The organism is Methylocapsa aurea, from assembly GCF_000746085.1.
GTDB classification, from domain to species: Bacteria; Pseudomonadota; Alphaproteobacteria; order Rhizobiales; family Beijerinckiaceae; genus Methylocapsa; species Methylocapsa aurea.
The window spans coordinates 227,130-282,976 of record NZ_JQKO01000001.1; the positions used below are offsets into that span (position 1 = coordinate 227,130).

At 60.7% G+C, this 55,847-nt stretch carries 52 protein-coding genes and 2 tRNA genes (1 of these 54 only partly in view); 28 read left to right on the forward strand and 26 right to left on the reverse strand.

The features are described 5' to 3' along the window. Positions 1-290 carry the final stretch of a thiamine-phosphate kinase gene (gene thiL / locus DL86_RS01055; RefSeq protein WP_202899141.1) on the forward strand. 706 nt of this gene lie to the left of the window's left edge, so the window shows 290 of its 996 coding nt (coding positions 707-996); the start codon falls outside the window, past its left edge; the stop codon is at positions 288-290. 187 nt (positions 291-477) lie between these two features. Beyond that, a complete protein-coding gene (locus DL86_RS01060; protein ID WP_036257977.1) occupies positions 478-2,616 on the forward strand; it encodes a sodium-translocating pyrophosphatase in 2,139 nt (712 codons plus the stop codon). Between the two features lie 152 nt (positions 2,617-2,768). On the opposite strand, the gene DL86_RS01065 is transcribed toward DL86_RS01060, so the two are convergent. Next, entirely contained in the window at positions 2,769-3,260 is a 492-nt protein-coding gene (locus DL86_RS01065) for an outer membrane protein assembly factor BamE (protein WP_084572613.1), read from the reverse strand. A 254-nt stretch (positions 3,261-3,514) separates the two neighbouring features. Here DL86_RS01065 and DL86_RS01070 point away from each other — a divergent pair, with 254 nt between their 5' ends. The 9 genes from DL86_RS01070 (at position 3,515) to DL86_RS01115 (ending at position 10,942) form a co-directional block, all read left to right on the forward strand. Beyond that, positions 3,515-4,042: a ubiquinol-cytochrome C chaperone family protein gene (locus tag DL86_RS01070; protein WP_036257982.1), complete on the forward strand. Its 528-nt coding sequence runs from the start codon at positions 3,515-3,517 to the stop codon at positions 4,040-4,042. Between the two features lie 267 nt (positions 4,043-4,309). Continuing rightward, entirely contained in the window at positions 4,310-4,939 is a 630-nt protein-coding gene (locus DL86_RS01075; RefSeq protein WP_156964413.1) for a YceD family protein, read from the forward strand. 852 nt (positions 4,940-5,791) lie between these two features. Further along, positions 5,792-6,880, forward strand: coding sequence for a phosphate acyltransferase PlsX (gene plsX, locus DL86_RS01085; protein ID WP_051952464.1), 1,089 nt, complete (start codon positions 5,792-5,794; stop codon positions 6,878-6,880). 28 nt (positions 6,881-6,908) lie between these two features. Beyond that, positions 6,909-7,901 (forward strand): beta-ketoacyl-ACP synthase III, encoded by a 993-nt coding sequence (locus DL86_RS01090; RefSeq protein WP_036257338.1) that lies wholly within the window; start codon positions 6,909-6,911, stop codon positions 7,899-7,901. Between the two features lie 373 nt (positions 7,902-8,274). After that, positions 8,275-8,589 carry an integration host factor subunit alpha gene (locus DL86_RS01095; RefSeq protein WP_036257990.1) on the forward strand — a complete coding sequence of 105 codons (315 nt, stop codon included), beginning with the start codon at positions 8,275-8,277 and terminating at the stop codon, positions 8,587-8,589. A 518-nt stretch (positions 8,590-9,107) separates the two neighbouring features. Further along, positions 9,108-9,692 carry a MerR family transcriptional regulator gene (locus DL86_RS01100; protein WP_036257339.1) on the forward strand — a complete coding sequence of 195 codons (585 nt, stop codon included), beginning with the start codon at positions 9,108-9,110 and terminating at the stop codon, positions 9,690-9,692. Positions 9,693-9,822: 130 nt separating this feature from the next. Continuing rightward, positions 9,823-9,900: transfer RNA gene (locus DL86_RS01105), tRNA-Pro, on the forward strand. 203 nt (positions 9,901-10,103) lie between these two features. After that, entirely contained in the window at positions 10,104-10,400 is a 297-nt protein-coding gene (locus DL86_RS01110; protein WP_036257342.1) for a DUF6525 family protein, read from the forward strand. Between the two features lie 305 nt (positions 10,401-10,705). Beyond that, positions 10,706-10,942 (forward strand): hypothetical protein, encoded by a 237-nt coding sequence (locus DL86_RS01115; RefSeq protein ID WP_036257343.1) that lies wholly within the window; start codon positions 10,706-10,708, stop codon positions 10,940-10,942. A 204-nt stretch (positions 10,943-11,146) separates the two neighbouring features. Here the strand turns inward: DL86_RS01115 and DL86_RS01120 are convergent, their stop codons facing one another. The 3 genes from DL86_RS01120 to DL86_RS01130 form a co-directional block, all read right to left on the reverse strand. Further along, positions 11,147-11,377, reverse strand: coding sequence for a hypothetical protein (locus tag DL86_RS01120; RefSeq protein ID WP_036257345.1), 231 nt, complete (start codon positions 11,375-11,377; stop codon positions 11,147-11,149). A gap of 197 nt (positions 11,378-11,574) precedes the next feature. Beyond that, on the reverse strand, positions 11,575-13,530 hold the full coding sequence (locus DL86_RS01125) for a hypothetical protein (protein ID WP_036257347.1): 1,956 nt from the start codon (positions 13,528-13,530) through the stop codon (positions 11,575-11,577). A 368-nt stretch (positions 13,531-13,898) separates the two neighbouring features. Beyond that, complete coding sequence (locus DL86_RS01130; RefSeq protein ID WP_036257349.1) at positions 13,899-14,243, reverse strand: HesB/IscA family protein; 345 nt, start codon at positions 14,241-14,243, stop codon at positions 13,899-13,901. Between the two features lie 141 nt (positions 14,244-14,384). On the opposite strand from DL86_RS01130, the gene DL86_RS01135 reads away from it, so the two are divergent. The 5 genes from DL86_RS01135 (at position 14,385) to scpB (ending at position 21,325) form a co-directional block, all read left to right on the forward strand. Continuing rightward, on the forward strand, positions 14,385-15,602 hold the full coding sequence (locus DL86_RS01135; protein WP_036257351.1) for a deoxyguanosinetriphosphate triphosphohydrolase: 1,218 nt from the start codon (positions 14,385-14,387) through the stop codon (positions 15,600-15,602). Positions 15,603-15,911: 309 nt separating this feature from the next. Further along, complete coding sequence (gene argS / locus DL86_RS01140) at positions 15,912-17,690, forward strand: arginine--tRNA ligase (protein WP_036257353.1); 1,779 nt, start codon at positions 15,912-15,914, stop codon at positions 17,688-17,690. Positions 17,691-18,047: 357 nt separating this feature from the next. After that, a complete protein-coding gene (locus DL86_RS01150) occupies positions 18,048-19,430 on the forward strand; it encodes an SPOR domain-containing protein (protein ID WP_036257357.1) in 1,383 nt (460 codons plus the stop codon). Between the two features lie 300 nt (positions 19,431-19,730). Further along, entirely contained in the window at positions 19,731-20,564 is an 834-nt protein-coding gene (locus tag DL86_RS01155) for a segregation and condensation protein A (protein WP_084572653.1), read from the forward strand. Next, the gene (scpB, locus tag DL86_RS01160; protein WP_051952465.1) at positions 20,558-21,325 is read left to right on the forward strand and encodes an SMC-Scp complex subunit ScpB; all 768 of its coding nucleotides are present in this window, start codon (positions 20,558-20,560) and stop codon (positions 21,323-21,325) included. Before DL86_RS01155 ends, scpB begins: the two co-directional genes overlap by 7 nt. A gap of 39 nt (positions 21,326-21,364) precedes the next feature. Here the strand turns inward: scpB and DL86_RS01165 are convergent, their stop codons facing one another. From DL86_RS01165 to DL86_RS01195, 8 genes are all read right to left on the reverse strand, one after another. Beyond that, on the reverse strand, positions 21,365-22,396 hold the full coding sequence (locus tag DL86_RS01165; RefSeq protein ID WP_036257360.1) for a cysteine synthase A: 1,032 nt from the start codon (positions 22,394-22,396) through the stop codon (positions 21,365-21,367). 290 nt (positions 22,397-22,686) lie between these two features. Then, positions 22,687-23,382 (reverse strand): aquaporin Z, encoded by a 696-nt coding sequence (gene aqpZ / locus DL86_RS01170; RefSeq protein WP_036257361.1) that lies wholly within the window; start codon positions 23,380-23,382, stop codon positions 22,687-22,689. Between the two features lie 404 nt (positions 23,383-23,786). Continuing rightward, positions 23,787-23,963, reverse strand: coding sequence for a hypothetical protein (locus tag DL86_RS19570; protein WP_156964414.1), 177 nt, complete (start codon positions 23,961-23,963; stop codon positions 23,787-23,789). A gap of 185 nt (positions 23,964-24,148) precedes the next feature. Beyond that, positions 24,149-25,360 (reverse strand): molybdopterin molybdotransferase MoeA, encoded by a 1,212-nt coding sequence (locus tag DL86_RS01175; protein ID WP_036257996.1) that lies wholly within the window; start codon positions 25,358-25,360, stop codon positions 24,149-24,151. Between the two features lie 8 nt (positions 25,361-25,368). Beyond that, entirely contained in the window at positions 25,369-25,860 is a 492-nt protein-coding gene (gene moaC, locus DL86_RS01180; protein ID WP_051952466.1) for a cyclic pyranopterin monophosphate synthase MoaC, read from the reverse strand. A 43-nt stretch (positions 25,861-25,903) separates the two neighbouring features. After that, complete coding sequence (gene trpC / locus DL86_RS01185; protein WP_036257362.1) at positions 25,904-26,746, reverse strand: indole-3-glycerol phosphate synthase TrpC; 843 nt, start codon at positions 26,744-26,746, stop codon at positions 25,904-25,906. Then, the gene (gene trpD, locus DL86_RS01190; protein WP_036257363.1) at positions 26,743-27,810 is read right to left on the reverse strand and encodes an anthranilate phosphoribosyltransferase; all 1,068 of its coding nucleotides are present in this window, start codon (positions 27,808-27,810) and stop codon (positions 26,743-26,745) included. Before trpD ends, trpC begins: the two co-directional genes overlap by 4 nt. A gap of 9 nt (positions 27,811-27,819) precedes the next feature. After that, entirely contained in the window at positions 27,820-28,425 is a 606-nt protein-coding gene (locus DL86_RS01195) for an anthranilate synthase component II (RefSeq protein ID WP_036258003.1), read from the reverse strand. 281 nt (positions 28,426-28,706) lie between these two features. On the opposite strand from DL86_RS01195, the gene DL86_RS01200 reads away from it, so the two are divergent. Together DL86_RS01200 and DL86_RS01205 are read left to right on the forward strand one after the other, a co-directional pair. Beyond that, positions 28,707-29,306: a MarR family winged helix-turn-helix transcriptional regulator gene (locus DL86_RS01200; RefSeq protein WP_245276186.1), complete on the forward strand. Its 600-nt coding sequence runs from the start codon at positions 28,707-28,709 to the stop codon at positions 29,304-29,306. Positions 29,307-29,490: 184 nt separating this feature from the next. Then, entirely contained in the window at positions 29,491-29,727 is a 237-nt protein-coding gene (locus DL86_RS01205) for a thioredoxin (protein ID WP_036258005.1), read from the forward strand. A 194-nt stretch (positions 29,728-29,921) separates the two neighbouring features. Here DL86_RS01205 and trpE read toward each other — a convergent pair whose 3' ends face one another. Then, positions 29,922-31,439: an anthranilate synthase component I gene (trpE, locus tag DL86_RS01210; protein ID WP_036257365.1), complete on the reverse strand. Its 1,518-nt coding sequence runs from the start codon at positions 31,437-31,439 to the stop codon at positions 29,922-29,924. 10 nt (positions 31,440-31,449) lie between these two features. After that, the gene (locus tag DL86_RS01215; RefSeq protein ID WP_036257366.1) at positions 31,450-33,375 is read right to left on the reverse strand and encodes a peptidylprolyl isomerase; all 1,926 of its coding nucleotides are present in this window, start codon (positions 33,373-33,375) and stop codon (positions 31,450-31,452) included. A gap of 123 nt (positions 33,376-33,498) precedes the next feature. Here DL86_RS01215 and tpiA point away from each other — a divergent pair, with 123 nt between their 5' ends. The 3 genes from tpiA (at position 33,499) to DL86_RS01230 (ending at position 36,966) form a co-directional block, all read left to right on the forward strand. Continuing rightward, on the forward strand, positions 33,499-34,272 hold the full coding sequence (tpiA, locus tag DL86_RS01220) for a triose-phosphate isomerase (RefSeq protein ID WP_036257367.1): 774 nt from the start codon (positions 33,499-33,501) through the stop codon (positions 34,270-34,272). A gap of 474 nt (positions 34,273-34,746) precedes the next feature. Beyond that, positions 34,747-35,142: a preprotein translocase subunit SecG gene (secG, locus tag DL86_RS01225; RefSeq protein WP_036257368.1), complete on the forward strand. Its 396-nt coding sequence runs from the start codon at positions 34,747-34,749 to the stop codon at positions 35,140-35,142. Positions 35,143-35,337: 195 nt separating this feature from the next. Further along, on the forward strand, positions 35,338-36,966 hold the full coding sequence (locus tag DL86_RS01230; protein ID WP_036257369.1) for a CTP synthase: 1,629 nt from the start codon (positions 35,338-35,340) through the stop codon (positions 36,964-36,966). Between the two features lie 6 nt (positions 36,967-36,972). On the opposite strand, the gene DL86_RS01235 is transcribed toward DL86_RS01230, so the two are convergent. Beyond that, the gene (locus tag DL86_RS01235; RefSeq protein WP_036257370.1) at positions 36,973-37,185 is read right to left on the reverse strand and encodes a hypothetical protein; all 213 of its coding nucleotides are present in this window, start codon (positions 37,183-37,185) and stop codon (positions 36,973-36,975) included. Between the two features lie 139 nt (positions 37,186-37,324). On the opposite strand from DL86_RS01235, the gene DL86_RS01240 reads away from it, so the two are divergent. Further along, entirely contained in the window at positions 37,325-38,389 is a 1,065-nt protein-coding gene (locus tag DL86_RS01240; protein ID WP_036257372.1) for an aldo/keto reductase, read from the forward strand. Between the two features lie 18 nt (positions 38,390-38,407). Here DL86_RS01240 and queF read toward each other — a convergent pair whose 3' ends face one another. Further along, positions 38,408-38,869 (reverse strand): preQ(1) synthase, encoded by a 462-nt coding sequence (gene queF, locus DL86_RS01245; RefSeq protein ID WP_036257373.1) that lies wholly within the window; start codon positions 38,867-38,869, stop codon positions 38,408-38,410. 245 nt (positions 38,870-39,114) lie between these two features. Here queF and DL86_RS01250 point away from each other — a divergent pair, with 245 nt between their 5' ends. Then, positions 39,115-39,708 carry a TetR/AcrR family transcriptional regulator gene (locus DL86_RS01250; protein WP_036257374.1) on the forward strand — a complete coding sequence of 198 codons (594 nt, stop codon included), beginning with the start codon at positions 39,115-39,117 and terminating at the stop codon, positions 39,706-39,708. Between the two features lie 33 nt (positions 39,709-39,741). Here the strand turns inward: DL86_RS01250 and DL86_RS01255 are convergent, their stop codons facing one another. Beyond that, on the reverse strand, positions 39,742-40,143 hold the full coding sequence (locus DL86_RS01255; protein ID WP_036257375.1) for a VOC family protein: 402 nt from the start codon (positions 40,141-40,143) through the stop codon (positions 39,742-39,744). 129 nt (positions 40,144-40,272) lie between these two features. Here DL86_RS01255 and leuC point away from each other — a divergent pair, with 129 nt between their 5' ends. Beyond that, the gene (gene leuC, locus DL86_RS01260) at positions 40,273-41,679 is read left to right on the forward strand and encodes a 3-isopropylmalate dehydratase large subunit (protein ID WP_036257376.1); all 1,407 of its coding nucleotides are present in this window, start codon (positions 40,273-40,275) and stop codon (positions 41,677-41,679) included. A 24-nt stretch (positions 41,680-41,703) separates the two neighbouring features. On the opposite strand, the gene DL86_RS01265 is transcribed toward leuC, so the two are convergent. Next, complete coding sequence (locus DL86_RS01265; protein WP_036257378.1) at positions 41,704-42,393, reverse strand: hypothetical protein; 690 nt, start codon at positions 42,391-42,393, stop codon at positions 41,704-41,706. Positions 42,394-42,742: 349 nt separating this feature from the next. On the opposite strand from DL86_RS01265, the gene DL86_RS01270 reads away from it, so the two are divergent. From DL86_RS01270 to murI, 3 genes are all read left to right on the forward strand, one after another. After that, positions 42,743-42,829, forward strand: a tRNA-Leu gene (locus DL86_RS01270). Positions 42,830-42,932: 103 nt separating this feature from the next. After that, a complete protein-coding gene (locus DL86_RS01275; protein WP_051952531.1) occupies positions 42,933-43,817 on the forward strand; it encodes an RNA methyltransferase in 885 nt (294 codons plus the stop codon). Positions 43,818-43,940: 123 nt separating this feature from the next. Beyond that, entirely contained in the window at positions 43,941-44,780 is an 840-nt protein-coding gene (murI, locus tag DL86_RS01280) for a glutamate racemase (RefSeq protein ID WP_036257379.1), read from the forward strand. Between the two features lie 104 nt (positions 44,781-44,884). Here murI and xseA read toward each other — a convergent pair whose 3' ends face one another. The 6 genes from xseA to DL86_RS01310 form a co-directional block, all read right to left on the reverse strand. After that, positions 44,885-46,459 (reverse strand): exodeoxyribonuclease VII large subunit, encoded by a 1,575-nt coding sequence (gene xseA / locus DL86_RS01285; RefSeq protein WP_036257380.1) that lies wholly within the window; start codon positions 46,457-46,459, stop codon positions 44,885-44,887. Between the two features lie 37 nt (positions 46,460-46,496). After that, positions 46,497-46,853: a cupredoxin domain-containing protein gene (locus DL86_RS01290; RefSeq protein WP_036258009.1), complete on the reverse strand. Its 357-nt coding sequence runs from the start codon at positions 46,851-46,853 to the stop codon at positions 46,497-46,499. A 29-nt stretch (positions 46,854-46,882) separates the two neighbouring features. Then, a complete protein-coding gene (locus DL86_RS01295) occupies positions 46,883-47,782 on the reverse strand; it encodes a hypothetical protein (protein WP_156964415.1) in 900 nt (299 codons plus the stop codon). A gap of 219 nt (positions 47,783-48,001) precedes the next feature. Beyond that, positions 48,002-48,718, reverse strand: coding sequence for an anti-sigma factor (locus DL86_RS01300; protein ID WP_036257382.1), 717 nt, complete (start codon positions 48,716-48,718; stop codon positions 48,002-48,004). Further along, positions 48,715-49,272 carry a sigma-70 family RNA polymerase sigma factor gene (locus DL86_RS01305; protein ID WP_036258010.1) on the reverse strand — a complete coding sequence of 186 codons (558 nt, stop codon included), beginning with the start codon at positions 49,270-49,272 and terminating at the stop codon, positions 48,715-48,717. The genes DL86_RS01300 and DL86_RS01305 overlap by 4 nt, the downstream gene beginning before the upstream one ends. Before the next feature lie 157 nt (positions 49,273-49,429). Next, complete coding sequence (locus DL86_RS01310; RefSeq protein ID WP_036257383.1) at positions 49,430-51,124, reverse strand: cation:proton antiporter domain-containing protein; 1,695 nt, start codon at positions 51,122-51,124, stop codon at positions 49,430-49,432. A gap of 376 nt (positions 51,125-51,500) precedes the next feature. On the opposite strand from DL86_RS01310, the gene DL86_RS01315 reads away from it, so the two are divergent. Then, a complete protein-coding gene (locus DL86_RS01315; RefSeq protein ID WP_036257385.1) occupies positions 51,501-53,315 on the forward strand; it encodes a cation:proton antiporter domain-containing protein in 1,815 nt (604 codons plus the stop codon). Between the two features lie 189 nt (positions 53,316-53,504). On the opposite strand, the gene DL86_RS01320 is transcribed toward DL86_RS01315, so the two are convergent. Beyond that, positions 53,505-54,818 carry a DUF3422 family protein gene (locus tag DL86_RS01320; RefSeq protein WP_051952532.1) on the reverse strand — a complete coding sequence of 438 codons (1,314 nt, stop codon included), beginning with the start codon at positions 54,816-54,818 and terminating at the stop codon, positions 53,505-53,507. A gap of 492 nt (positions 54,819-55,310) precedes the next feature. Next, the gene (tnpA, locus tag DL86_RS20665) at positions 55,311-55,775 is read right to left on the reverse strand and encodes an IS66-like element accessory protein TnpA (RefSeq protein ID WP_051952468.1); all 465 of its coding nucleotides are present in this window, start codon (positions 55,773-55,775) and stop codon (positions 55,311-55,313) included. Between the last annotated feature and the right edge of the window lie 72 nt (positions 55,776-55,847).

Below are 55,847 nucleotides of genomic sequence, written 5' to 3' on the forward strand. Positions count from 1 at the left end.
GCATGACGACGGAGATTGTGGCGGCGAAGGTTCCGCTCTCGGCGGCCGCGCGGGAGGCCTTGAAGTTGGAGCCGAAACTTATCGAGACGATCCTGACCGGGGGCGACGACTACGAGATTCTTTGCGCCGTTGCGCCCGCAAAAGCCGCCGGCTTCGAGGCCGCCGCCGCTGCGGCCGGAATAAATGTGAGCGTAATCGGCGGCGCAGCGCCGGGCGCATCGCCGCCCATATTCAAGGATGGTGAGGGTAGGGCTTTGAGCTTCGCCAGACCATCGTTTCAGCACTTCTAGAACGCTTGCAGCCACCGGGAACTTGCATTGCGAGGTGGGCCAAGCATTACTGGAGATTGACCGGGTGGGAGGCGATTGCGTCCTCTCGCACTTTCTGCAAAGGTTTAGATTCGAGCGCGGGCATTTGGCCTCGTCCAACGCCGTGAACAGCACTAAAGGCTGCAACAAAAATAAAGGGTGGAAGCAGATGAGTCCAATTTGGCTGATCATTCTGGCCGGGCTTTTGTCGATCGTTTATGGCGTCGTGACGTCATTGAAGCTCTTGGCCGCCGATCCCGGCTCGGCCCGGATGCAGGAAATCGCCGGCGCCATCGCCGAGGGCGCGCAAGCCTATTTGAAACGCCAATATTTGACCATCGGCATCGTCGGCGTCGTGATCTTCCTTGGCTTTGGCCTGCTTCTGTCCTGGACGATCGCCATCGGGTTCTTGATCGGCGCGATCCTGTCGGGCGCGGCGGGATTCGTCGGCATGAATGTCTCGGTCCGCGCCAATGTCCGCACCGCGCAGGCTGCGGCGCAATCGCTTGGCGCCGGCCTCGATATTTCGTTCAAGGCGGGGGCCGTCACCGGCATGCTGGTGGCCGGTCTGGCGCTGCTCGGCGTCGCCGCCTATTTCTATGTTCTCATCGGACCGCTCCATCACGCGCCCAATGCGCGCGAGACGATCGACGCGCTTGTGGCGCTCGGTTTCGGCGCCTCCTTGATTTCGATTTTCGCGCGGCTCGGCGGCGGCATCTTCACCAAGGGGGCCGATGTCGGCGCCGACCTTGTCGGCAAGGTCGAGGCCGGAATCCCAGAGGACGATCCACGCAATCCAGCGACGATCGCGGACAATGTCGGCGACAATGTCGGCGATTGCGCCGGCATGGCGGCCGATCTTTTCGAGACCTACGCGGTGACGGTTGTCGCCACCATGGTTCTGGCCTCGATCTTCTTCACGGGCCAGCCGGTCCTGTTCCTGGCCATGCTCTATCCTTTGGCGATCTGCGCGACCTGTATCGTGACCTCGATCGCGGGGACCTATTTCGTCAAGCTCGGCGCCAATAATTCGATCATGGGCGCGCTCTATAAGGGCCTGATCGCGGCTGGGCTTTTATCGATCATCGGCCTTGCCGTCGCAACCGCCTTAACGGTCGGATTCGGCGAGATCGGCACGGTGAATGGGGTCGAGATCTACGGCTGGCGCCTTTTTCTCTGCGGGCTCATCGGGCTCATCGTGACCGGCCTCATCGTCGTCATCACTGAATATTATACCGGGACGGGCAAGCGCCCTGTCGTCTCGATCGCCCAGGCCTCTGTGACGGGGCATGGCACCAATGTGATCCAGGGCCTCGCCGTCTCGCTCGAATCGACCGCGCTGCCAGCGCTGGTCATCATCGGCGGCATCATCGCGACCAGCCAGCTCGCCGGTCTTTTCGGAACGGCGATTGCGGTGACCACTATGCTCGGCATCGCCGGAATGATCGTGGCGCTCGACGCGTTCGGGCCGGTGACCGACAATGCCGGCGGGATCGCCGAGATGGCGGGCCTGCCTAAGGATGTGCGCCGCGTCACCGATGCGCTCGACGCGGTCGGCAATACGACGAAAGCGGTGACCAAAGGATATGCGATCGGCTCTGCTGGACTTGGCGCCCTGGTCCTGTTCAACGCCTATAGCCATGATCTCGAACATTTCGCCGCGAACCCGGATCTGTTTCCCTATTTCAAGGGAATGGAGGCCGTTTCCTTCGACATTTCCAATCCCTATGTCGTGTCGGGCCTGATCTTTGGCGGCTTGATCCCCTATCTCTTCAGCGGAATCGCGATGACGGCGGTCGGTCGGGCGGCGGGATCGGTCGTTGAGGAGGTGCGGCGCCAGTTCCGCGAAAAGCCGGGAATCATGCTGGGAACGGAGCGTCCCGATTACGGTCGCGCGGTCGACATGCTGACCAAGGCGGCGATCAAGGAAATGATTGTGCCCTCGTTGCTGCCGGTTCTCGCTCCGCTCGTCGTCTATTTCGGCGTGCTTTTCATCTCAGGCTCGAAGGCCTCCGCCTTCGCGGCGCTGGGCGCTTCGCTGCTCGGCGTCATCGTCAACGGATTTTTCGTGGCGGTTTCAATGACCTCGGGCGGCGGCGCCTGGGACAACGCCAAGAAAAGCTTCGAGGATGGCTTTGTCGATAAGGACGGGGTCAAGCATTTCAAGGGCGACGACGCGCACAAGGCGTCCGTCACCGGCGATACGGTCGGCGATCCCTACAAGGACACCGCCGGCCCCGCCGTGAACCCGGCGATCAAGATCACCAATATCGTCGCGCTCTTGCTGCTTGCGGCGCTCGCCCATTGAGGTTGGGGGCGAACCTTCGCCGGCGTTCAACCGGCGAAGCCCACACTGGCGAGAGCTGCTGCTCTAGGCTTTCAGTAGAAAGCAGCTCGAGCTTTTTGTATTTTATCGCATTTTTATAACGCGAACAGGTGCTTGCTTGACTAGGAAATTGTCTAGCTGAATTTCAGCAGGTTGAGGAACATTCCCTTGAGGAAGGTGGATTCCGCTCCTGCGGTTGGCGTCGTCCGGGTCACGAAGTCGATGAGCTTCCCGTCCTCCATGCCATAATTAGCGATGCGCTCGACTTTTTTCGCCTTGCTGAAATAGACGGCGAACACGCGCTGGTCGATCAGACTCGGCGCCATGAACTGGACGCTGCGATCCGTCACCTGAGTGATGTAATACCAGGCGTCGCCGCCGATGGTGGACGTGGTCGTTGGCGTTCCCATGAGCACCAGTATCTGTTCAGCCGACGCGCCCACTTTGACTTGGTCGATCGTTTTTGAGTCAAGCTGATACCCGTGGATGACCTTCCCGTCATAGCCGAGGCAGCCGCCAAGCCCGAGCGCAAGCGTCGCCGCAACGGCGAGTTTCAAGCAGGCTGCGCCGAAAGCCGGTTTGCCGGTCTTCCGATGGCGAGCAGGGGCCGCAATGTCCAACCGCATCCTTGAGCCTCCAGCCTAAAGCATTTTCCGGTGAAGCGGGAACGGGTTCGCCCGCGGAAAAGCAACAAAACGAACTTTTGAATTTGCCGATCGAGTCGCTTGGATTTAAAGCAATCTTTTCAGAAACGATCCGCTCGTCGCCGCGATCCGAGGATGCGTCGACGCCTAACGCCCGGCCGTGCGAAAAGCAAGGCGGCGGAAGTCGGATTCCCTCTATGTGGCCGGATGACGGCGAAAGTTGGACGGGAGACAGAATGATTTTCGGGCTCTTCCGGCGCTCCGCCAACCGTAAAGTTATTGAACGGCTTCACGGCGAAATCGTGGACGCGGCCCGCAATCGCAGCTTGTTCACGGAATATGCCATCGAAGACAGCTTCGAGGGCCGCTTCGAATCGATTGCGCTCCACGCTAGTCTAGTTCTGCGCCGACTCAATGCGATGGCGGCTCCAGCTCCCGCCATGGCTCAAGATCTCGCGGACGCGCAGTTTCGTCATTTTGAGATTGCCTTGCGGGAAATGGGCATCGGCGACGTCAGCGTGCCAAAGCGCATGAAGACGCTTGCCGAGGCCTTCCTCGGGCGCGCCGCGGCCTATGATCAAGCTTTGCGCGCTGGCGCGCCAGCCCTCAAGGCCGCGCTCGCGCGAAACGTCTATTGCAACCACGAAAATCCGGGCCGCCTTGCCCGTTACGTTGCTGCGATGCATTTGGCGCTTGAAAAGGCGCCGCTTGAGGCCTTTGCAACGGGCCCGGTTCCGTTTCCTGAGCCTTCAACCATTGTCTGAGGGAGAGGACCGCCGCATCGAGCGTTGGCGGCGCTCGAAATTTTCGCTATCGCTGCTTCAGCAGACGGCATTTGTTGAGGCGCCGGAGCAGGAGAGCCGACGCTGTCCTGCTTGGAGTTTTGCGTCATTTCTTTCTGACTGGCGGCTGATCTTTGGAGAGGATGCCTGCGGCGCGATCGGGAATTGCAGATTTCTCGGATCGGGCCAATTAGATTTGAAGCGATTGCGCTCAAATGCGTAGATCTGCAGCAGCAGGAGGCGGTTGCGATGAAATCCAAGGGCAATCCAGGCGCCAAATCCCGCAATGCCGACGCGGGTGGAACCGCGCTCCGGAGTGAGGCAGGACATTTCTCGCGTCCGCTGGCGGTTGACGACGTTCCCGAAGGCGGGCTCGAAATATCGATCCGCGCTGATCCGGCCGAATGCGCGGCGATGGCGCAAAACGACGGCCTGGAGGCAATCTTAAGCCTTGACGCCAATTTCCAGGCGACGAAACAGGGCCGCGGAGGGATAAGGATCAGGGGGCGTCTCCATGCCCTGGCAGTTCAGACATGCGTCGTCAGCCTCGATCCTTTCGAGGCCGAGATCGAAGCGGACATCGATGTTGGCTTCGCGCCCGCCCCCGAAATCGCATCAGAATCCGGCCGCGCCAGTTGGGACCTCGATACAGGAAGCGAGGCTCCGGCGGCTTTTTCAACGCAAGGGAGGGATCCGCCCGATCCGATTGTCGACGGACGCATCGATCTTGGCGCGCTGGCTGAGGAATTCTTGGTCTTGAGCCTCGATCCATATCCGCGCAAGCCGGGCGCGCGCTTCGACGAAAGCATTCTTTCCGGCGATCCGGTGGAAAAGGTCTCGCCTTTCGCGGTGCTGAAGAAGCTCAAGGAAGAGCCCTGAAGGCGCGCCTCGCAGTCTTCGCGCTGGCGAAGCGAGGCGGGTCAGCGATCCTGCATCGGACGCATACAGGCGGGGGCGTTGGAGTCTTCCAATCCCGGACGCAAGCTTGCCCATAGCGGACCACATCGAGGATGAGGACGAAGCAGGGAGGGCCTTTGAACGCATCAGATTCCCAAAAAAGCGGGCGGCTGGCGCGCGGGGCGAAAAAAAAAGCTTGAACAAAATGGATTTCCCAGTGTTTACCCATGTTTGTCGCGGCGAAAAAGGGAGACGCCGCTTCAATGCGCCGCCCGATCCTCCAACTTAAGGTCTGGATCCGCCGTCTCCGCTCGAGGGAAGAACGCTTGGCAAGATTGATCGCGCTGCTGAACGCAAAAGTCGGATCGAGGCCGTCGCCGAGGGGTTGCTCCGCGCTCCGGCTGGCGGTTTTCCGATGAATCGCGGCCAGGAGCGGGCGCGTCATTCCGATGCCGCCGGATCGGTGGGCAATGGATGCGTCTTGAAATGGACAATGAGGCTGTCGCGGGCCAGGACCCGAGCCAAGGCAGACGAAAATTGAACGTCGCCGGCGGCGCAAAGGGCCATAATCAAAATGCGCGAACTTCCTGTGCTATTCCCTACAGAGGCGACTCTCCTATATTGGAGAGATCAAAGCGGCGAGATGGGACCTGAACTTGGCGATGCGGTCCATTTGGACGGCGTAGCGTTGAATCCATCGAGGCGAAACGCAGCCGCGCCGCCTAATTTTTCCCGCCGCCGAAATAGGGTGATTCCTCAAACTGTTTCGTCCAAGACGATTTCGCCTGGCGCGAACGGCGCGCTTTTTGGGGTGACCCGGAGTTCCGGACTTAAATGATGCAGCCAGTGCGAATTGCGCTCGACGCCATGGGCGGAGACTTTGGGCCCGAAATGCTCGTTCCCGGCGCCGCCCGCGCGCTTGAACGTCGACCGGACATGAAATTTGCCTTTTTCGGCGATGAGGCATTGATCCGGCCGCATCTTGACGCCTTTCCGAAACTCAAGACGGCTTCGACGGTGCAGCATACGGACGTCGCCGTCCGGATGGATGACAAGCCGAGCCAAGCCTTGCGCGCCGGCCGCCGGACCTCGTCGATGTGGCTTGCGATCGACGCCGTGCGAAAAAATGAGGCCGATGTCGTCGTTTCCGCGGGCAATACAGGCGCGTTGATGGCGATGGCCAAGACCTGCTTGCATACGATGCCGCAAATCGACCGGCCCGCCCTCGCGGCAATCTGGCCGACCATTCGGGGTCGGACCATCGTTCTCGATGTCGGCGCCTCCATTGGCGCGGATGCGCAGCACTTGGTCGATCTCGCGATCATGGGCTCGGCCATGGCGCGGATCGTCCTCGCGGTTGAGCGGCCGTCGGTGGGCTTGCTGAACATAGGCGTGGAGGAGGTCAAGGGAATCGAGGAGGTGAAGAAGGCCTCGCGCCTGCTCCGGGAAACCGCCTTGCCGAACCTTGACTATCTCGGTTTCGTCGAAGGCGGCGATATTGGCAAGGGAACCGTCGATGTCGTGGTGACCGAGGGATTTACCGGCAATATCGCGTTGAAGACGGCCGAGGGCACGGCCAAGCAGATGGGATATTATCTGCGCGAGGCGCTCAGTCAGGACATCATGTCCAAAATTGGCTATTTCCTAGCGAGGCGCGCCTTTGCGGCGCTGAAGGGAAAAATGGATCCGCGCAACCTCAATGGCGGCGTTTTCCTCGGCCTGAACGGCGTCGTCATCAAAAGCCACGGCGGCTCTGACGCCGTCGGAACCGCTGGCGCGATCGAAATCGGCTACGACATGGCGCGGCACGAATTGCTCGGCAGAATACGCGCCTCTCTCGCTCTCTCGCATCAGGATCGTCCAGCGGCGCCTCCGAAGCTCAGGGCCATGGGTGAGCCGGAGAACACCTCGACCGGTTCTTGAAATACTTCGTTCTCGATGGATATTCCCCGTGACAGATGAATCGCCAGGCAAGCTTCGCTCCGTTGTCGTGGGTCTGGGCTCCTATCTCCCCAAGCGCATCGTCAGCAATGCCGATCTTGAAAAGTCGCTGGATACGACCGACGCCTGGATCGTGCAGCGGACCGGCATTCGCCAGCGCCATATCGCGGCCTCGGACGAGCCGACGTCCCAGCTTGGCCTCAACGCCGCAAAAGCGGCTCTCGCCGATGCTGGCCTAAGCGCCGCCGACCTCGATCTCGTCATAGTGGCGACCTCGACGCCAGATTATACCTTCCCATCCGTCGCAACCCAGATTCAGGCTGGACTTGGCATGACTCATGGCGCGGCCTTCGATGTCCAGGCCGTGTGCTCCGGCTTTGTCTTCGCCTTGGCGACCGCCGATAAGTTCCTGCTCTCGGGATCGCACAAGCGCGCCTTGGTCATCGGCGCGGAGACCTTTTCGCGTCTCCTCGATTGGACCGATCGGACCACCTGCGTTCTCTTTGGCGATGGGGCGGCGGCGGTCGTGCTCGAAGCGCAGCAAGGGGAGGGGACGGCGCAGGATCGCGGCGTCCTTACCTCGCATCTGCGCTCGGATGGGCGCCACCGCGAGAAGCTTTATGTCGACGGAGGTCCGTCGACGACCAGGACGGTTGGCCACTTGCGCATGGCCGGCAGGGAAGTCTTTCGCCACGCGGTCGGGATGGTTGCCGATGTCGTCAACGAGGCTTTCGCCGCCACCGGGACGACCGCCAGTGAACTCGATTGGTTCGTGCCGCACCAGGCCAACCGCCGGATCATCGATGCATCCGCCGAGAAGCTTGGGATAGCGCCTGAAAAAATTGTCGTAACCGTCGATATGCATGGAAATACGTCGGCGGCTTCGATCCCGCTCGCCTTGGCTGTGGCGCGCGATGACGGCCGGATCAAACGCGGCGACCTTGTGATGATCGAAGCCATGGGCGGCGGGTTCACCTGGGCGTCGGCGCTTATTCGCTGGTGAGGGTTCGAGACCGGCGATTATGGAAGATACCTTGATTTGACGTGAAATTTGTTCCAGACTTTTCAAAAGCGCGCCGGAAGCAACATTGGTCCCTCGAAAGGCCGCGCGCGATTGGAATCATCTCAACCGGTGATTCCGGCATTTCTCGAATGAAAATGGATTTAATGAATAAGCTAGAGGCGTCCCGCCCTCCGCCGCTTGATGCGAGACATCCGACGGGGCCGGCGCCCTTCCAGCACACCCCTTTTTCCATCCCATTCAGTTTGAATTAAACAGATATCGAGATTTCGGAATGATTAAATTTGCAGCCATGTCCGCTGCTGAACCCGCTGGAGCCTCGCCTGCGGATCAAATGGCTGAGTCCTTGGCGGAATTGGCGCCTCGCACGATCACGCGGGTTGATCTTGCGGAAGCGGTATACCGATGCGTCGGCTTGTCGCGCAAGGAATCAGCGGTTCTTGTGCAAATGGTGCTCAATGAATTGGCTGATACTTTGGCCGCGGGCGAAACGGTAAAACTGTCGTCCTTCGGATCATTCGTCGTGCGCTCCAAGTCTGAGCGCATCGGGCGCAATCCAAAAACCGGCATCGAGGTGCCGATCACGCAGCGCCGCGTCATGGTGTTCAAGCCTTCGAGCGTATTGAAGGCTCGGATCAATGGACAGGTGGTGGCGGACGAAGCCGACTGAGGCGGCTCCCTTAGTGCATGTTCTTAAAAAAGCTGATCGACTTTCTTGATGCTTCGACATCGGATATATCCGATGTCTCATAAGAACATGTTCTAACTTTTTAAAATCTGAGCGATTCCTTTCGATCGGATGTTTCCAATCGATCGGGAAGCGCTCTTGAGCCGGATGATTTTGGACGGAATCGCAAGGCGATCTCGTCCAAAGTCTGAATCCGTCTCTTCTCAAAGAGTTAGAGCATGATGTCGTCCGAAAACCGGTTTCCACTTTTCGGCATCATGCTCTAGACGCCGTCTTTGCCGCTGATCTCCTGCAGCATGTGCGTTTTGTTGTTTCCCGCCAATCTCATGAGGGCATTTGATCGGCAGGCGCTTCAGGCGTTATGCTTCGGCAAGCGGCGGTGGGTCAAACTTGAGCCTTGCGGCCCGCGCGCAAGATCGTGCTTGCGAGAGCGGGTTAGGAGCGAAAAGCCAGGGTCAGCGGTGGAGCAGAGGGTCACGAGAGATCCGGAGCGTGAGGCCATGGACAAAAGCGCCGACGCATATCGCACGATCAGCGAAGTGGCCGACGAGCTCGATGTGCCGCAGCATGTCCTTCGCTTCTGGGAAACGCGCTTCACGCACATTAAGCCCCTGAAGCGCGCAGGGGGCCGACGCTTCTACCGCCCCCAGGATGTTGAGCTGCTCCGCGCGATCAAACGGCTCCTCTACGGCGAAGGCTATACGATCAAAGGGGTGCAAAGAATTTTGAAAGAGCAGGGCGCCCGCGCCGTCGCCGCGGCGAGCCAAAGCGGGGCTGACTTCGCGTCTTTTGCCGCGCGCGATCTGCCGCTTCTGCACCAGGACGCCGCCTGGAAGGAGGATCGGACGGAAAGTGTTTTCGATCGGCGCTCTTTGGATGCCGATTCATTGGAATTCGGGCCTGCCTCCCTAGCCGCCGAAGAGTTTGCGGCGCAGCCCTCCGCCGCACCGGATGCGGACAGCCTTATCTTTCCTGGCCGGCCGCCGGCAGCCGCCTTGCCGGCTAGGGCCGTCGCAGGATTGCGCGCGGCTCTGATCGACCTGGAGGAATGTGAACGGATCCTCGAAGCGGTGCGCCGGCTCTGAGCCTCGCGACCGAGCGGCTTTCTTATAAGCTTTTGAAACCTATCCGGTAAATGCAATTCGCCGCGTTCCATCCGGCTGGCGCATAGCAAGCGTTGCGCGCGGCAAAGGCTTTCTCTATAAGGGCCGAAGTCGGAGTGTAGCGCAGCCCGGTTAGCGCACTAGTCTGGGGGACTAGGGGTCGTGGGTTCGAATCCCGCCACTCCGACCAATCGGCCCGGTCTATGCTTGCAGCAGGGCAAGGGTTTCGGGCGCGTCCGCTCATCTCTGCGCGCGCGGCGTGCGGACGGGGCTATTCGACCGGAAGCCCCGTAGCAAGAGTCACCTTCTCGCGCTTTGCGCCAAGATCGCGGTTTGCGACCCGCGGCGCGTTCCCGCGAAGGTTGCCTGTCGCGATTGGGACCGAAGCCGCGCATGAGGACTTTGAAAAAGCAATTCGATTGCTACGATGCGCTTCCTTCTAACCTAAGGAAGATCCTGGCGAATGCCGCTTTTGATTGGGATGCGGCCCTGGTTGCGCAAGCGCTTGAACTCGGAGCCGCAGCCGAGGGAATCATAGCGCGGATCCTTGAGGATGAGCGGCGGCGGTTGCCGATCGACGCCTATGTCATGTATGGACCCGATCATCCCGGCGCGGCGCGCAATGTCCAGGCTAACTGGCTAAGATATTACCATTATCCCGCGAAAACAGGTTATTGGTGGGCGCGCTGAGCCTGCGCTGACTGCGGTGGAAGTGAATTCAAAAGAAACCGGGCGCCGTCTTCGCCGGGGCGCAATATTTCGCATCCAAACCGGCGACAGCCGCCTCGGGCGCGCCGAAGCGGAAAGGCTTGCCCTCTCTTTCGAAGGGAGATCCTCGACCCAAAGCGGCGCCAATTTTGCTCGCCCCTTCCTTGTTCACGGGCTGCAGAAACCGCCTCGATCAGGTGACGAGGTCCGGCGCTATGCTGAGGACAATCGCTGATCTTGAGCCTTTGCCAATTGGACCTCGGATTACGCAAAATAGGAAACGGAAAATGTTCGAAGGATGGCTAATTCAGGTGACTTCTGGGAACCCCGCGGAGGGCGAGCAAGATGTTGCGCTCTACGCTTCCTGGCTTCCCAAGGAGGATGACGCGGTCCTGAATGTGATCAAGACATTCAATCTCACAGACGACCATATTGTCTCCATGGTCATCGATCTGCCGAAAGAAACCTTCGAGAAACTTGGCCTGAAGCCAGGCGAGGCGGGTCCCTATAAAGAAGTGGAATAGCCCGCTTTCGGCAGGCGACGGGACCACGGGGTGACGCTGGACTGTCCCGCCGCTCGCGATGGCGACGGCGAGACGCCAACTTGGCCTAGGCTCTCCGGCTGAGCGGCTCTCTTGGCGCCTTTGCGGGGCAACGCCATGTCGGCGGGTCAGCTTCGCCGTTGACAAGACGATCGCGCCCTCATCCAGTTGCCCCACGCGGGCGCGTCAGCCTGCGATGGCCTTGAATTCGGCTACGGCAAAATCGAAAAAGTTTGTGATGTCGTAGACGGCGCCCTTTTCTTTGAACTTCTGGTTCTGCACCGTATAGCTAGCAAGATTCTTCTGGGTCGTCTTGTCGATAAACATAACCTCGAAGCTTCCATTGCTGAGATCATCAAGCGTGAAGGCCTCGATGTCCTTACCACCGCTCTTGAATTCTGTTCTTGGTAAAACCACGTCTTGTCTCCACACGTTAAACAAAAGCTATGCGCCACATACACCAGCTTTGCGCTGTGCGCCAGCCCTGTCAGACCTCCGGCAAACCGTATTCGAGCGCGGCGATGTTGTCGCAACGGCGATCAAGAGGCAAACCGATGCAATTTTGCTTTGACCTACGTGGATTTGCGCGGACCGCCACGTTTGTTGGCTCGAACCTATTGGTTCGCGGTCGCCTCTATTTCGAGCTTTCGTAGGAGCGCGCCGGGTGTCTGCAGCAATGTCAGGTCCGCGGCGCCGAGGCCGGCCGGCGCCGTCGCGACGAGGCGCAGGGATTTTGGATCGGCGACAAATTTCGCGATGGCCGCGCCGATGGCTTTTGCCGCCGGCCCATTTTCAAGCGCGATCGGCGCCAGCAGGGCGACGGCGGCCGCATAGCTTTGGCGCAGTTCATCGGGCGACTTATTCTGGCTTCTCGCCTGTGCCGCGATCGCTTTTTCAAAAAATCCGTTGTTTTCAATGCGTAAATCGAGTTTTCTCAACCGGGCTCCTAGGGCTGCAGCCGTGGAAACCACTCGGTTTGGCGACAAAAGGTCCTTCGAGACATTGCCGACAAGTCCGGAGACCTGCACCGTTCCCATGTTCGCCCCCTCCAGCGCAATCGTCCCTATCTCGAGTTCTTGCTTGGGCTCGTTGAAATCCGCCTCGATGCGGCCCGAGAGATCGAGCTGCGAATAGCCCATGGCGGCCAGATCCTTGAATGCTCCTTCCTCGGCCAGGCCGATTGCGCAGGTAAAGTGATCGAGCGCGACGTTGAGGCGGGTCGGCAGCCCGTCCTTCTGGTTCGAACCGCGCAGCCCGAAGCGCTCCGTCTTGAATGAGACGCCGGCCCCTTCCGGCTCCTTCGCGGCGATTTCAATTTGGATCCCTTTCAGAATGATCTCCTCGATGGAGGGAATCGCGGCCCTGGCGCTGGCGCCAGGCGCAGCGCCAGGGCTATTTGGCGCGGCCTTCGCGACGGCCTCGCGCAGATTTTTCAGATCGATTCCCTGAAAGGAGATGTCGGCAATCCCTATTGTGGCTTTGTCGGCGACGAGCGCCATATTTCGGAAGTTGATTTCGGCAATCTTATCGCCAGAAAGCCGCGCGGCCCCGACATGCGCGACCGAAAGAGTAACGGGCTTATCGCCTTGATGTGTGGTTAGCCTCACATCGTCTGCGTCCATTTCATCGACATCGAAGGAATCTAAGACATCGGCGAAAAGCAGCGCGGCGCGTTTTTGAGACCCGCCGGCGGATTGGTCGCCGTTCTTGGCCTCGAACCAAGGCAGACGCGGCGGGCGCCCCTTGACCCCACGTCCGGTCAGGCTTTTGACGTCAATTTCGAAGCGCGTCTTCGCGTCGGAAAAATAAAATCCATCGACAGCGTAGCTCTCATAGAGAGGGCGCATCGGCGCGTCGATTTGGTCTCGCGTCCCGGTCATGATCTTTGCGGCGAGGAGAAGATCGATGTTTTTCGCACTCATCGGACCATAGGCGCCCTTGGCTTCGCCGCCTTCGGAATCCGACATCGAAAAGCTGGCCCCGGCAGCGCTCGCGGCCGAGATTTTGCCATTGACGACGTCGGTCAATGAAATATCGCGATAGAGGACCTTCTGGCTCACGGAGCCGAACTTCGTTTCGGCGACAAGTTCGGGGATCGAGATCGCTGAAGCGGAAAATTTGCCGAGTCTTTCGGCCGTCGTCATCGCGCTCTTTGGATCGAGAATTTGCGCGAGTTCGGCCTTCGTGAGCGATGCCCCGGAAAGGTCCAGGCGCTTGATCCTATAGGTCGCAAGACCGGTCTCGATCGTTACGTCCTCGGCGCTCGCAATGTTTGTCGCAGCCCGCGCCGCCGCGACAAGGACTGCGGGAGGCGCCTCGCTCCCGAGGGGGAAAATAAGAGAGCCCGCATGAACCGACAACTCGTCGTTTCGGAACGCCGCTCCGGCGACGCGCACCCGGCCGCTCCAAGGATCGGCGATGATTTGATCGGCGCTCCACCGGCCGGCGCCGGTTGCGATCGCGCCAAAGGCCTCTCGCGCTGTTCGGTTGGCGATGCCATCGGTCACAGCGCTGACAAGCGCGGCGCCGGCCAAGAGGCCAGCGCCAGCGAGGGAAGCTTTCCAAAGCATGCGGACCTCGTGAACCTCAAGGATCAATGTGGGGGGCGCGCGCGGATCGAACGGTCCGGGCCGGGCGCTTCTCGAGTGGATTGAGTCATCTGTTCGGGAAGGAATAGCTCGGATTCAAACAATTGAAGCATTCCACAGTGAACATGGTCCAACCGCGGGTGCGCCTAGCCTGTCATGTAGCAGACAATAGCCGATCATGTTTGGATGAAATGTGGGCCGGGGGGCCGCCATCAGCGTTAACTTGCCGACGATCCAAGGCGAAAGGGACCCGAAGACTCGGATCTCGAGGCGGCTCCAAAAACAATAGGGACAATGCGAATGTGACGCATTGTCCCCATAGATCACTGAAATTCCGCGTGTTCGAGACGTCAGACAGCGAAGCTGGAGCCGCAGCCGCAGGACGCCGTCGCGGCCGGATTGACGATTTTGAACATCCGGCCCATCAGATCGTCGATGAAATCAATCCGGCAGCCGCGCAAAAACTCCAGAGAAACTTGGTCGACCAACACGGTCGCCCCTTCGCGCTCCAAAACGAGGTCGTCCTCGGCGCGTTCGGTCGTGATGTTGTAAGTATAGGTGAATCCAGAACACCCGCCGCCGTCGACGCCGACGCGCAGGAAGGAGCCGGCAGGTTCTGTCTTCAAGATCTCGGCGACGCGCCGCGCCGCGTTATCAGTCAATTCGACAGGGGCTTCGGCCAAAACTTCGCTCATTTCGATACCTCGATTGGAAACCGTAGGCGGTTTCCAAGCAAAATGCGCGCCATTGCGAGAGTGCTTGCTTCACCGTCAAATAGGGAACATATGTCTCCTTCCTAGCGACTGCAATAAGACAAGCCGCTGAATCAGGATTTCATGCAAGCGTTTGCCTTTCTACCTGCGCGCGCGCCCTATGCGGCGGCCGCGTCGCTAAGTCGTGGGAGACTCATCGCCGAGCCCGCTTCGCCGTCGCGCTCGGAGTTTCAACGCGATCGCGATCGGATCATTCATTCGTCGGCGTTCCGGCGGCTGGCGCATAAGACGCAAGTCTTCGTTCCCCATGAGGGCGATCACTATCGCACGAGGCTCACCCATTCGCTCGAGGTCGGTCAGATCGCCCGTTCGCTCGCTCGGGCGCTTGGCCTTGACGATGATCTGGCCGAAGCTCTCGCCCTGGCGCATGATCTGGGCCATACGCCCTTTGGCCACACCGGCGAGGATGCGCTCGACGAGTTGATGGCGCCCTATGGCGGCTTCGATCATAATGCCCAGACGCTGCGGATCGTCACCAAGCTGGAGCGGCGCTACGCCGCCTTCGACGGGCTCAACCTGACTTACGAGACGCTGGAGGGACTGGTCAAGCACAATGGCCCTCTGCTGCAAGCCGATGGCGCGCCGGTCGGGCGTTACTCCAAACGAGGGCTCCCGGCGGCAATTCTCGAATTCAACTCGGTGCGAGACCTCGACCTTGCGCGTTTTGCCAGCGCCGAAGCCCAGGCCGCCGCGCTCGCCGACGACATCGCCTATAATGCGCATGACATAGATGATGGCCTGCGCGCGGGGCTGATCGACTTCTCGCAAATTGCCGAGGTGGATTTTCTGCGCGACCTTGGCAGCGAAATCGAGTCGCTTTATCCCGGTCTTGAGCCGGTCCGGGTCATCCATGAGCTGGTGCGCCGCCTCATCACCCATTTCATTGAGGACGCGATCGAGGAAAGCGCGCGCCGGATCGCGGCGAGCGGGGTTGCGAGCGTCGATGAGGTGCGGGCGCAAGACCTGCCGCTGATCGGATTTTCCGAGGCGACCTGCAGCGTCGAGCGGCTGATCAAAAGCTTTCTATTTCAAAACATGTATCGGCATCAGCGCCTGGCCCGCGTGCGGGAGCAGGCGGCCGAGATCATCTACAATCTGTTCCCGCAGTTTTTCAAAGTGCCGGAGCTGATGCCCGAGGAATGGGCCGCCGCGGCGCTCAAAGCTGGCACAGACGAGGCGCGCCGCGCCCGGCTCGTCTGCGACTACATCGCCGGAATGACCGACCGTTATGCCGTCGCCGAACATCGCAGGCTTTTTGACGAGGCGCCGGATTTGCGCTAGAGCGCTTCCCAATCGGGCGCTCAGATTCAATGCGTTAGCGCAGGTTGGAATTGAAAGAGGCGATCGCTTTTTTCAAGCGCGCGCTCCATAGCGACCTCAGATCGTTGGGGAATCAGAAGGCGGTCCTAGCTTTTTATTTTCTCGCGCATTCTTAACGCGAACCGGACCCCAGTTAACGTTCGGCTGATGTTTCAGCGAAGGAGGTCGGCGGTCGCGGTTCCGCCCGCCCGTCGTTTTGGTCGAACACAGGCGGATCAAAGCCGGGTCTAACGACTGAGTTCGGATCCCGGTTGGAGTAAAATTTTAGAAATGAACTTGTTTGCTGAGTTTCACGAACGCATCGCGTCCATCTTGCAGAAAATCATAGTCAGCGGGCGCCTGCCGGCCGACCTCGATTTGGGGCGTTTCGTCGTGGAGCCGCCGCGCGATCCCTCGCATGGCGACGTCGCCGCCAATGCGGCAATGGTCTACGCCAAGGAGGCCAAAGCCTCCTTCGCTAATCCGCGCCAACTCGCCGTTGAGATCGCCGCGGCGCTCGCCGATGATCCCGATGTCGCAGAGGCCGAGGTCGCCGGGCCGGGATTCATCAATATTCGCGTCAAGCCGAAAGTCTTTTCCCGCATATTGCGCGCGGCTCTGCTACAAGGGCCGGAATTTGGACGGCCCGCGCCCGCCAGCGGCGCACAGCTGAAAATCAACATCGAATATGTGTCGGCGAACCCGACAGGTCCGATGCATGTTGGCCATGGGCGCGGCGCGGTCTTCGGCGATGCGCTCGCCAATTTGCTGGCTTTCGCCGGCCATTTTGTAACGCGCGAATATTATATCAATGATGCGGGGGCGCAGGTCGACGTCTTGGCCCGTTCGGCCTATTTGCGCTACCGCGAGGCCCTGGGCGAGGCGATCGGCGTCATTCCCGAAGGCCTTTATCCAGGCGACTATCTCAAGAACATCGGCGCGGCTCTGGCGCAAAAATACGGCGAAGAGCTGCTCACCCGCCCTGAAAGCGAATGGCTTGAGGATGTGCGCGCCGTAGCGATTGATGGCATGATGGCGATGATCAAAGAAGATCTCGCCGCGCTCAATATAGAGCATGAGGTGTTCTTCTCGGAGCGCTCCCTGACCCGCGGAGCCGAGGGCGATCAGGTGGCTGCAGCCATCGCCGAATTGCGTCGGCGCGGCCTTGTCTACGAGGGGCGCCTGGAGCCGCCAAAAGGGCAGGTGGTGGAGGATTGGGAGGACCGCGAGCAGGTCTTGTTCAAGTCGACGGCTTTTGGCGACGATGTCGACCGGCCGCTGCTGAAATCGGACGGCGCCTATACTTATTTTGCCTCCGACATAGCCTATCATAAGGCCAAGATCGACTGTGGCTATGCGGTTTTGGTTGACGTCTGGGGCGCCGATCATGGCGGTTACGTCAAGCGGATGCGGGCCGCGGTCGATGCTCTGTCGGAGGGCCGCGCGAGCCTCGACGTAAAGCTGTGCCAATTGGTCAAATTGATGCGCAATGGCGAGCCGGTGAAAATGTCGAAACGCTCCGGCGACTTCGTGACTCTGCGCGAGGTCGTGGATGAAGTCGGCGTCGACGCGGTTCGGTTCATGATGCTTTTTCGTAAGAACGACGCGGTCTTGGAGTTTGATCTGGCGAAAGTAATTGAGCAATCGAAAGATAATCCGGTCTTTTATGTTCAATATGCACATGCACGAACAAAATCCGTGTTACGCCAATCGCTTATAGCAATATCTGGAATTGATCTCTCAGTAGAAGCATTGGCGGCGGCGGATCTCGGCCTGCTCCAGGACGAAGGAGAAATCGGGCTCGTCAAGCTTGTCGCCCAATTTCCCCGGGCGATGGAAGCCGCGGCGCTTGCGCATGAGCCGCATCGCGTCGCGTTTTATCTGCACGAACTGGCGTCTAGTTTGCATTCGCATTGGACTCGCGGCAAAGATCAGCCACAATTACGATTTCTTAATGAAGAACGGCCAGATTTGACCATTGCAAGGCTGGCTCTGGTCAGAGTATTGGCGATGGTTCTTGCCTCCGGGCTCGGTATTTTGGGGGTCAGCGCTCCCGAGGAAATGCGCTAGAGCGCGTCTCGATCGGACGGACTTGTCTGATCGAAAAGGAAGCGTTCAGATTCAAGAGGTTGGAGCATGTCGGAACCAAAAAAGTTGATCAACTTTTTTTGAGGACATATTCTAGCCGGATCGGCCAGGCGTCGATCGGTGAATATTCTCTCGCCGGCGAGGGGGCGTCGCGCGGCGGATCCGCCAAGTTCTCGGTCGACCAAGGTACTTGTTGAATTTAAGAGATTTGTTGACGGAAGCCTTTGACGTTAAGGAGCATTGTCCGCTGCGGCCTTTGTCCGCCGCGGATGCCACAGTCGCCGTGACGCCGATGGACGCAAGATTGTCCATGACGTGAGCGCGGCAGGAGGTAGGAACATGCGCGAGCCTGTTGCGAAGCGGCGGTCGATGATCGATTTTGAGGAGTTTGAAAGGCGCTTGCGTCCGGCAAACTCCGCCAGCCGCACGGAGGGCGATCCTCTTGCTGAGCTTGCCCGTCTCGGCGGCGGACGGGAGGATCCTTACAAATCCGTTTTTGAGCCTCGTGGCCAAGGTTCGGCCAACGCCTGGGACCAGGGCGAGTCCAGCCTGGCCGATCCCAGTCGCGGCGTCAGCAGCGATTTCGCGGCGATCGAAGCTGGATTGCTCGGCGCGCGCCAGCGCGATGCGACGACTCAGCCGGTCGATATGGATGACGCCGCCACCTTCCTGGCCATCGATGACGGGTCCGAGCATTGGCGTTACGAAGATGAACATGCGCCTTCGCAGCCCATCGATAATTTCGGTGAGGAAATTCGGTCGCGGCGGCCGCTTTATCTGATGGCGGCGATTATCGTTGTCGGGGTTGCCGGCATCGGGGCCAGCTTCGCCTTCAAGAGCGGAGGATCCAGCGTTCGAGAAGTTGCTACGATCAAGGCCGCGGAAGGGCCTACCAAGATCCAGCCTGAATCAACCGCGACGGCGGATGTTCCCGCCCAGGATGCTTCGATTTTGAACAGGACGCCGCAAGCGGCGCCCGCAGCGCTTGTCAATAATGCCGAACAGCCTGTGGATCTGTCGCATGTGCAGGAGAAGGCGCCGCGCGTTATTGCCTTGGGCGGATCGAGGCCGCGTTCAGACCACGCCGGCGTGAGCGGAGCCGCAAGCGTTCCTGTGCCGCCGCCGGAGCCGGCGCAGCCGCAAGCGCAAGCTCATGGCGAAGCGCTCAGCATCGCCGGTTTGATTGAGCCCAGGAAAGTGAAGACCATATCGGTCCGCCCCGACGGGACGCTTCTTCCCAACGATCGGCCGCCTCCGATCCAGGCCCAGGCAGCGCCCCCGTCGCAGCACCCGACCGCGGATGCCGCCAAGGCTTCCACACCAAAAACAACCGCCCGCGTGGCGACGACGCCAAAAGCGCCCGCGTCCGGAGCAGAGGGCGGCCAGCCGGCGCAGGCGGCGAATACCGCCAAAGCGAAGCCTGTTCAGGTGGCCGATGCCGCGGCTGGGGCGATGCCGGCAAAGGCCAGCTCCGCGGCGGCCGGGACTTTCGCGGTGCAGCTTGCGGCGCCCACGTCGGAACAGGAGGCGCGCGATATTCAGGTGCGCCTGATGAAAAAGCACAGCGAATTGGCGGGTTTCCATCCTTCAATTCGCAAGGCCGCCAGCGGCGACAAGACGGTCTATCGCGTTCGGGTGGGCAATCTTTCGCACGAGGAGGCCAACGCCTTGTGTCAAAAAATACAGAGTGGCGGAGGCAATTGCTTCGTCGCCAAGAACTGAACCATAGGCGGCTATTGCGGGCGGAGGGCCCGCAATGGCTATGGAAGACGGCGCAAGGCGCGACAGCGGAGCAGTGAAAAGGCGCGGCGTTTTTCCGGGACTTGGCTATTTGGCGCAAGACTTTGGCCTGATTTGATCAAACCCCCTTTGGCGCGGGCGCGATCCGGGGTGGCCTTTGGCCCTAGGTTGGGCGGTTTAAGAGATTTGTGGATATAGACGCGCTGCCCCAACGCCTCCTTGCGATGCGATGGCCATCGCGTCAAAGTTCGGCGCCGGGGTGCGCGCCATGTTGCTCGGCTTATGACGCATCTTGGCGATGGAGCGGGCTTCTTGAATATAGGTTTTGAGCAAGATTCGGTCGAGGTTGGAGGCGAGGCCTCTTTCGTGGTCGATGTCGAAGGTTTCGAGGGACCGCTTGACCTGCTGCTCGACCTTGCCCGGCGCCAGAAGGTGGATCTCCACAAAATTTCGGTGCTCGCGCTGGCCGAACAATATCTCGAATTTGTCGAGGCGGCGCGCAGCCTGCGGCTCGAGCTTGCGGCTGATTATCTCGTTATGGCGGCCTGGCTCGCTTATTTGAAATCGCGCCTCCTCCTGCCCCAGGCGGCGAAGGATGAAGAACCCGCCGCCGCCGAACTCGCCGAGGCGCTGCAAATGCGGCTGCGCCGCCTAGAAGCGATCCGCGCCGCCGCCGAAGCGCTGGTCAACCGGCCGCGCCTGGGGCGCGATATTTTCATGCGCGGTCAGCCGGAGCACATTGAGGCGGGCGGTGCGCCGCAATGGCGGGCGAGCCTCTATGATCTTCTCTCAGCCTATGCAAATCGGCGTCAGAAGCACGCCCTGGCGCGGGTAACCTTAAAGCAGCGCTTTGTCTGGTCGCTGGCGCAGGCGCGCGGAGAACTCGAAAAACTTGCCGGGCAGGCGCTCGATTGGACAGTTCTCGACACTTTCCTCATCGCCTTTTGCGCATCTCCCGAGATCGCCCGCACAATTCGCGCGTCGTCGCTTTCGGCCGCGCTTGAAATGGCGCGCGAAGGCGCAATTCTGCTCCGTCAGGACGAGCCTTTTGCGCCGCTCTGGATCAAGTGCAAAGCCCGCCCCGCGGAGACGATCGTCCAGGTGGTGGAATGTTGAAGCGGGAAGGGGGATTTCACTTGGCGGAAATCGCCAGACTTTTTTCCGAAGCCGACGGCGACCGCCCCTCGCCCGAAGGTTCGCGTGAGGTCGATGCGGTCATGGCCGAGGCCATGCGGATCGCCGAGGCGCTTCTCTTTGCCGCGCCCGAGCCTCTTGGCGAGCAGGACATCGAGAAGCGGCTGCCGCGCGGCGTCACGGCCGTAGCGGTGCTCGATCAGTTGAAGGCGGCTTATAGTTCGCGCGGCGTCAATCTTGTGCGGGTCGGCGGCAAATGGATGTTCCGGACGGCCGCGGATCTCGCCTGGCTGCTGGCGGGCGGCGAAAGCGAGCCGAAAAAGCTTTCGCGCGCGGCTCTGGAAACTCTCGCGATCGTTGCCTATCACCAGCCGGTGACGCGCGCCGAAATCGAGGAGATCCGCGGCGTCGCCATTTCGAAAGGAACGTTGGACGTTCTCCTCGAAACGGGCTGGGTTCGTCTGCGGGGCCGAAGACGGGCCCCAGGCCGTCCAATCACCTATGGGACCACGCAATCGTTCCTCGTCCAATTCGGTCTCGACGCCATCACCGATCTGCCCGGCCTTGAGGAGCTGAAAGGCGCTGGTCTCTTCGATGGCCGTCTTCCATCCGGTTTTGGGATTCCGCAGCCATCCGACCAAGCGGATCTCGCTCCGGACGAGGACCCGCTCACGGATGAAGGGCTTGAGGATTTTGCCGCAGATGCGCCTGGGCCGGACCCGGAAGATCCAGCGATCGGATGAAGCGGGCCGAAGGATCGGCCGCGCCTACAGTTCGCGATGTCAGACGAAATCGGGCTTGATCGAGGGCTTGCGATCCATCCATGCTGGGACGGGCAAATTCTTCGAGCGCAAGAACTCAGGATTAAAAAGCTTTGACTGATAGCGGGCGCCCGAATCGCACAAGATCGTCACGATCGTGTGGCCTGGCCCAAGGTCCTTCGCGAGTCGGATGGCGCCCGCCACATTGATCCCTGACGAGCCGCCAAGCAGCAGGCCTTCGTGTTCGGCGAGATCGAATACAATCGGCAGGGCTTCCTCGTCGCTGATTTGATAGGCGAGATCGATTGGCGCATCCTCGAGATTGGCGGTGATCCGGCCCTGGCCGATCCCCTCGGTGATCGAGGAGCCGGAGGATTTCAATTCGCCGCTGGTGTAAAAGGCATAAAGAGCGGCCCCGAGCGGATCGGCGATTGCGATCTTGATGTTGGGATTCTTGCCCTTCAGCGCCATGGCGACGCCCGCGAGCGTTCCTCCGGTGCCGACAGCGCAAGTGAAGCCGTCGATCCTGCCTTCTGTCTCAGCCCAAATTTCCGGTCCGGTCGTCTCCAGATGGCCTTGACGATTGGCGACATTGTCGAATTGATTGGCCCAGATCGCGCCGGCAGGATATTCCTTGGCTAGGCGTTCGGCGAGACGGCCCGACAGCTTTACGTAATTATTCGGGTCTGAGTAGGGGACCGCCGGAACCTCGATCAATTCGGCGCCCTGCAACCGCAGCAGGTCTTTCTTTTCCTGGCTCTGCGTGTCGGGAATGACGATCACGGTCTTGAATCCCAGCGCATTGGCGACGAGGGCGAGGCCAATTCCGGTATTGCCGGCGGTGCCTTCGACGATCAGGCCACCTGGCTTCAATGCGCCGCGCTTGATCGCGTCATGGATAATCGCGAGCGCCGCGCGATCCTTGACCGATCCGCCAGGGTTCATGAACTCGGCTTTGCCAAGAATGGTGCAGCCGGTCGCCGCAGAGGCCTTCCTTAATTTGATGAGTGGCGTTTTTCCGATCGCCTCGATGACGTTTTCCGGTGAGTTCATGAATCATAGTCCCGCTTATGTCGCGAAACTATAGAGCGTGCGCGCGCCTCGTGTCGAGCATTCCGGCGGCGCATAAAAGCGCCTTTTTGCGGATCGAAAATCATAGTCGCAGCGGAATTTCGCCTTGCTGCAAGGGGCTATGATTTTAGCCGCGCCGCCCGGCTCTCTTTACAGACCAAGAGAAGGCGATGAGAGTTTTTCAAGCGCTTTCAGACTCGACGGAATCGGAAAGCGCTCTAACTCTTTACTTGTCGCCACTAGAGGCGTTGCCATATCGCTTGGAAATATTTCTAGCGCGGCTCATGGTAGAGGAACCGCCCGAACAAGCCTGCGATGACCGCCCCGCCGATCGGCGCCGCCCAAAACAGCCAAAGCTGCTCGATATATTCCCTGCCGGCGAAAAGCGCCGGGCCGAGGCTCCGCGCGGGATTGACCGACGTGTTCGTGACGGGGATGGAGATCAGGTGGATAAGGGTCAAGGCGAGCCCGATGGCGAGGCCTGCGAAACCAGCGGGCGCACGGGGTGAGGTCGCTCCCAGAATGACGATCAGAAAGAAGAAGGTCAGCAGGGTTTCAATAATCGCGCAGGATTTGAGATCATATTTGCCCGGACTCAAGGCGCCATAGCCGTTCGAGGCGAAGCCATGAAGCTCAAATCCGGCCTGCCCATGCGCCACGACATAAAGCACCGCCGCCGCCGCGATTGCGCCAGCGACTTGCACGATAATATAGGGCAAGACATAGGCTGTGAAAAAACGCCCGCCGGTCCAAAGGCCCAGGGTCACCGCCGGGTTGAAATGGCCGCCGGAAATATTTCCAAAGGCGTAAACCCCCGTCAACACGGTTAAACCGAAGGCCAGCGCGACGCCGACGAAGCCGATCCCTAATTCAGGAAAAGCCGCAGCCAGGACGGCGCTTCCGCAGCCCCCGAAGGTCAACAAGAAAGTGCCGAGAAATTCTGCGCTTATGCGTTGAGTGAATATCATGGTGTCAGCCTATCCGCGAAATTAGAGACGCGCCGCGATGGCGATCTCTATAGTGCTGGAATCATGGATTATCTTGAGAGCGCTTCCAGATTAGAAGAAACCGTTCGATCAGGAGCGAACTAGACTGCGGGCGCATTGCCGATTTATAGGATATGAAAATGGAATAGGTTCGCTCGGTAAAGTTGAAACAACGTTTGAAAATTGTCAATAACGGCGCCAGGAAATATGCCTGCGCCTCTAGAGCATTTTCGAGGGAAACGGAAACCGGCGCGCGTCAAGAAAATGCGATAAAGCAAAGAATCAGAGAGGCTTTCCGATTCAGGTAGATCTGAAAGCGCTCGCGCCATCAATCAGGATGCGCCGACAACTTTGGTTGATGGATGCGCCTATCCGCTTGTCGCAAATTACTTTGCCGGGACCGGCACGATTTGAACGTCTTCGACTTGGTATGCCTCTTCGTCGGCTTCGGGCTGATGCTTGACGAGATGGGTGGAGCCATACCACCAGATGACCGCGCCAATCATCAGAACCGACACGAAAACGATGTTCTTTCTTAGGGCGCCGTCTTTAAAAAAATCCATCTGCGATATCCTCCTTCTTTTCGTTTCGTTTGCTTTTCGCTTTGAACGTCGTCTCTCAAATGCGGCCCAACGCGCAATGTGTCGCGTGCTCTTGGGGTAGGGAATGGACCTTCGACTGGCTCCGCTCTTGAATTGTCGCTACTCCTTTGAAGGGAAAAGTTCAATAAGAGCTCGGGTCGGCGGCGTCAGCGAAGCTTGATGATTTGGCATGGGTCGCCGGCTTTCCCCGCCGGCGCATGGGGAGCCCGGATCAAGAGACAGTCGGCTTGCGCAAGCTGTCTCAAAAGCGAGGAGTCCTGCGTCTCGAAGGGCGTCACTGTCGCCATCCCGTTTTCGCCCAGCGCCAGGTTCGCGCGCAAATAATCCTCCCGGCTGTCATTGGCATGAATCGCGCCGCCAAGGACGGCGGGTTCGCTTCGTGCGCTTTGGGCCTCCGGATCGCCCAGGAGGGCCCGCACCAGGGGCCGGAGAAAAAGGACGCCGCCAACGATCGCGGAAACCGGATTGCCTGGAAGTCCGAGGATCGCCATGGGCCCGAGGCCGCCATGGATCAATGGTTTGCCCGGCCGCATGGCGATGCGCCAGAAATTAAGTTTCATTCCTTCTCGAGCCAGCGCAGGTTTGATGAGATCGTGATCGCCGACCGACGCGCCGCCAAGGGTGACGAGGACATCGGCTTTAGCGTCTCGAGCGGCCCTGATTCCGGCAGCGATCGCGGCGAACTCGTCTCGCGCGATGCCAAGGTCGAGCGGCGCGCCGCCCGCCTCCTCGACGAGCGCCGCGATCGCGAAGGAATTCGATGCGACAATTTGATCCGCGCCGATGGCTTTGCCGGGCGCCGCCAATTCATCCCCAGTCGCGAGGATGGCGACGCGCGGCGCCCGGGCCACCCTGATTTCAGTATGGTTCATCGCCGCCGCGAGCGCGATCTGCGATGGGCCAAGCCGCGTTCCCGCAAGGAGCAATGTTTCGCCCTCGGCAAAGTCGAGGCCCTTAGGGCGAATGAAGCGGCCTTGGGAGACGCTTCGCGCCGGCGCGATGAAACCGTCGTCGGCTCTGGCGTCCTCCTGGATGAGGATCGCATCGGCGCCCGCTGGGACCGGCGCGCCGGTGAAGATCCGCACGGTTTCGCCTGGACCGAGGCGCCCCAAAAAACCATGTCCGGCAGCGCTTTCACCGATTTGTTTCAACCGAGTTGGCAGATGCGCTAGATCGGCGGCGCGCACGGCGTAGCCATCCATCGCCGAGACGGCCATGGGCGGCTGGGTTCGTCGCGCAATAAGATCCTCCGCCAAGGTTCGCCCGGCCGTCTGCGCCAAACTGACCGTCTCGATCGGACGTTCGCCGGAAACATCAGCAAGGATTTGCGCGCGGGCCTCGGCAACCGACAACAGCATATCGCGGCTCATGCGGGAAGGGCGCGCCCGCGCGTCCACGCTCCAGATTTGCCGCCGGTTTTTTCCACAAGGGCGATCGCTTCGATGCGCATGCCGCGATCCACCGCCTTCAACATGTCGTAAATCGTCAGACAGGCCACCGAGACGGCGGTCAAAGCCTCCATTTCAACGCCGGTCTGGCCCAAGACTTTAGCGCTGGCGCGCACCAGAATTCCCGGCAAGACCGGGTCCGGCTCGAGATCGACGCTGATCTTCGTCAGCGCCAGAGGATGGCAAAGCGGAATCAGGTCATGGGTCTTCTTGGCCGCCATGATCCCGGCGATCCGCGCCACCGCGAAGACGTCGCCTTTCTTGGCGTTGCCGGATAGAGCCAGTTCCAGGGTCGCCCTTTGCATGACGATCCGGCCTTCCGCGACTGCAACGCGTTCGGTCGTCGCTTTGCCGGAGACATCGACCATGTCGGCCTCTCCGGACGGGGAAAGATGGGTGAGGTCAGGCATCGAAATCAGCTTTCCGGAGCGCGTCGAAGGCTCTAAGTCTAAGTCAAAGCAATCTGTGCTCGCGTTTGCCCTGCGGCGGCGCGCAATGCGACGCATCGCCAAAGAGCAGTTCTCGCGTCGCCGCCGTGACCTCTTTCTGGCGCATCAGGCTCTCGCCGACAAGAAGCGTCGATATTCCATGGGCTTGCAATCGAAGGCAATCCTGATGGGTAAAGACGCCGCTTTCGCCGACCACGATCCGGTCTGCCGGAATTTTTTCGGCGAGCCTTTCGCACGTTTCTATCGAGACCTCGAAGGTCCGCAAATTTCGATTATTGACGCCGATGAGCCGCGTCTCAAGCTGCAGCGCGCGCGCAAGCTCGGCCTCCTCGTGGACCTCAACCAGAATGTCCATCGAAAGATCATGCGCAGCGCGGGTCAGGGCGCTCGCCTCGGCGTCGTTGACGCAGGCCATGACGATCAAGATGCAGTCGGCGCCATTTGCCCGCGATTCATAAACTTGATAAGGATCGAACAGGAAGTCTTTGCGTAGACACGGTAAATGCGTCGCTCGGCGCGCCGCGTCGAGATCGTTCAGACTGCCTTGAAAAGAGGGCTGGTCGGTTAGCACGGAGAGGCAGGCGGCGCCGCCTGCCTCATAGGCGCGGGCAAGCGCCGGAGGGTCGAAATCGGCCCGGATCAGGCCCTTCGAAGGGCTGGCTTTCTTGATCTCTGCGATCAAGGCGAACTGGCCGGTCTCGTGCTTGGCCTCGATGGCCTTGACGAATCCTCGCGGCGGATCGTGATCATGCGCCTTGCGTTCAAGGGTTTCGAACGGCATGCGCACTTTGGCTTGAGCGATTTCGCGACGCTTATAGGCCTCGATCGTCTTCAAGATGTCGGTCATGGATTTTGCCTTGTCGCGCAGGCCGCGGAGGGGGCATCCGAGTGTGGAGTGGCGCGGTTCGAAATTTTGATAAGTTTGGCGAGCGTATCGGCCGCAGCGCCCTGATCGATGGCCGCGGCGGCCAGGGCCGCGCCCTCTTTAAGATCGGGGGCCTTTTCGGCGACGACCAGCGCCGCCGCCGCGTTCAAGATGGCGATGTCGCGATAGGCCGTCCTGGCGCCATCGAGCACCGCTTTCAGCGCCGCGGCATTGGTCGCGCAATCGCCGCCCTGAAGATCGGCGAGCGCCGCGCGAGGCAATCCGGCGGCCTCCGGCGTGATCTCGAAGCAGCGGATCTCGCCGTCCTCAAGCGCTGCGACGAAGCTTGGGCCGGTGGTCGTCGCCTCATCGAGACCGTCCGCTCCATGCACCAGCCAGACCCGGCGCGATCCGAGATTGCGCAGCACTTGCGCCAGGGGCTGGAGCCAGCTGGCCGCAAAAACGCCAAGCATCTGGCGTTGGACCCCGGCGGGATTGGCGAGCGGGCCAAGCAGATTGAAAATCGTGCGGGCGCCGAGTTCGACCCGGGCAGGCGCGACATGGCGCATCGCCGCATGATGCGCCTGAGCGGTCATGAAGCCAATGCCCGCCTCGGCGATGCAGGCCTCGACCTCCCTCGGCGCGAGGCCGATCTTGACCCCGAGCGCGGCCAGGACGTCGCTCGACCCCGAGCGCGAGGAGGACGCGCGATTGCCGTGCTTGGCGACCGGAACGCCGCAGGCCGCGACGATCAGCGCCGCCAGGGTCGAGACATTATAGGTTCCATGTCCATCGCCCCCGGTGCCGACGATATCGATCGTTTCCGCCGGGGCCTCGACCCGCAGCATCTTCGCCCGCATCGCCTTGACCGCGCCTGTGATCTCTTCGACCGTTTCGCCGCGCACTCGCAAGGCCATGAGGAAGCCGCCGAGCTGGGCCGGGGTGACCTCGCCGGAAAAAATATGATCGAACGCGGTCTCGGCCTCGGCTTCGGTCAGGCTCGATCCGGTCGCGACCTTGGCGATCAGCGGTTTGAACGCATCCATGTCAGACCCTTAAACTGCGGCTCGCCGACGGGTCTCATTCCATTGCGCAGCGAGATCGAGGAAATTTCCAAAAATCCGCATGCCATGTTCCGAGGCAATGCTTTCGGGATGGAACTGTACGCCATGCGCCGGAAAATTCTTGTGCGAAATCCCCATCACCAGCCCTTCGGTCGCGGCCGTCACGCCCAAATCATCCGGCATGGATTCGGCCTGCACGACCAATGAATGATAGCGCACGGCTTGAAAAGGGCCGTTGATGCCGCGAAAAACCGTCTCGCCCTGATGGGCGATCGTCGCCATTTTGCCATGCACCGGCTCCGGCGCGCGGATGATTTCGCCGCCATAGGCCTCGCCGATGGCCTGATGGCCGAGGCAGACCCCGAAGATTGGAATGGACGCGCCTGCGGCTTTGATGAGATCGAGGCAGATCCCGGCGTCGCGCGGCCGGCATGGGCCGGGCGATAGCACGATTGCGTCGGGGGACGCCTCCATGATCTCGGCGACGCTCGCCTTGTCGTTGCGATGCACCGCGACGTCAGCGCCGAGCGAACCCAGGCAATGGACCAGGTTCCAGGTGAAGCTGTCGTAATTGTCGATGAGCGTTACGGCGGTCATGTCGCATTTTTTTATGTTTGGGATGGGTGTTTTGGGCCGCGCGCGCGGCAAGGTCAAGCGATTGGGGGTGGGTCGGTGGCGATGGTCTGGTGGGTTGCGAGGGGGCTGACTTCTACTGCGGCGTAACGGCTTGCCAAAGCTGACGTTAGTTGAACCCAGAATGCAGAATGGCTTGACAAAATAAATAGGAGTCCTATTTATTAAATATGACTCCCTTCGATGCCCTTTCCACCCCGCTAGCTCGCCGTTTACGTGACGGGCTCGATCGCATCTGTACCGTGATGCGCGCGGACCAATGGGGCGTCGCCGAAGAATCTGGTCTCAATCCCACGCAGGCGCATGTGCTTACTTTTGTCGCTGGGCGAGGCGCGACGGGGATGCGCGTCCGCTCCATTGCCGACCATCTCGGCGTCGCCCAGCCGACGGCGACGGACTCGATTGGGGCGCTGGTTCGCAAGGGGCTGCTGACCAAGGTCGCCGATCCGGAGGACGCTCGAGCCGTGGCCATTCGGGTTACGCCGGCCGGTCACGATGTCGTTCGCGGCCTTGGCTTGGCGATCACGTCGGCGGAGCGCGCCCTAGAGACTCTTTCCATGAAAGAGCAATCAACGCTTCTCGGTCTCGTCATCAAGACCATTCGCGCATTGCAGCAGGCCGGCGCGATACCCCCTCAACGTCTCTGCGTGAGCTGTCGCTATTTTCGCGCTTACGTTCATGATGATGAGGACATCCCGCATCATTGCGCCTTGGTGGACGCTCCTTTCGGGGGACGACATTTGCGGCTCGATTGCCCGGAACATGAACAAGCCGAACCAGAGGCGCTCGACGCAGCGTGGAAGGTCTTTGACAGAGGCGCCGACGACTTGCCAATGTCTACATAGCTTTGAGGAAAAAGCCGATGTTTGACAATCAGTTGTGTCTATCGGTTCCCGACCCTTTTCCAGGCGGCGCCGCAGATTTCCTCCGGTTCGGCTGGATCATCCTGGCGCGCCTGAAGAAAAGCGGTTCGCTGGTTGGCCCAGCGAACCGCTCATTTTCTCCGCGCAGTAGAAAAGGATGTTGATCATGACGCAGAAGGCGACGTTCTACCACGCAGGCTGCTCGGTTTGCGCCGACGCCGAAACCAATTTGGCGAATTCGCTCGATCCAAAGGCTTTTGATGTCGAGATCGTGCATCTTGGCAAGGACAAAGCGCGCATAAACGAGGCCGAGGCGGCGGGCGTCAAATCCGTGCCCGCCTTGGTTATCGGTGGAAAGACATATCATATCAATTACGGAGCTGACCTTTCGGCTCTTAAATAATTGGCGGCGCCTCGAAAATTTTGCCGTGGATTCCTCTAAACTGCCTCGCCAGGGTTTGCCCAAAGCGAGGCTTTTTTTCAGTGTGTAGGAGCCCGAAGCGGAACTGCAAAACGCTCCGTCTCCGGTCCGTGGCAAGTCTCGGCAGTCGCGTTTGTCGCCTTCATCAATCGACGTAAAAAGAGCCGCCGTCGAATCTACTGCCCCCGCTTGACCCTTGTCGCGAATCGCACTGCTTCCTCAGCCGCGCGAAACAGGGCTTGCGCCTTGTTGACGCATTCGCGCTGCTCATAGGCTGGATCGGAATCATAGACGATCCCGGCGCCCGCCTGGACATGCATGACCCCGTCCTTGACGATCGCGGTGCGCAAAATGATGCAGGTGTCCATCTCCCCCGAGGCGCCGAAATAGCCGATGCAGCCGCCGTAGACGCCGCGCTTGTCGGTCTCGAGTTCGTCGATGATTTCCATCGCCCGGACTTTTGGCGCGCCGGAGACCGTGCCGGCGGGAAATCCGGCGCAAAGCGCGTCGATGACGTCGTGCCCGGCGCCGAGCCTGCCTTCGACATTCGAGACGATATGCATGACATGGCTGTAGCGCTCGATCGCGAATTTCTCGGTCACCTCGACGGAGCCGATCTCCGCGACGCGGCCGACATCGTTGCGGCCGAGATCGAGCAGCATCAAATGCTCGGCGCATTCCTTTTCATCGGCGAGAAGATCCAAGGCCAGGGAGTCGTCTTCCGCCTTGGTCTTGCCGCGCCAGCGCGTGCCGGCGATCGGACGGATCGTGACTTTTCCCTCCCGCACGCGGACGAGGATTTCGGGACTTGAGCAGACGATCTGAAACGGCCCAAAGTCGAGATAGCAAAGAAAGGGCGAGGGATTGACCCGCCGCAGCGCGCGATAGAGCGAGAATGCGGGCAGGGCGAAGGGCGCCGAGAACCGCTGCGACAGCACGACCTGAAAAATATCGCCGGCGCGGATGTAATCCTTGGCGCGCTCAACCATTTCGCGGAAGCGGCTTTCCGCGGTGTTCGATCGCGGCTCGCCTGCCGCAAGGAAGGGATCGGCGGCAAGCGATTCATGCGCCAGCGGCCCTTCGAGCGTCGCCACCACCGCTTCGATTCGCTCCAGTGCGCCATCATAGGCCGCGCGAAAACTGATCCCCTGCGCGGGACGCAAAGGGGTGACGACGAAAATCTCTTCCTTCACCGCATCGAAAACGACCATCACGGTCGGGCGCAGCATCATCGCGTCCGGCGCGCCGATTTGATCTTGCTTGCCCGGGCCAAGGCGCTCCATCTGGCGCACCATGTCATAGCCGAGATAGCCAAAAACGCCGGCCGCCATCGGCGGCAGATCCTCCGGCGTCTCGATCCGCGACTCGGCGATCAGCGCCCGAAGGGAGTCGAGCGGCGGCTCGGGGCAAGGTTTGAAATCATCCGGATCGCTCAGCGCGCGGCGGTTGATTTCCGCGTTGCCGCCATAGGCGCGCCAAAGAATATCGGGGTCGAGGCCGATCATCGAGTAGCGGCCGCGCGCTGCGCCGCCTTCAACCGATTCGAGCAGAAAAACCCGCCCGCTTCGGCCAGCCGAAAGTTTCAGAAAGGCCGAAACCGGCGTTTCCAGATCGGCGATGAGCCGAGCCGAAACAAGTCGCGGCTCGCCCGCTTCATAGCCGCCTGCATGGGCCTCGACAGAAGATGCGAACATCTGCGGGCGCTCAATAGGCGTCCGGCGCGCCGCCGGACGCAGCCTTGAACGCCTGCATATTGACCTTTACTCCCAGGTCGTCTTCGAGCTTGGCCATATATTGCGACAGCACATCCTCGGCGAGGCCATTCTTCACCTCGGCGGAAACGGCGCTCGCAGCGGCGGTCTCGAGGTCGACGACCGGAACGACGACGTCGACGACCTGGAAAAGAACGCGTCCGCCATCGTCCATGCGGGCCGAGCCGGCGCCGCGCAAGCCGACATTGAAAATCTGAGCAACGACATTGGGAGTGAGCCCGTCAGCAGGCTCCTTGGCGCCGCCGCGCTTCACGTCGCTGGCGTGCTTGACGCCGAGATTGCCCTCGGCGGCGGCTACGGCGGCGACCGAATCGCCGGCCTCGATCTTCTTGACCAACGCCGCGGTCTTCGCGGAAAGGAGCTTTGCCGTCTCGTCGTCGCGCCAGGCCTTCTCGACCTCGGGCTTCACTTCATCGAAGGTCTTCTGGCGAACCTTGTCTATTTTTGCGATCTCAAACCATTGATAGCCGCCGTCGGCGATCTTCAGCGTGTCATTGTCGACCCCAATGTCGGAGGCGAAAGCAGCTTTCAGCAAGGCCGGGCCATTGGTTATATCCCCCACTGGCGCGGCTTGCGGGTCGGCGCCCGCCGCGCTGATCGCCGCGATCGTCCGGGGCTCGAGACCGGCGCTGCCGGCGGCCTCCGCCAACGACTTGCCGGAGGCGCGCTGATCCTCGATTGCGTCATGAAGCCGCGCGATTTCGGCGCGGGCGCGCTGCATGGCGATGTCGCGCTTCAGTTCGACCGCGACATCCGCAAATGGCTTGACGCTCGAAGGAACGATCTTGGCCACGCGCAAAAGGACTGTGCCGAACTGCGCCTTGACCGGCGCGCTGATCTGACCTTCGGCCAGGGCGAAAGCAGCGTCGGCGACGCCCTTGTCGGCGAGGCCGTCGCGCGTCACTGTTCCAAGATCGGCGTCCTTCTGAGTCAGGCCTTTCTCTTTCAAAAGGTCATCGAAGCTCTTTCCCGCCGCAAGCTTGGCGTGGGCTTCCGCGGCGGACGGCTCATCGGCGTAGAGAATTTGCTCGACCGTGCGTTTTTCTGGCGCTCCAAAACGCTCGTTCTTGACTTCTTCGTAGCGCTTCTGCGCATCGGCGTCGGAGACATTTTCGGGCTTGGCGAGCGCGGCCGGCGTCAGCGACAGAACCACCAGGCTGCGAAACTCGGGGGTGACGTAATTCTGTTTGCGGTCCTCGAAATATTTTTGCAGGTCCTCCGGCGGCGGGGCGGGAATGACGCCCGCGGCGGAGGGGGGCAGGACCAGATAATCTATGCTTCGGGTTTCCGTCTGATAGCGATGAATCGCTTCCAGCATGGTCTTGGGCAATTGTACGCCATAGGTCAGCGCATCGGTAATCTGGTTGCGCAAATAGCCGCTGCGCTGTTCGCGCAGGAACCCCTTTTCGCTCAGGCCATTGTCACGCAAGATTTCGTCGAAGCGCAGGCGGTCGAACTGCCCCCCTCTCCCCTTGAAAGCGGGGTCGTTCACGATCGCCTTGCTGATGTCCTGATCGCTTAAAGCGAGGTCCAGCGCGCGCGCTTGCTGATCGAGAGCCGCGTCGCTGACGAGACGGGACAGCACCTGCCGGTCAAGGCCGAACAAGCGCGCCTCTTCGTTGGTGATGTTGCGCCGGGCGCGCCGCTGCAGCCGTTGCAATTCGGTCTGATAGGCGTTGCGATATGCGTCCAGGGTAATCTCCACGCTTCCGACTTGCGCCAGCTTATTGACGCCGAAGCCCTGGAAAATATCGCCGATGCCCCAGATGACGAAACTGAGGATGATCAGGCCCATCACGATCGCCATGATGAAGCGGCCAATCAAGCCTTGCGTCGCGGCGCGCATAAATTCGAGCATGTGGATTGCGTCTCTCTGAAAGGCTGCGCCCGGGGCCGGGCTTTCACAATTTCGAACGGGACTATAAGAAGGCGACGCTGCGCATGCAACGCGGCGGCGCCCGGCCCATTCGGAAACATTTTAATGCCCTATAGACCACGCTCGCCTGGATTACGCCCGCTCGTCGCCGGAAACTGGAAGATGAACGGGTCGCGCAATGACATTGATGAAGCGGCCAAAATATGTTCGGCGGTCGCCGGCGGGGAAGCCGGGAAGGCGGAGATCGTCATTTGTCCCCCAGCGACCTTGCTGATGGCGATGGCCTCCAGTTGCAACGGATCCCCGGTGCGGTTCGGCGGTCAGGATTGTCATGCGGAGCCAAGCGGCGCTTTCACCGGTGACATTTCCGCCGAGATGCTGAAGGACGCCGGCGCCAGCTTTGTCATCGTCGGCCATTCGGAGCGTCGGAGAGCGCATCATGAGACCGATAAGATCGTCCGCGCCAAAGCGACGGCGGCTCTTCGCGCCGGGCTTGTCGCCATAATTTGCGTTGGCGAAACCAGGGCCGAGCGCGAGGCGGGAGGCGCCCTCCCGATCGTGGGCGGACAATTGAGCGGTTCGATTCCAGAAAATTTCTCGCTGGAGCGAGTCGTCATAGCCTATGAGCCGGTCTGGGCGATTGGCACGGGCCTCACGCCCACCGCCCAAGACGTCGCGGAAATGCATCGCTTCATCCGCGACAGGCTGAATCGGCATTTGCCGGAGCCGGGCGGCAATGTACGGATTCTGTATGGAGGATCCGTCAAGCCCGCCAACGCCGGGGAACTGATGACGGTAAAGAATGTCGACGGCGCCCTGGTCGGCGGCGCCAGCTTGACTTCCGCCGAATTCATGGCGATTGCTGGCGTATACCGGTAGGCTGGCTCGCGACTCCGCCCCCATGCTAGGGGTTGCGGGGGCCTTCGGAAGAAGGGGCGCCACGGGATGACTGGTACCGTCGAGCGTAGCCGACAAGAAGTCTACGTCTATAGATCAAACGCTTTTTTAATGATTTGAAAAAGCTGCTCCGCACTTTTATGATCAAACTGAAGCGTTTGGCTTTGCTTTTCAGGGGTCTCTCGATCGGAGGAACCCCGCGTGTCAAGTTGAAGAAGCGGTCCGTTGGCGCCTCCAGCTTGCAAGATCGACCAGTGGCATTTCACTTCGGTTGGGTGAGGTTTCGGTCGCCTGAGTTCTTCCCTTACAAAGTCAGTTACCCTGGCCATTTGTTTCTCCGTCCATCTAGCTTTGCGGACGCGGGAGCATTATGAAGTGGTCGCATCAGCCGGACAGGCTGGGGTTACGAACTGATTATTGTCAATATCGTTCCGTCGTCTAGGAGACATTTTGTAAATGCAGTCGGTCTTGATTGTCGTTCACCTCATGATCGTGGTCGCGCTCGTCGTGACCGTGCTTTTGCAGCGTTCGGAAGGCGGAGCCCTCGGCGTCGGCGGCGGCGGCTTCATGACCGGACGCGGCCAGGCGAACGTCCTGACCCGCACCACCGCCATTCTGGGCGCTCTATTTTTCGCGACAAGCCTCAGTCTGACCATCCTCGCCAAGTTCAACAAGGCGCCGGAAGTGCTTTTGCAGTCCGTCAAGCCTATTGAGCCTTCCGGCCAAGCGCCGGCGCAGCAGAACGGCGGCTCGAGCAACCTGCTCGATCAATTAAAACAATTGGAGGAAGAGCGCCAACAAGCGCCTGCGCCGATTCAGCCGAGCGCGCCGCCAGCCCCAAGCGGGAAATGAGGTCTGGCCTAGCGTCCGCGCGGTCTTGCGCGAACCGAGGCGGGGCTCAAAGCCAACAACTAAACAAATAACGAAAGTCCCGTTCCGCAAACTTGAGTGCGTGCAAGAGACGGGCGTTATTTGTGTGGATGATGACGGGCGGAGACCATAATTCCGCTCTCCAAACCGGCAAAAACAGGATAATCCTCAAAGCCCATGGCGCGGTATATTTTCATCACCGGCGGCGTGGTCTCATCCCTTGGAAAAGGGCTTGCGTCGGCGGCCCTCGGCGCTTTGCTTCAGGCGCGCGGCTACACCGTGCGCTTGCGCAAGCTTGACCCTTATCTCAATATCGATCCGGGGACGATGAGCCCCTATCAGCATGGCGAGGTCTTCGTAACAGACGATGGCGCCGAGACCGATCTTGACCTTGGCCATTACGAGCGATTCACCGGCCGTCCGGCCGCGCGGGAAGACAATATCACCACCGGCCGGATCTATCAGGAGATCATCGCCAAGGAGCGCCGCGGCGACTATCTCGGCGCCACGGTCCAGGTCATTCCGCATGTGACCAACGCTATCAAGGACTTCATCCTGAACGGCAATGAGGGCGTCGATTTCCTCCTGGTCGAGATCGGCGGAACGGTCGGCGATATCGAAGGCCTGCCATTTTTCGAGGCGATCCGGCAGCTTGGCAATGACCTCCCGCGCGCGCATGCGCTTTATATTCACCTGACCTTATTGCCATTCATCGCTAGCGCGGGCGAACTTAAGACCAAGCCGACGCAGCATTCGGTCAAGGAATTGCGCTCGATCGGGATCCAGCCCCATATTCTTCTCTGCCGCACTGATCGTGAGATCCCGCGCGAGGAGCGCCGCAAGCTGGGGCTCTTTTGCAATGTGCGCGAAAGCGCCGTCATCGAGGCCCGCGACGTCGCCTCGATCTATGATGCGCCGCGCGCCTATCATGGCGCCGGCCTCGACCAGGAGGTTCTCGCCGCATTCGGGATAGAACCCGCGCCCAAACCCGACATGAGCCGCTGGAACGCGGTGATGGAGCGCGTTCGCAATCCCGAAGGCGAAGTGACGATTGCGATCGTCGGCAAATATACCGGCCTCAAAGACGCCTATAAATCCCTGATCGAGGCCTTGAGCCATGGCGGCATCGCCAACCGCATCAGGGTCAAGCTCGATTGGATCGAGTCAGAAATTTTCGAGGGCGGCGATCCCGCGCCCCATCTCGACCATGTGCATGGGATTCTTGTCCCCGGCGGTTTCGGCCAGCGCGGCGCCGAGGGAAAAATCCTCGCGGCGCGTTTCGCGCGTCAGCGCAAGGTGCCGTTTTTCGGAATCTGCTTTGGAATGCAGATGGCGGTGATCGAGGCGGCGCGCTCCCTTGCCGGAATCGCCGACGCTAATTCCACCGAATTCGGTCCGACCAAAGAGCCCGTGGTCGGCCTTATGACCGAATGGATGCGCGGCAATGAATTGCAGATCCGCGCCGCTGAGGGAGATCTTGGCGGAACGATGCGGCTTGGCGCCTATCGCGCTGTGTTGGAGCCTCACTCCAAGATCGCCGCAATCTATGGCAAGACCGAGATTTCTGAGCGGCATCGGCATCGCTTCGAGGTCAACACGGCCTATCGCGAGCGCCTTGCCGAAAAGGGGCTCACCTTCGCCGGGCTTTCGCCGGACGGACTCCTGCCTGAAACGGTCGAATTCAACGATCATCCTTGGTTCATCGGGGTGCAATTTCACCCCGAGCTGAAATCGCGGCCGTTCGAGCCCCACCCGCTTTTCGCGAGCTTCATCGCCGCGGCGCTGGAGCAGTCGCGGCTGGTGTGAGGGCCGCTACTGACCTGATCCATTCGGGGCCTGGACCTTTAACACCAACCGACACCCGTCATAAAGCTCAAGCGTCCGTCCGTCAGCGAGCTCGCGCAATCGGTCGATCGCGTCGTCGTCATTGGCGCAAGCGAGCGCTTTCGATTTCTTGATGCGCCCATCCGCGTCGAGAAAAAACAGGCGGTAGGACGACGGCTCCGCAGGACAATCCGACGCCATCAGCAGCTCCCTGTTGTTGCGTCCTCAAAACAAAAACCAGAGTCGAAAAGCAAAATCGGAGCCATGCAGCCTCGCTGCTTGATCAAAGGCCGGCAAAGGCATAGTTCTCAATCCAGCATTGTGCATCTGCGAGATTGAAATGGAACGGCGCCGGCTAGGCCAAACCGACCTTCAGGTTTCCGCCCTTTGTCTTGGAACAATGACCTGGGGCCAACAAAATACCGAAGCCGAAGGCCATGCCCAGATGGACTATGCGCTGGAGCAGGGGATTAATTTTTTCGATGCGGCCGAGGTCTATCCGATCCCGTCGCGAATGCGGACGCAAGGGAACACCGAGCGAATCATCGGCTCTTGGTTCCGAGCGCGGAAGACCCGCGACAAAGTGATCCTCGCAACCAAGGTCGCCGGTCGCGGCCAGTCGAGATGGCTTCATGGCAAGCTGGCGGGGCTGCGCGGCAAGCCGACCGAACTCGATCGGAAAAATATCACGGCGGCGGTGGAAGGATCGCTGCGGCGGCTGCGGACCGACTATATCGACCTTTACCAGCTGCATTGGCCGGACCGGCCTCTCCGTCTATTCGCCGATAGCGCCACGACATTTCGCGATCTGCCCACCGGTCCCGAAAATCCGATCGAGGACATCGTCGACGTCCTAGCCGATCTCGTCAAGGCGGGGAAAGTGCGCCATATCGGCCTTTCCAACGAGACATCTTGGGGAGTCATGCGGTTTCTGCGCGCAGCCGAAATCGGCGCCGGTCCGCGCGTCGCATCGATCCAGAACGCCTATCACCTTCTCAACCGAACTTTCGAAATCGGCCTCGCGGAAATCGCCCTGCGCGAAAAGGTGGGGCTCCTTGCCTATTCGCCGCTCGCCCAAGGTTATCTCACCGGCAAATATCAGCGCGGCGCGCGTCCGCCAGGCGCAAGGACGACCCTGTTCGACCGCGGGCAACGCTATGAAAAGCCAGGCGTTGAGGGCGTAATCGATGAATATTTGGCCCTCGCCACGGAATTCGGCCTCGATCCGGCGCAAATGGCCTTGGCTTTCGTCACTTCGCGGCCCTTTGTCACGTCGAGCATCATAGGCGCGACGACGCGGGAGCAGTTGAAGACCGATATCGATTCCATCCATGTGAAGATCGCGCCGGAGCTGGAGAAAAAAATCGATGCAATTCATCAGCTTCGCGGCAATCTCGCGCCGTGATTGGGGCCCCTGAAAGCTTTAGCCGCGTCCGCGATAGGGCGGCACGCCCTGATCTGGAATCCAGGTCCCGGCCGGCAGCTCTCCCGTCGCCCAAAAAACGTCGATCGGCATGCCGCCGCGCGGATACCAGTAGCCGCCGATCCTGAACCAGCGCGGCTCCAGCAGCGCGACAAGGTCCTTGCCGATGCGCAAGGTGCAGTCCTCGTGAAAAGCGCCGTGGTTGCGAAACGAGGTCAGATAGAGCTTCAGCGATTTCGATTCGACCAGCCATGCTCCGGGCAGGTAGTCGATCACGAGATGCGCGAAATCGGGCTGGCCGGTGACCGGACAGAGCGAAGTGAACTCGGGCGCGGTGAAGCGGGCTATGTAGTTTTCCCCGACATGCGGATTTTGCACCCGATCGAGCGTCGCCTCGGCGGGCGATCGCGGGTTCGCCGCGCTCGCGCCAAGCAGGCTTGTTCCAGTGTGAAATTTAACCATGTGGCCCTCGATGGGAGGCAAGAAGATTTTTCGCTTCGGTTAAGCCTACGCGGGTCGCCCCCTGGACCGAATGGAAGGGGCTGTAGTCCAGAGGCGGCGAAAACTCAATTCCCTCAAAGCAATAGCATTGCAGATCCATGGGTGTTTGATATCGTGGTAACAGATAGTGATATCTGTTACCACGATATTTCTTCCGAGAGTTTCGGCGGCTGGGCCTCCATCCGCAATAGGCTTTGTGAGAAATCATGGACGATTCCGCGCTGACGCCCGAAAAGATCCTCAACGTGACCGAGGCCGTCCTTCGCCGCTTCGGCCCGGGCAAGGCGAGCGTCGTCGATATCGCCCGCGCCCTTGGGGTCAGCCACGGCAGTCTGTACCGGCACTTCCCGAGCAAGGCGGATCTGTTCGACGCCGTGGTGGCGCGCTGGCTCGGACGCGTCGCCGGGCCGCTGGCCTTGATCGCCGCTGAAGCGGGCCCTGCGCCCGAGCGCCTGCGGCGATGGTTCGACGTCTTGATCGCCTCGGAGCGGGCCAAGGCGCAGGGCGATCCGGAACTTTTCGCCACCTATGCCGCTCTTGCAGCGGACGCGCGAAAGATCGTCGCCGCCCATTCCGAGCGGCTCGCGACGCATATCGCCAAGATCGTCGATGATGGGGTCAAGCAAGGCGCTTTCGCGGTCGGCGACGCGAATGCCATGGGCGCGGCGATCTTCGACGCGACAACGCGTTTCCACCATCCGCTCCACGCGCGGGACTGGTCGAGTCCCGAGATCGCTCCTGCTTTCGAAGCGATCTGGCGCCTGATTCTGGGTGGGCTTGGCGCTTGCGCGCTCAAGTGAGGCGCATGGTCTCCAAACCAGTTGCGCCGGACGTCAGATCAGCGGCGCGTTCAAGATCCAGCGATGGCCGAAAGGATCGCGGAAGGTTGCGATCCTGGTTCCCCAAAATGAGTTGGTCGGGTTGGTTTCCCCCTTGGCGCCCAGCTTGGTCGCCCTGGCGAAAACATCGTCAATATCCTTGGGCTTGGCGTATTCGAGGCTGACTGACGAGGTTGAGAGCTCGCCTGGAAGCGGGATTCTCGTATGGCCGAACTCGGGAAACGCGTCGGCGAGCATGACCGACCCGCCATTGATCGAAAGCTCGCAATGCATGATCCGCATGCCGTCGAATGCCGGCATGATGGCTTTTTGCTGCGCCCCAAAGACCGCGGTGTAATAGGCAATAGCCGCCAAAGCGGGGGAGACCGTCAGATAAGGCGCAACCGGCGGGCGCATCGGATTCCTCCGCGTTCAAGGTCTGGTTGGACGCGAAGGTACTTCCCCCTAGGAGATCTTGCGAGTAAGAAACGCATCCTCACTGGTTTTTTTCCAAAAAATGGCCACATCGGGCGCATGGGATCTCAAATGGGTAAGCCTCGCACGCTATACGACAAGATATGGGACGACCATCTGGTCGATAGCCAAGCTGATGGCTCGTGCTTGATCTATATCGATCGCCATCTCGTGCATGAGGTCACTTCTCCCCAGGCGTTCGAGGGTTTGCGGCTGACGGGACGCAAAGTCCGCGCGCCGCAAAAGACGCTGGCCGTCGTCGATCACAATGTCCCGACGACGGATCGCTCGAAGGGAATTGCCGATCCCGAAAGCCGCATCCAGGTTGCGCAATTGGCGGCCAATGCGAAAGAGTTCGGCATCGAATATTTCAACGAACTCGATCCACGCCAGGGCGTCGTCCATATCATTGGCCCGGAGCAGGGCTTCACCTTGCCGGGCGCGACCATCGTCTGCGGCGATAGCCATACCTCGACGCATGGCGCGTTCGGAGCGCTCGCGCAGGGCATAGGCACGTCCGAGGTCGAGCATGTGCTGGCGACTCAGACCTTGATTCAATCCAAGGCGAAGAACATGCGGGTCACCGTCGACGGCGTCCTTGCCGATGGGGTGAGCGCGAAGGACATCGTACTCGCGATCATTGGCGAGATCGGCACAGCCGGCGGCACCGGGCATGTGATCGAATATGCCGGAGAGGCGATCCGCGCCCTTTCGATGGAAGGCCGGATGACCGTCTGCAACATGACGATCGAGGGCGGCGCTCGGGCCGGGATGATCGCGCCGGACGCCAAGACCTTTGCTTATCTCGAGGGCCGTCCTAAGGCGCCGAAGGGTCCGGCATGGGAGGCGGCGATGGCCTATTGGGAAGGCCTCCATTCCGATCCAGAGGCGCAGTTCGACACGGAAATCCGCCTCGACGCTGCAAGCCTGCCGCCGCTCGTCACCTGGGGCACGAGCCCGGAGGATGTCGCGACGATCACAGGTCGCGTCCCCCATCCGGATGCAGCCATGAACGAGGCGAAAAGGGCCTCGATCGCGCGCGCGCTGGATTACATGGGTTTGCAGGGAGGGGAGAAGATCACCGATCTTGCGATCGATCGGGTGTTCATCGGGTCCTGCACCAACGGCCGGATCGAGGATCTGCGCGCCGCCGCCAAAATGGTCGCCGGGAAGCATATCGCCGCCAGCGTCAATGGCATGGTCGTGCCGGGTTCGGGCCTCGTGAAGCAGCAGGCCGAAGCCGAAGGCCTCGACGCGATCTTCAAGGCGGCGGGGTTCGAGTGGCGCGAGCCTGGCTGCTCCATGTGCCTTGCGATGAACCCCGATCGTCTTGCGCCCGGCGAAAGGTGCGCTTCGACCTCCAATCGCAATTTCGAGGGCCGCCAAGGCTTTAAGGGTCGCACCCACCTGGTCTCGCCGGCCATGGCGGCTGCAGCCGGAATCGCCGGCCATTTCGTCGATATTCGCGAGTGGCGCTAATGACGCCGGCGCGGGCTTGCTTGCTCAGCAAGTCCGGTCGATGTGATAGCCGGAGGCGCTGACCGAGCCGCGATATTGGCAGCCGCCGAAGGAGCCGGAGAAACGATAGGCGCCGCCGGTCTGCCAGATTGCGCTTTCGCTAGAGGAGCCTGCGCCAAAGGATCGCGCCTTGCTCGTCGCGTGGTGCGAGCGAGAGGCGGCGCGCTGCGCGTGACGCGGCTTTCCCGTCGCGCGGGGCTTTTCAGCGCCGGCGGGAGGTTCGGCGGCCTTGCCCGACGCTATTTCAGGTTCCTCCGAGGCCGCGTTCTTGGATTTGGCGTCCGCCGCGCTCGAGGTCTTGGCGTCGCTGCTGCCCGTATCTTGGAGCCGCGCATCAGTTTCGGCTGATTCGGCAGTCGCTGCAGCGAGATCATTGGCATTCTTCTCTTTGGCGACTGCCTCTTTCGAGTCCCGGACGTCGGAGTGCCGGACCTCGGATTCTCGGGCTTCAGCGTCTTCAGAAGCTTGGGCTTCGGCATCCGGCTTCTTGTCGTTCAGGACCGGCGCGTCCTGCGACCAGATTTCGATGATCCGCGAAGACTCCTTGGTGGCCGCCGGCGCCGCCGATTTTGCCTCAACCGGCACATTGCTGTTCTTGTGATTCGCCATTTCGACGGCCAGAGCTGTCGTCGCCAGAACAAGGGTTGCGGCGATCGCCGTCGAAATTTTTCTCATGGCTCTGATTCCGTTCGCGTAACTGCGCAAAGCGAGGGCGGGAGATCGGCGTGCGGGGCATCCTGATCGGAGCGAGATCCTGACCTTCCGTCTATTGTTGGGCTGTGCCGTTCAGCACATTGATGAACGGCTTCGGCTGAGTCGAAAAAGAGCATTCGACGCGCCGCGCCAGGTTGCGAGAGCGATCACAATCCGATACGTAACAGTCGTGCGAAGCGCATCGAGCCTTTCTGGCGAGAGCATGGAGCATAACCAACGTCCGCGGCGCCATGCGGATGAGGGCCGAGCCTTTGAATGAAGGCGAAGGAAGACTTGAGAGCGCTCCACGGTGCGTGGAATACGGTCTTTGGCGGGCGTGGCGGAACTGGTAGACGCGCCGGACTCAAAATCCGGTTCTGGTGACAGAGTGTCGGTTCGATTCCGACCGCCCGCACCAAAAATCATCGATCTGTCGCGAGGGGCCTCGGAGCCATCGACCTGCGGGCCGCGCGGCGCTCATCTTAGAGCATTTTCGAGCGCCGGGCTTGGAGAGCATCGCCATGACAGGCGCTGGAACCGATCGCACCAAGCTCAGTCTTGAAGGTGGACCGGCCATCATCCTGGTGCGGCCGCAACTCGCGGTGAACATCGGCATGTGCGCCCGGGCGATGGCGAATTTCGGCCTGGCGGATTTCCGCTTGGTTTCCCCGCGCGAGGGCTGGCCTCGCACCGGCGCCTTGAAGAAAGGCGCCAACGCCGCCGCGGCCGGCGCGGTTCATCTCCTTGAGGCGGCAAAGCTTTTTGACAGTCTCGAAGCCGCCGTCGCCGACCTGAATTTCGTCTTTGCGACCACCGCGCGCGAGCGCGGTCAGCACAAGCCCATTTTGACGCCCGCAGACGCCATGCCGCAATGCGCGCGGGCGATCGCCGGGGGCGAGAAACATGGCGTCCTGTTTGGGCCAGAACGCACTGGACTTTCCAATGACGAGGTGGCCTTGGCCGATGCGATCATCACCTTTCCGGTCAACCCGGCCTATGCCTCCCTTAACCTGGCGCAGGCCGTGCTCTTGACCGGTTACGAATGGATGCGCGCCGCGACCGACGCAAAAGCGCCTTTCGCCCCAATCGAACGCTCGCCGGCCGCTCCGCGCGACATGGTGCTGTCTTTCTTCGATTACCTTGAAGGCGAACTCGAGCGCGCCGGGTTTTTTCGACCCGCTGGCAAGCAGCCGGTGATGCGGCGCAACCTCCGCAATATTTTCCATCGCTTGACATTGAGCGAGCAGGACGTGCGCACCCTGCGCGGCATGATTGTGCGCCTCGTCGAGGGGCCAAGAGCGGAGGCGCGGCTCCGCCCCGCGCCATCGGCTCCATCCCCGGTCGAGCAGGCGGCTGCGCCGGATGCCCCCGCCGATCGCGCTGCGGAGGGATGTCGGGATCGCTGACGAGACGGCCGTTTGGCAATAATGCTTTAACCATTGCCTGCTTCCTTAAGCTTGGTTTGCCGGTCGATCTCGATGCCGGAACAAGTTAAGGAAAGGATCGAGAAATCCGCTTGGGTTCCCTAAATGTCGCGCGCGCCCAAAATTCTGGTCTTCGATTCCGGCCTTGGCGGCCTGACCGTATTCGCGGAAGTGACGCGCCTGCGGCCGGATGCTCGGATCATTTATGCCGCGGATGATGCGGGCTTTCCCTATGGCGCCTTATCGGAAGAGGCTTTGATAGCTCGGGTCTTGTCGGTCGTTCAGCGCTTGATTGCCCGATATGCGCCGGACGCCGTCATCATCGCATGCAACACCGCCGCCACTCTGGTTCTTCCGCATCTGCGCGCTCAATTTTCCCAAACCCCTTTCATCGGCACGGTGCCGGCGATCAAGCCCGCAGCAAGCCAATCGCGCTCAAAGCTCATCTCCGTGCTTGCGACGCCGGGAACCGTGGCGCGCGACTATACCCGCGACTTGGTCCGCGCCTATGCCGCCGATTGCCAGGTCACGCTCGTCGGCTCCAGCGCGCTCGCGGGGCTCGCCGAAGCATTCATGCAAGGGGAAAGTCCTTCGCAAGAGGCGATCTGGCGTGAGATCGCGCCATCTTTCGTTGCACGGGATGGCCGACGCACCGATTGCATCGTGCTCGCCTGCACGCATTATCCCTTGCTGATCGAGCATTTCGTACATCTGGCGCCCTGGCCGGTGCAATGGATCGATCCAGCTCCAGCGATCGCGCGGCGAACCGATTACGTGCTTTCGGAGGATCTCGGTTTTCGCCGCGTTTCCGCACAAGCGCCGGAGGCGTCAAATCATGCTCTTTTCACCGGACCATCGGCTCCCGGGCCCAAACTCGCGGAGGCGTTGCGCGCGCGGGGAATCGAAAAGATATCCATGGAGCCGATGCCGCTGGTCTTTGCTTAGCGCATGACGCCAAAGAGCTATAGGCTTTCGGATTAATTTCAGCAAAACAAATAGATGAAACTATAAGCTCGATTCTGCTTGAAGATATTGCGCTCTGGCCTTCATCAAAATAGCGAGCCTTGGTCGCGTTTGCGCGGCGCCTTGCTGGTTCGCTTCTCCGGAGCGGCGGCCTTCGGCGGCCCGGCGATCGCTGTCTTTTGGCCGTCGGAGAATTTGATATGCAGAAGCGCGCCGTCCACAATCTCGGCCGCTTTCGTCACGAGCTTACCCTGCCCGTCGCTTACCATCGCGAAGCCGCGCGCCAGCACCTGGCCGTAACCGAGGCTCCCGAGCAATTGCGCCAGTGTCCTGATCTGGGCGCGGCGGGCCTCCATGCGGGCAAAGATGCCATGCTCCATGCGTTTGGCCAGGGCGTCGAGCCGTCGGCGGGAAGCTGTCGCCCTTTCGCACTCGATCTTGACCCGGGCGGCGCGCGCAATGGTGAGCCGGGAGCCGATGTGATCTAGGCTTTGTCTGCGTCGCTCCCGTCCTGTTGCAAGGGCGCGCCGCAGCCTCTGATGTAGCGCTTTGAGCTGCTCCTCCGCGCGTCCCATTTTGGCTTGCGGCGATTGTTGGGCGAGCCGGTGCGATAGGCGCGCCAAGCCGATTCGCTGGCGGTCATGCGTCCTAGCAAGCGCGCCATGGAGGCGACCGGACGCGGAATCAAGGCGCTGGCGGGGCAGGGCGACGATCGCATCGCCCTGCGGCAAAGCGCGCAGCAGAGCGCGCAATTCATTGCGGCGGCGCTCGACGAGCCGGAATGTCGCCCCGGCATGGCGGCGGCCAAGATCGGCGAGGCTTGCAGCGAGTTCCGCGCGCACCGGCACCGCCTTTTCCGCCGCGGCGCTCGGCGTCGGCGCGCGTAGATCGGCGGCATGATCAATTAAGGTCCAATCGGTCTCGTGGCCGATCGCCGCAATCAGAGGAATGAAACTTTGTGCGGCGGCGCGGACGACGACTTCCTCATTGAAGCTCCAGAGATCTTCGAGCGAGCCGCCTCCGCGCGCGACGATGATGACGTCGGGGCGGCGCAACGGCCCTTGCTCCGGCAAGGCGTTGAACCCTCCGATCGCGGCGGCGATCTCGGCCGCCGAAGTTTCGCCCTGAACCCGGACCGGCCAAACCAGGACATGGCGCGGAAAACGGTCGGCGATCCGGTGCAGGATGTCTCGGATGACGGCACCGGTCGGCGAGGTCACGACGCCGATGCAGGCCGGCAAGAAGGGTGGAAGCTGCTTCCGCGCCTCATCGAAAAGCCCTTCGGCGGCGAGCTTGCGGCGGCGCTCCTCGAGCAGCGCCATGAGAGCGCCGACGCCGGCGGGTTCGATCGCCTCGATGATGATTTGATAGCTGGACTTGCCGGGAAAGGTCGTGACCTTGCCGGTCGCGATGACTTCCAAACCTTCCTGCGGCTTGGTCCTCAGTTTCGCGAAGACGCCCTTCCAGATCACCGCGTCGATGCGGGCGGATTGATCCTTCAGGCAGAAATAGGCGTGGCCGGACGAATGCGGCCCGCGATAGTTCGAGATTTCACCGCGCAGGCGCACGAAGCCGAACCGATCCTCGATCGTCCGTTTCAAGGCGTTGGACAATTCGCTGACGGTAAGTTCAGGCGCATTGCTGGCGGCGGGATCAGGCATGGCGCGAGGATGCAGGATTTGATCCTCTTAGAAAAGCCTACTCCGCTATGATTGCGCCTTCGGCGGTCGACTCGTTGAAGTCGCCATAGAAACGATAGCGCCCCGCTGCGAGTGGCCGCAGCTTGAGCGTGATTTCGGCGTTGCCCGCGACGACCTTCTCCACCCGAAGCGTCTTGCTTTCGAACTCCTCAGGAGTCGGATCAAGGTTGCGCACGATTAGCGTAATCGGCGTGTTGGCCGGCGCCTTCAGTTCGGCAGGTTGGAACAAATGATTTTTGATGGAGGTGCGCAGCGTGACAGCCTCCTGCGCGCCAGACGGCGATTGGCCCAGCAAAATCAGAAAGGCCGATGCGATCGCAGGCAGGAAGACGTGGCTGATGGATGGATTGAGCATTCGATTTTCCATGGATCACGTAGTTGGGGTTAGAACTCGAACACGGCCCGTAGCATAGCTTTGTTCCGCGAGAAATTTGTCAGATTGAGGAAGTTTGCATCGCCGGCCGCATGACCGGCGATCTGGGTGGAAAAGGCGGCCGACAGGATGATCTTGTTCGTGATCTGCGCGTGGAACGTTGGCCCCACATAAAGCGCATCCCCAACAAATTCATTGAGCCCGAGTCCGTCGTATGCGCGGTAATATTCCAGCTCAGCCCCAAGCGCCACTTTGGGCGCAATCCGAAAGGTCATGGCTCCCAATAGGCCCAGCGTCGAGGCTCTTTCCCATTTCGCGTAGCCGAATTCCCTTTCAAGTTCTGGAGTATAGATCAAATTGAAGGCGGCATACAGACGATTGGGGACGAGCTCGGTGTCGGCGATGATTCTCGTTTGGGCTTCGAATTCCGTGACTAGTTTTCCGCCGCCATCGACGCGTGACCATTCCGGTTCGACCGAAATCTGAAGACCGACCGGCGATCCGGGACCACGCGCAATTAGAAGGTATCTGAAGTTCGCCGACAGGCCGCCGAAATTGACGCCGTGGAAATTATCGAATCCCTCGACGCCGCTGATCGCATGGTAGACGCCCGCCGCACCCAGCTCGATCTGAAAACTGTCGGTTGGATTATATTCGAATTCCGCTTCTTGCTCGAGAGCGGCGTAGGACCCGGTCCGCTTCTGGAAATTGACCTTTGTCGTCAACTCGAGCTCGCGTTCGCCTTCGGGACCTATGTCCGAACCGAAGGTGAAGCCGAAGATATATTTAGATTCGAGCTCCCTGAACGAGTCCGGCGCTATGTCCTGACCCAACGCCATTGCCGGAAACATGACGAGCAGAGCAGCGGTTAAGCCGATGGGTCGCACGTGGCTACTTAAAGCGGTTTTCATTTCGGTCTCCGATAAAAATGGGGGCAAGGCCCTGATATCGGTTGGATTTGCTATGATCAGCTTTTCCTAGACCTAAAGCGCAACAACTCAAGAATTATATTTTATAATTATAATCGTTCTAATATAGAAATGCGATGGATAAAGCTTCGCAAGAGGGGAAATAATTCTTTCCAGGCCCCGCTTCGTCAACAAAATAAAGTATAGTTGCAAAGGCGCAACTCATTCCTTGATCAATTGCCCTGAATAGACGATGGGGCCGGTCGGATCGCCAGTCGGCGAACCGCCCTCTGGCTCGACTGTCACCGCGAAACTCGCCTTCTCCAACGACGCTCCAGTAGGCAGAGGCATCTTGATTGGATCTTTGGCGACGAGGCCCATCGATTTTGGCGCCTTGCCAGCGCCGATGTACCAGAGCTCAAGGCTCTTTCCAGATGGAGCTTCGGCGGCGACCGGGCGAATGAAAACGCTGCCGGAGGCGAGATCGACCCGGACGATGAGCGCCGGCTGGTCGCCGCCCCGGTTGACCACGGCGACATAGGAGAGCGGAGTCAGGGGCCCGCGCTGCGCTTCTCGCCCCGCGACGAAAATCGCGAGGGAGGCGGCGAGCGCCCCCGCGCCAAGGGCAAGCGCGCGCCAGCGGCCAAGCGAGCGGCGCAGCGCGGCCGTCGCGGCGGCTTCGTCCCGGCCGCCTTCCATCACTGTCAGGAGCGGAAGCGGCGGGCCGGGCAGGGCGCTTTCAATCCGCTCCCAAACCGCCGGAGGCGGCGCAATTTCGGGAACTACGCCGCAAAGGGGGGAGAGGTGGTTTTCCCAGGCGGCGACCGAGTCGCGGGCCGCTTGATCATGCGCCAGCACACTGACAAAAACGGTCCGCTCGTCGGCATGCAGGGTGCCGAGCACATATTCCGCCGCCAGGATTTCGCTCTCCTCGCTCATGATGTCGTTTCCAGGCAGGATTTCAGCGCTGTAAGGCTGCGATGCAGCCAGGTCTTGATCGTATTGACCGGCTTGCCATAGCGGCTCGCGAGCTCTTCCCGCGAATAGCCTTCATAATAGGCGAGAAGGACGCAGCTTCGGGCCGGCTCTTCGATTTCTCCTAGGCAATGGCGCAGCGCCGCTATGTCCATAATGTCCCCCTCGCGGTCGCGCGGCTCCGCGATTCCTTCGAACCAGTCGACGTCCTCGCCTGTGGGCGCGGGCGTCGCCAGGCTCTTTTGGCGCAAGAGATCGATCGCCCGATTGCGCGCGATTGAGTTGAGCCAGGCCATCGGCGGTCCCGCCTGCGGCGAAAAGCTTCCGGCATTGCGCCAAATTCGGAGAAAGACGTCTTGGAGAATATCTTCCGCCAAAGATCTGTCGCGGATGATACGCACCACGATCCCGAATAGTTTCGGGGCGGCGAACTCATAAAGCCTTTGGAAGGCGTTGCGATCCTCCCGCCCCACCGCGAGGATAAGATCGACGAGCTCCGCTTGGGCGGGCTTTTGCAAATTGCCTCCATCGAGGCCAATTTGCCTCGCGCGTCGAGACCCGCAGCTGGCCGGCAGCTCGGCCAATGATCAGCCGGATCTCGGCCTATTGAAGCAAACTTCAGAAAAATTTGACAGAGTTTTCGACGGAGCGGCCCGCGCCTCAGGGCGCCGCGGATCACGTCTCGCGCCGCCCGAAACGCTCCAAGACCGTTCGGACCATGCCGGCGGCGAGTTCGCGCTCGGCGAGAAATACCCTTCCGGCCTGCTCCTCCTCGAGCAGCGCGGCCTCCTCCTCGTCGTGGGTGCGAACGATTGTCTCGATGGCTGGGTTAAGCCTGCGCGCGGCGGCGATCATCTGGCGCGCATTCAAACTATCGGATGTGGCGATGACAAGAATGGTCGCCTCCTTGGCATGGGCCTGCGCCATGACAAATGGCTCGGCTGCGTCGCCCGATACAGCGGCGACGCCCTGTTCGCGCAAGTCTTCGATGAGCTCGCGATTCTGATCGACCACGATGAAGGGAATGTCGTTCTTTGCCAAAGTCTCGGCGATGCGCCGCCCCACCCGGCCATAGCCAACGAGAACGACTTGTTTCGCAAGAAATTTTTCATCCGTCGACATAGGCAATTGCGTCAAAGGATCATCAGGATGCTCGAGCCTGCGGGCCAGCGCGGAGCGAGATCGCGCCCAGGCCTGCACCGGCTCGGTCGCCCTGAACAAGAGCGGGTTCAGGCTGATGCAAATGATGGCGGTGGCGAGGATCAGGCTTTGACCCTCTTTTGGAAGAAGGCCGAGGCTAGCGCCCAATCCAGCAAGCATAAAAGAGAACTCGCCAATTTGGGCGAGACCAACCGACACCGCGAGCGCGGTGTTGAGCGGATAGCGGAAGGCGAGCACCAGCGCCGCCGCCACCGCTGATTTGCCTAGAACGACGATCCCCACTGCGGCGAGGACCTGCAGCGGCCGCTCGACGAGAATGGTCGGGTCGAACAACATTCCAACCGACACAAAGAACAGCACGGCAAAGGCATCGCGAAGCGGCAGGGATTCTTCGGCGGCGCGGTGGCTGAACTCTGATTCGCGAATCACGACGCCAGCGAAAAACGCCCCCAGGGCGAAGGACACGCCGAACAAAAGCGCAGCGCCGTAGGCGAGGCTGACGGCGGCGGCGACCACGCAGAGCGTGAATAATTCGCGCGAGCCTGTGCGGGCGACTTGCCAAAGCAACCAAGGGAAAATGCGGCGTCCGACCGCCAGCATCACGGCGACAAAAGCGACGATCTTGATAAGGGTGAGACCAAGCGTCTGCCCAATCTTTGCGTGATCGACATTCGCGTCGCCGCCGAGCCATCCCGCCAGGGGCGGAAGCAGCACAAGGACCAGGACCATGGCGAGATCCTCGACGATTAGCCAGCCGATGGCGATTCGCCCATTGATCGAGTCCAGCAGGCCGCGCGCCTCGAGCGCGCGCAGCAGCACCACTGTGCTCGCGACCGACAAGGCCAGGCCGAACACCAATGCGCCGCCGATTTCCCATCCCCATGAGAGGGCGAGGCCCCCGCCGAGCGCCGTGGCGGCGGCGATCTGCAGCACCGCGCCAGGCAATGCAATTTTCCGAACGACCCAAAGATCCTCCAGGGAAAAGTGCAATCCGACGCCAAACATTAGCAGCATGACGCCAATTTCAGCGAGCTGTCCCGCGATGTCGCCATTGGCGACAAAGCCGGGCGTGAAGGGACCGATGAGGACGCCGGCCAGCAAATATCCGACGAGCGCCGGGAGCCTGATCTTGACGGCGAGGATGCCCGCCACGAACGCCAGCCCAAGCGCCGCCGCCACGGTCGTGATCAGGGGAACGCTATGCTCCATTTCTTGCTGCTTCCTCGATTAAAGAGCGGTCCTGGCGACGAAGCCTTCACGCATCAAGCCGGCAAGCAGGAAATGGCCCAATCCCGCGCGAAGGAAGGCCGCGCGCGGTCGACCGGTCCCAGCTCATTTAGCGTGGATTAGGAGGAGCCAATGCGCCTGCGCCGTCGCAGCGGCGCCTAAACCAATACGACGCCAACTCCGAAGCAGCGAATGAAAAATGCGGCGAGAAAGTTGCTTCGGGCCGCCTTTCCGATTCAGCCGGACTGGAAAGGGCGCTAAGTTCAGCAAATCCGCCGACGCCTTGTTTAGTTCGACGCCCTTGCGGCGGAAAAACGCGAGCGCATGCGCTGGATGATCTGAACCGGAAAGAAGATCAATGAACGTCGTTGCGCCCGAGCACTACAAGGAGACCCTAATCTTCCTGACCACGGCGGGCGTCGTGGCGCCGCTGTTCCAGCGCCTGAAGTTCAGTCCGATTCTCGGTTTCCTCGCCGCCGGCGTGCTGCTCGGCCCTTATGGACTAGGATTGGCCGCGCAAAAGTTCCGCTGGCTCTCGCCTTTTACTCTCGGCGACGTCAGTGACATCGCGCCGGTGGCGGAGTTTGGCGTCGTCTTTCTTTTGTTCATGATCGGGCTCGAATTGTCGTGGGAGCGCCTGGCGCTGATGCGCCGGTTCGTGTTCGGGTTTGGGGCGCTGCAGGTCTTTGGCTCGGCCGCCGCGCTCGGCGGGTTGGCGCTGATGCTGAACCAGACTCCGGTCTCGGCTGCAGTGCTCGGTCTCGCCTTGGCTTTGTCTTCCACCGCGATCGTCATTCCGGTTCTGGCGGAGACGAAGCGGCTTGGTACATCGGCCGGCCGGACGATCTTCGCCGTTCTCCTGTTTCAGGATCTGATGGTCGCGCCGCTTCTGTTCGCGGTTTCGATGTTCGGAAATCATGACGGCGACATTGGGCTCACCATCTTATCGACCCTCGTTCCCGCGCTCGCCGGATTGAGCCTCGTGGTGCTTGGCGGACGGGTCGTCTTGCGCCCGCTTTTCCATCTTGTCGCCGCCGCCGGATCGACTGAGTTTTTCATGGCCGCCTGCCTGCTGGTCGTCATTGGCACGGGATTGCTGAGCGCCATGAGCGGTCTCTCGATGGCTCTTGGCGCCTTCGTCGCGGGCATTCTGTTGGCCGAAACCGAGTTCCGACGCGAAATCGAGGTCACGATCGAGCCTTTCAAAGGCTTGCTGCTCGGCTTGTTCTTCGTGTCGATCGGGGCCGGCCTCGATCTCTCGCAAGTGATCGCCGCGCCGCTGCGGACCTTCGGCCTCGCGTTGGGTCTCATTTTCGTCAAATTCTGCGTCGCCTGGCTGGCCGGCCGGATTTTGCGCCTAACTCCGCGCGTCAACGTCGAAGCAGCGCTGCTGCTTGCCCCCGGCGGTGAGTTCGCCTTCATTGTCATCGCCGCCGCCATTGTCTCGACGGCGGTTCCCGCCGCCATCGGCGCGGATGTGATGATCGCCGTGACATTATCGATGTTTGCGGTTCCCGCCCTTGGCGCCCTCGCCCAAGCGCTGCCGCAGGCCCCCGCCGCTGGACCTATCGAATTCCCGCCGCCTCCTTCGGAGGACCAGGCCCCGCAAGCGATCATTGTCGGCTATGGCCGGGTTGGACGGCTGGTCGGCGAGATGCTCCAAGCCCATGCCATCCGCTATATCGCGGTCGACGCCAACGCCGCTCTCGTCAAGCGCTTCCGGCGTGAGAAGGTCGACATCTACTGGGGCAACGCCGCTCGCGCCGAGTTCCTCGCCCGCTGTGGGCTCGGCAAGGCCAAGGCCTTGATCATAACGATGGACAAGCCGGCGGACGCGGAGGAGATCGTGCGCCTCGTTCGCGCCGACCATCCCGATCTGACGATCGTCGCGCGCGCGAGAGATGCGCCGCACGCCACGCTTCTCTATCAGCTCGGCGTCACCGACGCCGTGCCGGAAACAATCGAGGCGAGCTTACAATTGTCGGAAGCCGTCCTCGTCGACATGGGGATCCCGATGGGCCTCGTCATAGCGTCGATCCATGAGAAACGCGATGAGTTCAGAAAAATCCTGCAGCCAGTCGCCGGCCGCGCCGAGGAAAGGCGCGCCATCAAAATGTCCCTGCGCGTGAAAGAGATGAACAAACGCCGGGCGAAATCGGCTGCTGAGGAATAGGAACGCTGGTGCGGCAATCGCTCACGCCGGGCAACTGATCCTTCAATCTTCAAAATCGATCCCCTCACTCATCCCGAGACCAAAGATCTAGAGCGTTTTCGAGCGAAGTGGATGCCAGTTCGCGTTAAGAAAATGCGCTAAAACAAAGATCTAGAGCTGCTTTCTGATCCTGCCGAAACTGAAAGCGCTCTAAGGCGTCTTGCTGCGCGGGCGGACGATCCAAAGAACCAGGGGAAGAATGAACGGGACCGCGATCGCCGTCGCGATGATGGGATCGAAGGCCTCCAGCTTACGGTGCACGCCCTCGAAGACAAGATGCAGGATGGACAGCAAATAGTAAGTCACCGCGGCTATGGAGACCCATTTCACCGCCTGTTGAAGTCTCAATTGCAAATGGACGCGCTCGCCCATCTTGCTCAAGAGATCCCTGTTCTGGCTTTCGAGCTCGATATTGACGCGGGTGCGCAAGAGCTGCGCGGCCCTTGCGAGCTTGCTGGAAAGATAATCCTGGCGCGCCTCAGCCGCGGCGCAGGTGCGGATCGCGGGCGTAAGCCGGCGGGCGAGAAAAGCAGCGAAGGTCGGCACATTAGGCAGCGCCTTTTCGCCAAGCGCATCGAGGCGCAGGGTCATAAGTTCGTGATAGGCGCGGGTCGCGCCGAAACGGTAGAGGCTTTGCGCCGCGCCCGCCTCGAGTTCGGCCGCAAGCGCCGTCAAGCGGTCGAGCAATTGGCGGCTTGCCTCGAAGCCTTCGGTGTCCCGCATCTGCTTCACAAGACGCGGCAATTCGGTCTCGATGCGGCGAATTTCGGGACCGAGGTCCTGCGCCCTTGGCAACCCAAGGAGCGCCAAAGTGCGGTAGGTTTCGACCTCAAGGAGACGTTGGACCAGGGCGCCCGCTTCGACCGCCGTCAATCCGCGATCGAGGACGAGCATCCGAATGAAGCCGTAGACATCGGGAAGGAAGTCAGTGGCGACGATCGCGCCGCCCCCTAAGACCTCGGACGCGACCAATTGGCCAGGCCCGAATAGACTGGGCCAGGTTTCGCCGATCTGCGCTTCGGCGAGCAGGTCAAGGTCGATCGCGACGAGCAAGGGTCCCGGCTGGGGGAGGAGGCGCATCACGCCGGCGAGTTCGTCGGCGCCCGGCCGAAACGCCAATTGCTCGGCCTCGCTGGCGCGGGCGCTGGGCGCATCCTGCGGAAACTCCCAGGTGTAGGTCATAAACTCGCCGTGATGCTCCCAACGCAAGACGGCGGGCGACAATTCGACCCGATGATGTTTAGCGCCGGGGGTTGGGGCCAAGCAGGCGCGCTCAAGACAAAAAGCCGCGAGCGCGGCGCGCGCTTTCTCCGCCGCCACATGATCTGTCATGAACGCGAAATGCAGTATGCGTTTCGGGGTCTCGATTGGCAGGAAGGGGCGCGCGTGGACCTCGGCCAGAACCCGGCCCCGTAGGGGATGCGCCTCGAAGCTGGTGTTCAGGAGGTCTCGTTCTTCCGCCATGCCGCGCATTCCCTCGCCGTCGTCCAGAGCATGTTTGAAAAGGTTGATCGATCTTTTCACTCAGAACATGCTTCAAATCCATGAATCTGAGCGCCTTCAGATCCATTGGAATCAGAATGCGGCTCTATTTTTGTCTTGTTACATTACTGACCGCAAACCGTTGGCCGCTTCGCTCGCAGTGCTTCAAGCAAACTATCCATAAAGAAGATTCTTGCTTGTTGAAGCCCAATTCATTGTCGTTGCGGAGAGATTTTTCTTGTTGCGACAGGATATTGAAGGCGGGGCTTGATAGGCTGGATTCCGAGCGGTGGGAAATTCGCCAATGCCGTCGATGAGCCTATTGCGCCAGAGAGTGATCCGCACATGCAAGGCGTCAACCGTTTCAACTTCCAGGAAGTCGCGGCCTGCCAAAGCGGATTGCTGCTTAAGGAAGACATGGGCGGCGCTGGTTAGCTGACGAGGCGGCGCCCAAGCCATCAGGGGAGTGTGAAATCAGGGAGTCGCGTTTATGGCCTGCAGCACTGCTTTCAAGGTCACCGCATCGAATCCTTGCGGAACACGGACCGTCACGGCGCCAATCGTGATCTCAATCGGCGTGGCTTGCGCCGAAGTCTTTCGCCCATCGGCGGCGTCAGCGGAGATCGCCAAGCCAAGCGGACGCACCCGGTCTTCGTCCCTTCTTTCTTCGTCGCCAAATCCTTCCGCCTGGGCAAGTCTTGTCTCTTCCTGGCGCAGACGCGCATTCTTACGCCAAGCGAAAAGTTGCGCCGCCATCAGTCCGTGCCGTCGCGCCACCGCGCAAACGGATCTGCCGCTTTCGTAACTCTCCGCGACAATTCGAGCTTTGTCATCGGCCGAGAAAATCCGCCGCTTGGATCCGCCGGAGAAGATATTCAGCCGGCGCGCGCGCAGGGGCTCCTGCGGAGGAATAAAATCAGCCTCTCTCAAGTGCAACATGGGATGACCCTTAATGTCAGGCCGGGGCCGCGAGGGGCGCACGACAGCCTTACGAAATCATGAGGGATTTGG

Excerpts from the sequence above, each read along its gene's own strand:
- DL86_RS01060 (WP_036257977.1), top strand. The coding sequence starts at position 478 with ATGAGTCCAATTTGGCTGATCATTCTGGCCGGGCTTTTGTCGATCGTT.
- DL86_RS01065 (WP_084572613.1), bottom strand. The coding sequence starts at position 3,260 with ATGCGGTTGGACATTGCGGCCCCTGCTCGCCATCGGAAGACCGGCAAA.
- DL86_RS01070 (WP_036257982.1), top strand. The coding sequence starts at position 3,515 with ATGATTTTCGGGCTCTTCCGGCGCTCCGCCAACCGTAAAGTTATTGAA.
- DL86_RS01075 (WP_156964413.1), top strand. The coding sequence starts at position 4,310 with ATGAAATCCAAGGGCAATCCAGGCGCCAAATCCCGCAATGCCGACGCG.
- plsX (WP_051952464.1), top strand. The coding sequence starts at position 5,792 with ATGATGCAGCCAGTGCGAATTGCGCTCGACGCCATGGGCGGAGACTTT.
- DL86_RS01100 (WP_036257339.1), top strand. The coding sequence starts at position 9,108 with ATGGACAAAAGCGCCGACGCATATCGCACGATCAGCGAAGTGGCCGAC.
- DL86_RS01110 (WP_036257342.1), top strand. The coding sequence starts at position 10,104 with ATGAGGACTTTGAAAAAGCAATTCGATTGCTACGATGCGCTTCCTTCT.
- DL86_RS01115 (WP_036257343.1), top strand. The coding sequence starts at position 10,706 with ATGTTCGAAGGATGGCTAATTCAGGTGACTTCTGGGAACCCCGCGGAG.
- DL86_RS01125 (WP_036257347.1), bottom strand. The coding sequence starts at position 13,530 with ATGCTTTGGAAAGCTTCCCTCGCTGGCGCTGGCCTCTTGGCCGGCGCC.
- DL86_RS01130 (WP_036257349.1), bottom strand. The coding sequence starts at position 14,243 with ATGAGCGAAGTTTTGGCCGAAGCCCCTGTCGAATTGACTGATAACGCG.
- DL86_RS01135 (WP_036257351.1), top strand. The coding sequence starts at position 14,385 with ATGCAAGCGTTTGCCTTTCTACCTGCGCGCGCGCCCTATGCGGCGGCC.
- argS (WP_036257353.1), top strand. The coding sequence starts at position 15,912 with ATGAACTTGTTTGCTGAGTTTCACGAACGCATCGCGTCCATCTTGCAG.
- DL86_RS01150 (WP_036257357.1), top strand. The coding sequence starts at position 18,048 with ATGCGCGAGCCTGTTGCGAAGCGGCGGTCGATGATCGATTTTGAGGAG.
- DL86_RS01155 (WP_084572653.1), top strand. The coding sequence starts at position 19,731 with ATGACGCATCTTGGCGATGGAGCGGGCTTCTTGAATATAGGTTTTGAG.
- scpB (WP_051952465.1), top strand. The coding sequence starts at position 20,558 with ATGTTGAAGCGGGAAGGGGGATTTCACTTGGCGGAAATCGCCAGACTT.
- DL86_RS01165 (WP_036257360.1), bottom strand. The coding sequence starts at position 22,396 with ATGAACTCACCGGAAAACGTCATCGAGGCGATCGGAAAAACGCCACTC.
- aqpZ (WP_036257361.1), bottom strand. The coding sequence starts at position 23,382 with ATGATATTCACTCAACGCATAAGCGCAGAATTTCTCGGCACTTTCTTG.
- DL86_RS19570 (WP_156964414.1), bottom strand. The coding sequence starts at position 23,963 with ATGGATTTTTTTAAAGACGGCGCCCTAAGAAAGAACATCGTTTTCGTG.
- DL86_RS01175 (WP_036257996.1), bottom strand. The coding sequence starts at position 25,360 with ATGCTGTTGTCGGTTGCCGAGGCCCGCGCGCAAATCCTTGCTGATGTT.
- moaC (WP_051952466.1), bottom strand. The coding sequence starts at position 25,860 with ATGCCTGACCTCACCCATCTTTCCCCGTCCGGAGAGGCCGACATGGTC.
- trpC (WP_036257362.1), bottom strand. The coding sequence starts at position 26,746 with ATGACCGACATCTTGAAGACGATCGAGGCCTATAAGCGTCGCGAAATC.
- trpD (WP_036257363.1), bottom strand. The coding sequence starts at position 27,810 with ATGGATGCGTTCAAACCGCTGATCGCCAAGGTCGCGACCGGATCGAGC.
- DL86_RS01195 (WP_036258003.1), bottom strand. The coding sequence starts at position 28,425 with ATGACCGCCGTAACGCTCATCGACAATTACGACAGCTTCACCTGGAAC.
- DL86_RS01200 (WP_245276186.1), top strand. The coding sequence starts at position 28,707 with ATGCGCGCGGACCAATGGGGCGTCGCCGAAGAATCTGGTCTCAATCCC.
- DL86_RS01205 (WP_036258005.1), top strand. The coding sequence starts at position 29,491 with ATGACGCAGAAGGCGACGTTCTACCACGCAGGCTGCTCGGTTTGCGCC.
- trpE (WP_036257365.1), bottom strand. The coding sequence starts at position 31,439 with ATGTTCGCATCTTCTGTCGAGGCCCATGCAGGCGGCTATGAAGCGGGC.
- DL86_RS01215 (WP_036257366.1), bottom strand. The coding sequence starts at position 33,375 with ATGCTCGAATTTATGCGCGCCGCGACGCAAGGCTTGATTGGCCGCTTC.
- tpiA (WP_036257367.1), top strand. The coding sequence starts at position 33,499 with ATGCCCTATAGACCACGCTCGCCTGGATTACGCCCGCTCGTCGCCGGA.
- secG (WP_036257368.1), top strand. The coding sequence starts at position 34,747 with ATGCAGTCGGTCTTGATTGTCGTTCACCTCATGATCGTGGTCGCGCTC.
- DL86_RS01230 (WP_036257369.1), top strand. The coding sequence starts at position 35,338 with ATGGCGCGGTATATTTTCATCACCGGCGGCGTGGTCTCATCCCTTGGA.
- DL86_RS01235 (WP_036257370.1), bottom strand. The coding sequence starts at position 37,185 with ATGGCGTCGGATTGTCCTGCGGAGCCGTCGTCCTACCGCCTGTTTTTT.
- DL86_RS01240 (WP_036257372.1), top strand. The coding sequence starts at position 37,325 with ATGGAACGGCGCCGGCTAGGCCAAACCGACCTTCAGGTTTCCGCCCTT.
- queF (WP_036257373.1), bottom strand. The coding sequence starts at position 38,869 with ATGGTTAAATTTCACACTGGAACAAGCCTGCTTGGCGCGAGCGCGGCG.
- DL86_RS01250 (WP_036257374.1), top strand. The coding sequence starts at position 39,115 with ATGGACGATTCCGCGCTGACGCCCGAAAAGATCCTCAACGTGACCGAG.
- DL86_RS01255 (WP_036257375.1), bottom strand. The coding sequence starts at position 40,143 with ATGCGCCCGCCGGTTGCGCCTTATCTGACGGTCTCCCCCGCTTTGGCG.
- leuC (WP_036257376.1), top strand. The coding sequence starts at position 40,273 with ATGGGTAAGCCTCGCACGCTATACGACAAGATATGGGACGACCATCTG.
- DL86_RS01265 (WP_036257378.1), bottom strand. The coding sequence starts at position 42,393 with ATGAGAAAAATTTCGACGGCGATCGCCGCAACCCTTGTTCTGGCGACG.
- DL86_RS01275 (WP_051952531.1), top strand. The coding sequence starts at position 42,933 with ATGACAGGCGCTGGAACCGATCGCACCAAGCTCAGTCTTGAAGGTGGA.
- murI (WP_036257379.1), top strand. The coding sequence starts at position 43,941 with ATGTCGCGCGCGCCCAAAATTCTGGTCTTCGATTCCGGCCTTGGCGGC.
- xseA (WP_036257380.1), bottom strand. The coding sequence starts at position 46,459 with ATGCCTGATCCCGCCGCCAGCAATGCGCCTGAACTTACCGTCAGCGAA.
- DL86_RS01290 (WP_036258009.1), bottom strand. The coding sequence starts at position 46,853 with ATGCTCAATCCATCCATCAGCCACGTCTTCCTGCCTGCGATCGCATCG.
- DL86_RS01295 (WP_156964415.1), bottom strand. The coding sequence starts at position 47,782 with ATGAAAACCGCTTTAAGTAGCCACGTGCGACCCATCGGCTTAACCGCT.
- DL86_RS01300 (WP_036257382.1), bottom strand. The coding sequence starts at position 48,718 with ATGAGCGAGGAGAGCGAAATCCTGGCGGCGGAATATGTGCTCGGCACC.
- DL86_RS01310 (WP_036257383.1), bottom strand. The coding sequence starts at position 51,124 with ATGGAGCATAGCGTTCCCCTGATCACGACCGTGGCGGCGGCGCTTGGG.
- DL86_RS01315 (WP_036257385.1), top strand. The coding sequence starts at position 51,501 with ATGAACGTCGTTGCGCCCGAGCACTACAAGGAGACCCTAATCTTCCTG.
- DL86_RS01320 (WP_051952532.1), bottom strand. The coding sequence starts at position 54,818 with ATGGCGGAAGAACGAGACCTCCTGAACACCAGCTTCGAGGCGCATCCC.
- tnpA (WP_051952468.1), bottom strand. The coding sequence starts at position 55,775 with ATGTTGCACTTGAGAGAGGCTGATTTTATTCCTCCGCAGGAGCCCCTG.